This window comes from Acidovorax sp. NB1 (assembly GCF_005405905.1).
In the GTDB taxonomy this organism is placed as follows: domain Bacteria; phylum Pseudomonadota; class Gammaproteobacteria; order Burkholderiales; family Burkholderiaceae_C; genus Acidovorax.
The window spans coordinates 1-57,671 of record NZ_BJHU01000058.1 but is presented as its reverse complement, the minus strand read 5'-3'; the positions used below and the strand labels follow the sequence as shown (position 1 = coordinate 57,671).

General features: G+C 65.7%; 47 protein-coding genes (1 of these 47 running past the window's edge). 14 read left to right on the top strand and 33 right to left on the bottom strand.

Annotated elements, in window-relative coordinates; genetic code table 11:
- Positions 1–1,419: the 5' portion of a phosphoenolpyruvate synthase gene (gene ppsA / locus AvAM_RS24410; RefSeq protein WP_137749500.1), read on the bottom strand. 975 nt of this gene lie to the left of the window's left edge; the window shows 1,419 of its 2,394 coding nt (coding positions 1–1,419); its start codon is at positions 1,417–1,419; its stop codon lies off the left edge, out of view.
- A gap of 264 nt (positions 1,420–1,683) precedes the next feature.
- Here ppsA and AvAM_RS24405 point away from each other — a divergent pair, with 264 nt between their 5' ends.
- Positions 1,684–2,505, top strand: coding sequence for a pyruvate, water dikinase regulatory protein (locus tag AvAM_RS24405; protein ID WP_137749499.1), 822 nt, complete (start codon positions 1,684–1,686; stop codon positions 2,503–2,505).
- Positions 2,506–2,680: 175 nt separating this feature from the next.
- On the opposite strand, the gene AvAM_RS24400 is transcribed toward AvAM_RS24405, so the two are convergent.
- Positions 2,681–3,610 carry a LysR family transcriptional regulator gene (locus AvAM_RS24400; protein WP_137749498.1) on the bottom strand — a complete coding sequence of 310 codons (930 nt, stop codon included), beginning with the start codon at positions 3,608–3,610 and terminating at the stop codon, positions 2,681–2,683.
- Between the two features lie 109 nt (positions 3,611–3,719).
- On the opposite strand from AvAM_RS24400, the gene AvAM_RS24395 reads away from it, so the two are divergent.
- The gene (locus AvAM_RS24395) at positions 3,720–4,706 is read left to right on the top strand and encodes a 2Fe-2S iron-sulfur cluster-binding protein (protein WP_137749497.1); all 987 of its coding nucleotides are present in this window, start codon (positions 3,720–3,722) and stop codon (positions 4,704–4,706) included.
- 3 nt (positions 4,707–4,709) lie between these two features.
- Here the strand turns inward: AvAM_RS24395 and maiA are convergent, their stop codons facing one another.
- The 25 genes from maiA to ahpC form a co-directional block, all read right to left on the bottom strand.
- On the bottom strand, positions 4,710–5,348 hold the full coding sequence (maiA, locus tag AvAM_RS24390) for a maleylacetoacetate isomerase (protein WP_137749496.1): 639 nt from the start codon (positions 5,346–5,348) through the stop codon (positions 4,710–4,712).
- 2 nt (positions 5,349–5,350) lie between these two features.
- Entirely contained in the window at positions 5,351–6,373 is a 1,023-nt protein-coding gene (locus AvAM_RS24385; protein WP_137749495.1) for a tripartite tricarboxylate transporter substrate binding protein, read from the bottom strand.
- A 205-nt stretch (positions 6,374–6,578) separates the two neighbouring features.
- Positions 6,579–7,697: a cupin domain-containing protein gene (locus AvAM_RS24380; RefSeq protein WP_375708171.1), complete on the bottom strand. Its 1,119-nt coding sequence runs from the start codon at positions 7,695–7,697 to the stop codon at positions 6,579–6,581.
- 34 nt (positions 7,698–7,731) lie between these two features.
- A complete protein-coding gene (locus AvAM_RS24375; RefSeq protein WP_137749493.1) occupies positions 7,732–8,448 on the bottom strand; it encodes a fumarylacetoacetate hydrolase family protein in 717 nt (238 codons plus the stop codon).
- A 143-nt stretch (positions 8,449–8,591) separates the two neighbouring features.
- Entirely contained in the window at positions 8,592–9,869 is a 1,278-nt protein-coding gene (locus AvAM_RS24370) for an NAD(P)/FAD-dependent oxidoreductase (protein WP_137749492.1), read from the bottom strand.
- Between the two features lie 38 nt (positions 9,870–9,907).
- Positions 9,908–10,231, bottom strand: a complete 324-nt coding sequence (locus tag AvAM_RS24365) for a non-heme iron oxygenase ferredoxin subunit (RefSeq protein ID WP_137749491.1) — start codon at positions 10,229–10,231, stop codon at positions 9,908–9,910.
- Between the two features lie 9 nt (positions 10,232–10,240).
- A complete protein-coding gene (locus tag AvAM_RS24360) occupies positions 10,241–10,714 on the bottom strand; it encodes an aromatic-ring-hydroxylating dioxygenase subunit beta (RefSeq protein WP_121505892.1) in 474 nt (157 codons plus the stop codon).
- Positions 10,715–10,719: 5 nt separating this feature from the next.
- Positions 10,720–12,045, bottom strand: coding sequence for an aromatic ring-hydroxylating dioxygenase subunit alpha (locus AvAM_RS24355; protein ID WP_137749490.1), 1,326 nt, complete (start codon positions 12,043–12,045; stop codon positions 10,720–10,722).
- A 554-nt stretch (positions 12,046–12,599) separates the two neighbouring features.
- A complete protein-coding gene (locus AvAM_RS24350; protein WP_171012393.1) occupies positions 12,600–14,129 on the bottom strand; it encodes a chemotaxis protein CheW in 1,530 nt (509 codons plus the stop codon).
- Between the two features lie 4 nt (positions 14,130–14,133).
- The gene (locus AvAM_RS24345) at positions 14,134–15,495 is read right to left on the bottom strand and encodes a PAS domain-containing methyl-accepting chemotaxis protein (protein ID WP_137749488.1); all 1,362 of its coding nucleotides are present in this window, start codon (positions 15,493–15,495) and stop codon (positions 14,134–14,136) included.
- Between the two features lie 39 nt (positions 15,496–15,534).
- The gene (locus AvAM_RS24340; protein ID WP_137749487.1) at positions 15,535–17,091 is read right to left on the bottom strand and encodes a methyl-accepting chemotaxis protein; all 1,557 of its coding nucleotides are present in this window, start codon (positions 17,089–17,091) and stop codon (positions 15,535–15,537) included.
- A 735-nt stretch (positions 17,092–17,826) separates the two neighbouring features.
- Positions 17,827–18,225: a hypothetical protein gene (locus AvAM_RS24335; RefSeq protein WP_137749486.1), complete on the bottom strand. Its 399-nt coding sequence runs from the start codon at positions 18,223–18,225 to the stop codon at positions 17,827–17,829.
- Positions 18,226–18,297: 72 nt separating this feature from the next.
- A complete protein-coding gene (locus AvAM_RS24330) occupies positions 18,298–21,417 on the bottom strand; it encodes an efflux RND transporter permease subunit (protein WP_137749485.1) in 3,120 nt (1,039 codons plus the stop codon).
- 12 nt (positions 21,418–21,429) lie between these two features.
- Entirely contained in the window at positions 21,430–22,551 is a 1,122-nt protein-coding gene (locus AvAM_RS24325; RefSeq protein WP_137749484.1) for an efflux RND transporter periplasmic adaptor subunit, read from the bottom strand.
- The gene (locus AvAM_RS24320) at positions 22,548–23,120 is read right to left on the bottom strand and encodes a hypothetical protein (RefSeq protein ID WP_137749483.1); all 573 of its coding nucleotides are present in this window, start codon (positions 23,118–23,120) and stop codon (positions 22,548–22,550) included. The genes AvAM_RS24325 and AvAM_RS24320 overlap by 4 nt, the downstream gene beginning before the upstream one ends.
- Before the next feature lie 35 nt (positions 23,121–23,155).
- Positions 23,156–24,433, bottom strand: coding sequence for a TolC family protein (locus AvAM_RS24315; protein ID WP_137749482.1), 1,278 nt, complete (start codon positions 24,431–24,433; stop codon positions 23,156–23,158).
- 180 nt (positions 24,434–24,613) lie between these two features.
- Positions 24,614–24,967 carry a hypothetical protein gene (locus AvAM_RS24310; protein ID WP_137749481.1) on the bottom strand — a complete coding sequence of 118 codons (354 nt, stop codon included), beginning with the start codon at positions 24,965–24,967 and terminating at the stop codon, positions 24,614–24,616.
- Between the two features lie 171 nt (positions 24,968–25,138).
- Complete coding sequence (locus AvAM_RS24305) at positions 25,139–25,990, bottom strand: heme ABC transporter ATP-binding protein (protein ID WP_137749480.1); 852 nt, start codon at positions 25,988–25,990, stop codon at positions 25,139–25,141.
- Positions 25,987–27,099 carry an iron ABC transporter permease gene (locus AvAM_RS24300; RefSeq protein ID WP_137749479.1) on the bottom strand — a complete coding sequence of 371 codons (1,113 nt, stop codon included), beginning with the start codon at positions 27,097–27,099 and terminating at the stop codon, positions 25,987–25,989. Before AvAM_RS24300 ends, AvAM_RS24305 begins: the two co-directional genes overlap by 4 nt.
- Entirely contained in the window at positions 27,096–28,007 is a 912-nt protein-coding gene (locus AvAM_RS24295; protein WP_249368379.1) for a hemin ABC transporter substrate-binding protein, read from the bottom strand. Before AvAM_RS24295 ends, AvAM_RS24300 begins: the two co-directional genes overlap by 4 nt.
- Positions 27,997–29,124 (bottom strand): hemin-degrading factor, encoded by a 1,128-nt coding sequence (locus tag AvAM_RS24290; protein ID WP_137749478.1) that lies wholly within the window; start codon positions 29,122–29,124, stop codon positions 27,997–27,999. The genes AvAM_RS24295 and AvAM_RS24290 overlap by 11 nt, the downstream gene beginning before the upstream one ends.
- Positions 29,121–29,477: a hypothetical protein gene (locus tag AvAM_RS24285; protein WP_137749477.1), complete on the bottom strand. Its 357-nt coding sequence runs from the start codon at positions 29,475–29,477 to the stop codon at positions 29,121–29,123. The genes AvAM_RS24290 and AvAM_RS24285 overlap by 4 nt, the downstream gene beginning before the upstream one ends.
- A gap of 48 nt (positions 29,478–29,525) precedes the next feature.
- On the bottom strand, positions 29,526–31,646 hold the full coding sequence (locus AvAM_RS24280; RefSeq protein WP_375708170.1) for a TonB-dependent hemoglobin/transferrin/lactoferrin family receptor: 2,121 nt from the start codon (positions 31,644–31,646) through the stop codon (positions 29,526–29,528).
- Between the two features lie 415 nt (positions 31,647–32,061).
- Positions 32,062–33,639, bottom strand: coding sequence for an alkyl hydroperoxide reductase subunit F (gene ahpF, locus AvAM_RS24275; protein WP_137749476.1), 1,578 nt, complete (start codon positions 33,637–33,639; stop codon positions 32,062–32,064).
- Positions 33,640–33,839: 200 nt separating this feature from the next.
- Positions 33,840–34,415 carry an alkyl hydroperoxide reductase subunit C gene (gene ahpC / locus AvAM_RS24270; RefSeq protein WP_063462036.1) on the bottom strand — a complete coding sequence of 192 codons (576 nt, stop codon included), beginning with the start codon at positions 34,413–34,415 and terminating at the stop codon, positions 33,840–33,842.
- Positions 34,416–34,704: 289 nt separating this feature from the next.
- Here ahpC and bfr point away from each other — a divergent pair, with 289 nt between their 5' ends.
- The 5 genes from bfr to AvAM_RS24245 all read left to right on the top strand — a co-directional run bounded on the left by bfr (position 34,705) and on the right by AvAM_RS24245 (position 40,494).
- Positions 34,705–35,181 carry a bacterioferritin gene (bfr, locus tag AvAM_RS24265; protein WP_094285837.1) on the top strand — a complete coding sequence of 159 codons (477 nt, stop codon included), beginning with the start codon at positions 34,705–34,707 and terminating at the stop codon, positions 35,179–35,181.
- Positions 35,182–35,675: 494 nt separating this feature from the next.
- On the top strand, positions 35,676–35,984 hold the full coding sequence (locus AvAM_RS24260) for a DUF3649 domain-containing protein (protein WP_137749539.1): 309 nt from the start codon (positions 35,676–35,678) through the stop codon (positions 35,982–35,984).
- A complete protein-coding gene (locus AvAM_RS24255) occupies positions 35,981–37,804 on the top strand; it encodes a PepSY domain-containing protein (RefSeq protein WP_137749475.1) in 1,824 nt (607 codons plus the stop codon). Before AvAM_RS24260 ends, AvAM_RS24255 begins: the two co-directional genes overlap by 4 nt.
- A gap of 5 nt (positions 37,805–37,809) precedes the next feature.
- On the top strand, positions 37,810–38,142 hold the full coding sequence (locus tag AvAM_RS24250) for a DUF3325 domain-containing protein (protein WP_137749474.1): 333 nt from the start codon (positions 37,810–37,812) through the stop codon (positions 38,140–38,142).
- Positions 38,143–38,319: 177 nt separating this feature from the next.
- Positions 38,320–40,494 carry a TonB-dependent siderophore receptor gene (locus AvAM_RS24245; protein WP_137749473.1) on the top strand — a complete coding sequence of 725 codons (2,175 nt, stop codon included), beginning with the start codon at positions 38,320–38,322 and terminating at the stop codon, positions 40,492–40,494.
- Positions 40,495–40,748: 254 nt separating this feature from the next.
- Here AvAM_RS24245 and AvAM_RS24240 read toward each other — a convergent pair whose 3' ends face one another.
- Complete coding sequence (locus AvAM_RS24240; protein ID WP_137749472.1) at positions 40,749–41,519, bottom strand: FG-GAP repeat protein; 771 nt, start codon at positions 41,517–41,519, stop codon at positions 40,749–40,751.
- A gap of 478 nt (positions 41,520–41,997) precedes the next feature.
- Here AvAM_RS24240 and AvAM_RS24235 point away from each other — a divergent pair, with 478 nt between their 5' ends.
- The 6 genes from AvAM_RS24235 (at position 41,998) to AvAM_RS24210 (ending at position 51,221) form a co-directional block, all read left to right on the top strand.
- A complete protein-coding gene (locus AvAM_RS24235; RefSeq protein WP_137749471.1) occupies positions 41,998–43,200 on the top strand; it encodes a PepSY domain-containing protein in 1,203 nt (400 codons plus the stop codon).
- Entirely contained in the window at positions 43,197–43,421 is a 225-nt protein-coding gene (locus tag AvAM_RS24230; RefSeq protein WP_137749470.1) for a hypothetical protein, read from the top strand. Before AvAM_RS24235 ends, AvAM_RS24230 begins: the two co-directional genes overlap by 4 nt.
- A gap of 28 nt (positions 43,422–43,449) precedes the next feature.
- A complete protein-coding gene (locus AvAM_RS24225) occupies positions 43,450–45,699 on the top strand; it encodes a TonB-dependent siderophore receptor (protein ID WP_137749469.1) in 2,250 nt (749 codons plus the stop codon).
- A gap of 174 nt (positions 45,700–45,873) precedes the next feature.
- Positions 45,874–46,614: a DUF4198 domain-containing protein gene (locus tag AvAM_RS24220; RefSeq protein WP_137749468.1), complete on the top strand. Its 741-nt coding sequence runs from the start codon at positions 45,874–45,876 to the stop codon at positions 46,612–46,614.
- Positions 46,615–46,775: 161 nt separating this feature from the next.
- Positions 46,776–48,917 (top strand): TonB-dependent siderophore receptor, encoded by a 2,142-nt coding sequence (locus AvAM_RS24215; RefSeq protein WP_137749467.1) that lies wholly within the window; start codon positions 46,776–46,778, stop codon positions 48,915–48,917.
- Between the two features lie 126 nt (positions 48,918–49,043).
- Positions 49,044–51,221, top strand: a complete 2,178-nt coding sequence (locus AvAM_RS24210; RefSeq protein ID WP_137749466.1) for a TonB-dependent siderophore receptor — start codon at positions 49,044–49,046, stop codon at positions 51,219–51,221.
- 403 nt (positions 51,222–51,624) lie between these two features.
- Here the strand turns inward: AvAM_RS24210 and AvAM_RS24205 are convergent, their stop codons facing one another.
- The 4 genes from AvAM_RS24205 to AvAM_RS24190 form a co-directional block, all read right to left on the bottom strand.
- Positions 51,625–52,410: a hypothetical protein gene (locus tag AvAM_RS24205; RefSeq protein ID WP_137749465.1), complete on the bottom strand. Its 786-nt coding sequence runs from the start codon at positions 52,408–52,410 to the stop codon at positions 51,625–51,627.
- An 88-nt stretch (positions 52,411–52,498) separates the two neighbouring features.
- Entirely contained in the window at positions 52,499–53,182 is a 684-nt protein-coding gene (locus tag AvAM_RS24200; RefSeq protein ID WP_137749464.1) for a GNAT family N-acetyltransferase, read from the bottom strand.
- Positions 53,179–53,739: a MarR family winged helix-turn-helix transcriptional regulator gene (locus AvAM_RS24195; RefSeq protein WP_137749463.1), complete on the bottom strand. Its 561-nt coding sequence runs from the start codon at positions 53,737–53,739 to the stop codon at positions 53,179–53,181. Before AvAM_RS24195 ends, AvAM_RS24200 begins: the two co-directional genes overlap by 4 nt.
- A gap of 240 nt (positions 53,740–53,979) precedes the next feature.
- Entirely contained in the window at positions 53,980–55,416 is a 1,437-nt protein-coding gene (locus AvAM_RS24190) for an NAD-dependent succinate-semialdehyde dehydrogenase (protein ID WP_137749462.1), read from the bottom strand.
- A gap of 88 nt (positions 55,417–55,504) precedes the next feature.
- Between AvAM_RS24190 and AvAM_RS24185 the strand changes: the two genes are divergently transcribed.
- Complete coding sequence (locus AvAM_RS24185; RefSeq protein WP_137749461.1) at positions 55,505–56,677, top strand: pyridoxal phosphate-dependent aminotransferase; 1,173 nt, start codon at positions 55,505–55,507, stop codon at positions 56,675–56,677.
- A gap of 255 nt (positions 56,678–56,932) precedes the next feature.
- Here the strand turns inward: AvAM_RS24185 and AvAM_RS24180 are convergent.
- Positions 56,933–57,671: integrase core domain-containing protein (locus tag AvAM_RS24180; protein ID WP_137749460.1), on the bottom strand; the 739-nt coding region annotated here is incomplete at its 5' end.

Below are 57,671 nucleotides of genomic sequence, written 5' to 3'. Positions count from 1 at the left end.
TTCGAGCAGGCCGTCATAGATCTTGCCCGTGTCGCCTTCGGAGCAGCTCACCGTGACCAGCGTGCCGTCTTTCAGCAGCTCGGTGGCATCGCCACAACCCACCACGGCGGGGATGCCCAGCTCGCGCGCAATGATGGCGGCGTGGCAGGTGCGGCCGCCCCGGTTGGTGACGATGGCGCTGGCGCGCTTCATCACGGGCTCCCAGTTGGGGTCGGTCATGTCGGTCACGAGCACATCACCGGGCTGAACCTTGTCCATCTCACTGATGTTGTGCACCAGGCGCACGGGGCCGGTGCCAATCTTCTGGCCAATGGCGCGGCCTTCGGCCAGCACGGTGCCCTGGCCCTTGAGCTTGTAGCGCAACTCGGCCTGGCCCTTGGCCTGGCTCTTCACGGTTTCGGGGCGGGCCTGCAGAATGTAGAGTTGGCCGTCAGTGCCGTCCTTGCCCCACTCAATGTCCATGGGGCGGCCATAGTGCTGCTCAATTACCAGCGCGTAGCGGGCCAGCTGCTCCACGTCGGCATCGGTCAGCGAGTAGCGGTTGCGCTGCTCGGTGGGCACATCAATGGTCTTGACCAGCTTGCCGCTGGCGGCCTTTTCCTCGGGCGTGGAGAACACCATCTGGATCAGCTTGCTGCCCAGGTTGCGGCGGATCAGCGCCTTCTTGCCCGCCTGGAGCATGGGCTTGTGCACATAGAACTCGTCGGGGTTCACGGCGCCCTGCACCACGGTTTCGCCCAGGCCGTAGCTGCTGGTGATGAACACCACGTCTTCAAAGCCGGATTCGGTGTCGATGGTGAACATCACGCCCGCAGCGCCCAGGTCGGAGCGCACCATGCGCTGCACGCCGGCCGACAGGGCGACCACATCGTGTTCAAAACCCTTGTGCACGCGGTAGGAGATGGCGCGGTCGTTGTACAGCGACGCGAACACTTCCTTCATCTTGTGCATGACTTCGTCGATGCCCACCACGTTCAGGAAGGTTTCCTGCTGGCCGGCAAACGATGCGTCGGGCAGGTCCTCGGCCGTGGCGGACGAACGCACGGCAAACGAGGCAGCAGGGTTGCCAGCGCTCAACTTGGCAAATTCGTCGGCAATGGCCTTTTGCAGGTCGGCCGGGAAAGGCTGGGCCTCGACCATGGCGCGGATTTCTGCGCCGACCTGCGCGAGGGCGCGCACGTCTTCAGTGTCCAGGCTCTTGAGCTTGGCGCTGATTTTGTCGGCCAGGCCGTCGTAGGCCAGGAATTCGCGGAACGCGTGGGCGGTGGTGGCAAAGCCCGTGGGCACGCGCACGCCCTGCGGCAGCTGGGAGATCATCTCGCCGAGGCTGGCGTTTTTACCGCCAACGGCCTCGACATCGGTCATTCTCAGGTTTTCAAACGGTACGACCAGGGCGGTCGGGCTGAAAAGTGCAGACATGGGAAAGCTCCAGAAGTTGAAACCGGGTCTGCGTGCCGGGCCCTGGATGGCTCCTGGCAGGCGGCCATGCACGGCCTGAGGCTTTGTCGTTGTGGTTGTGGGCCGACGCGGTGCATGGTGAGAATTGGATAATTGTGACAATTGTAGGCCCGAGCTTCTGGCAACGGGCTGACGCTTTCACGCGACTGACGCAAAACGGGGAATCGCCACTTCTTTGTGGTGTCCACCCCGCTGGCGCAAGCCGCATCCAAAAAAAGGGCCTCCATGCATTCGCGCACCGTGTTTTTTGTCTCTGACGGCACCGGCATCACTGCCGAAACCTTTGGCAACGCCATCCTGGCCCAGTTCGAGATGAAGCCGCGCCATGTGCGCCTGCCCTTCATCGACACCGTGGACAAGGCCCACCAGGCGGTGCGGCAGATCAACCACACCGGCGAGGTCGAGGGCAAAAAACCAATCGTCTTCACCACCCTGGTCAACATGGAAGTGCTCAAGGTCATCCAGGAAGGCTGCAAGGGCATGCTGCTCGACATGTTCGGCACCTTTGTGCACCCGCTCGAAGACGAGTTGGGCATCAAGTCCAACCACCGCATCGGCCGCTTCAGCGACGTAAGCCGCAGCAAGGAATACACCGACCGCATCGAAGCCATTAACTTCAGCCTTGCGCATGACGACGGCCAGAGCAACCGCGACCTGGCCGGCGCCGACGTGATTCTGGTGGGCGTGAGCCGCAGCGGCAAAACCCCCACCAGCCTCTACCTGGCCATGCAATGTGGCCTGAAAGCCGCCAACTACCCGCTGATCCCCGAAGACTTCGAACGCCGCCAGCTGCCCCCGGCGCTGGTGCCATTTCGCAGCAAGATCTTTGGACTGACCATCAGCCCCGACCGCCTGGCCGAGATCCGCGCCGAGCGCCGCCCCAACTCGCGCTATGCCAGCCTGGAGAACTGCCGCATGGAGGTCTCCGAAGCCGAGGCCATGATGCGCCGCGCGGGTATCCGCTGGCTGTCCACCACCACCAAGTCGATTGAAGAGATTGCCACCACCATCCTGCAGGAGATCCGGCCGGAGAAGCTGGTGTATTGATCAGCGTTGCGTGAAAAATGCCATCCACCATAAAACCATCAAAGTGGTGGAAAGATTATTGATAAAAATCGGCCTCTCCGCGCGACTGGCAAGCGCAATTAGCTATAAATAGAATAGCACCCCCTAGCGGGACCTGCGGCGCAGTCAGGCATGCACCGCTGGCCCGCCCCACAGATCACGGCAGCCCACCGCCAGCGGCGGCATCGCCCCCAAACAGCTCAAACACCATGCCGCGCAGCCACTGATTGACGGGCTCGCGGTGCACCTTGGCGTGCCAAAACACGCTGATGGGCGCGTCGGGCAGTTTGACGGGGTGCGTGCGCACCACCAGGCCAAAGGGCTCCACCAGCTTGAGCGCCAGCCGCTCCGGCACCGTCGCCACCAGCGCCGTGCTTTGGAGGATGTGGCCCACGCTCACAAAGTGCGGCACGCTCAGCCGAACCAGGCGCTCGATGCCAGCTTTCTGGATCAACTCGTCCACCTTCCCGTGCCCCGTGCCTGCAGACACGATCATCAGGTGCTCTGCCGCCTTGTAATCCGACAGCAGCAGCTTGGGCCGATCCAGCGCGTGGCCCTTGCGGAACAGGCACACATAACGCTGACGAAACAGCCGCCGCTGGAAGAACCCCGCTTTGAGCTGCGGCAGCAGGCCGATGGCCAGGTCCACTTTGCCAGCCTCCATGTCTTCGCGCAGGTGGGCGGCGTTGTTGCGCACGGTGTTCAGCGTGACGCCGGGCGCCTCGCGCCCCAGGCGCTCCAGCAGCGCGGGCAGGAAGACAATTTCGCCAATGTCCGTCATGCCGATGGTGATGGTGCGCTTGAGCGTGGCGGGCGTGAACTGCGTGCGCTGGTTCAGCCCACTGTGGATCATGCCCAGCGCATACCCCACGGATTCGCTCAGTTGCTCGGCAAAAGGCGTGGGCACCATGCCGCCCGAGGTGCGCAAGAACAGCTCGTCGTCAAAAATACGCCGCAGCTTGGCCAGCGCATTGCTGACGGCAGGCTGTGTCAGCCCCAGGTTGTCGGCCACCTTCGATACGCGCCGCTCGACCATGAGTTGCTGAAACAGCACCAGCAGGTTCAGGTCGATATCCGATAGCTCCATCGCCACTCCATCAGCTCGGGTGATATGAAGTGGCGATGGTATTGCAGCCAGTGATTGGGTGGCGCGGTTCTGGGCACAATCGCCCACATGACCTTGCATCCAGCCTGCCATGGACATCCTCGTTCAGCCGCATAACCGCGTGATCCGCGCCGAGCCCGGCGTGAACCTGCTCGACGCCCTGCGTGCGGCGCAGGTTCCGATGTCGTATTCGTGCCTGTCAGGCCGCTGCGGCATCTGCCGCTGCCGGGTGCTGTCCGGCGAGGTACTGGATGGCGGGCGTGAGCAGCAGCGCCCACTGGACGGCGTGGACGGCGCCGTGCTGGCCTGCCAGACCTATGTGACCGAGCCTTGCACCATCGAAGTGCCCGCCCCCGAAGAGGCCGTGGTGCACCGCGCCCGCGTGGCCAAGGCCACCGTGGTGGCCATCGAGCCGCTGGCGGCAGACATCCGGCGCCTGCTGCTCAAAGTAGCAAAACCCATTGCGTATTCGCCGGGGCAGTACATGCAGCTCGGGTTCACGCCAACGCATGTGCGCCCGTATTCGATGGCGAACCTGCCGGGCGAACAGTTGCTGGAGTTCCATATCCAGCTCATGCCCCAGGGCCGGGTCAGCGGCTACGTCGCCGGGCAACTGAAGGTGGGGGACAAGGTCAAGGTCAGCGGGCCGCTGGGCGCGGCCTATCTGCGCCAGCAGCACACGGGGCCCATGCTGTGCGTGGCAGGCGGCACCGGGCTGGCGTCGGTGCTGTCGGTGGTGCGCGGCGCAGTCGCTGCGGGCATGCGCAACCCCATCCACCTGTACTTTGGCCTGCGCTCGCCACGCGAGCTGTATGGCCTGGCATGGCTGGAGCAACTGCGCAGCGTGCACCCGGCGCTGCAGGTGCATGTGGTGGTGGCCTCGGGCGCCGACCCGGCCACGCAGCGGCGCGGGCTGGTGACCCAGGCCATCGAGCAAGACCACGCCAGCCTGCAAGGCTGGCAGGCGTACCTGTGCGGATCGCCGCCCATGGTGGAGACCACCACGCTGCTGGCACTGGGCAAAGGCATGGAGGCGGCGCACCTCCATGCCGAGGCTTTTTACCTGCAGGGCGACTGAAGCTCAGCCCGCGTCCGGCTGTGCGCCAGGCGCCGCCTTGCGAAACGCATCCAGCTGTGCGCACGCCGCGTCCACGGCCTGCACCAGCGGCCAGCGCGCCAGGTCCACCTTGAAACGGCGGGCACTCTCCACCTGCGGCACCAGGTACACATCGGCCAGCGTGGGGGTAGTGCCAAAGCAGAAGTCACCGCGCTGCGGGTCTTTGGCCAACAGCGCCTCAATGGCATCAAAGCCCGCGCTGATCCAGGTGCCGCACCAGTCGTTCACGGCCGCCTCGTCGGCACCGAAGCGGTGGCGCAGCGCCTCCAGAATGCGGCGGTTGTTGATGGGGTGGATGTCGCAGCCCACGATGGCGGCCAGGGCGCGCACCTGGGCGCGGTCACCCGCATCGCCGGGCAGCAGCGGCGGGGTGGGATAGCGCTCTTCGAGCCACTCGATGATGGCGGGCGACTGGATCATCAGGCGCTCGTCGGCCTCCAGAACGGGCACGAACTGCTGCGGGTTGATCGCCTTGAAGGCATCGGCCAGATGCTCCTCGCGCCGCAAATCGACCGCAATCTGCTCGTAGGCCAGCCCCTTGAGGTTGAGCGCAATGCGCAGGCGGTGGGAGGTTCCGCTGCGAAAGAAGGAATAGATCTTCATGGTCAGTCCAGGGCAATCTTGGCGCGCTTGACGACTTCACCAAACGTGCGCGAATCGCGCTCGATCGCCTTGGTGAGTTCAGCAGGCGGGCCGATGTAGGGCTCAAAGCCAAAGGTCGCCAGGCGCTCTTTGACCTCTGGCGTGGCCAGCACCTTGCCTACGTCGGCATTGATCTTCTCGATGACGGCCTTGGGCGTGCCTGCGGGCGCGAACAGGCCCACCCAGGTCTTCACCTCAAACCCGGCCGGGCCACCGGCCTCGCCCATGGTCGGAATATCGGTAAAGCCCGCCAGACGCTGGGGTGCGGCCAGCGCCAGAAATTTCACCTTCTTCGCCTGGTACATCGGCCCGGCCGTCGCCGCCGTGCCAAACGCCCACTTGATGTCGCCCGTGGCCACCGAGGTGTAGACGCTGCCCATGTCCTTGTAGGGCACATGCATCATCTTTGTGCCCGTTGCTGCCTCCAGACTCGCCGCGCCCACATGGGCCACGCTACCAATGCCCCAGGAGCCGTAGGTGATGTCCCCCGGCGCCGCCTTGGCTGCCTTGATCAAATCTCCCACATCCTTCCAGGGCGAGTTGGCCGCTACCACCACAAAAAAGTTGGTGAAGTACACCGGCGCGACGGGCTCAAAGTCTTTCACCGGGTCGTAGGGCAGCTGCTTGAACACGTGCGGCTGCAGAGCCATGTGCGTGTTGTCTACCTGCAGCACCGTGTAGCCGTCAGGCGCTGCGCGTTTGGCGTCGCTGATGGCGATGAAGCCGTTGGCCCCCGGCTTGTTGTCGATGACGAGTTGCTGGCCCCAGTTGCGCGACAAGCGCTCGCTGAGGATGCGCATCACCGCGTCGGGGCCGCTGCCGGGCGAATACGGAGCGACGGAGCGGACGGGTTTGGCGGGGAAGGTCTGGGCCACGGCGTGGGGCACGCCTGCGGCGGTTGATAGAACCACAAAGGCCAGGGCGCAAAGCGCTTTACCGCTGCGGGGTGTGGGGGTGCGTGGGGTGTTGGGTCGGGTGTTGAACATCACGTTGTCTCTCTTTGAAGTTATGGAAGTGGGCGAAAGCGGCGTTTAAATGGGCGACATGAACGAAATGGACGTTTGATCTCAAACCACCCGTTCGGGCTGAGCGTGTCGAAGCCCTGCGCGGCGCTTCGGCAAGCTCAGCGTGAACGGTTGGAGGTGATAGCGAGGCTGAACCAGAAAGGCGTGCGCACTGCAGGTCGCGGGCTCAGCCGGCGACCTGGGCGCGGTGGGCGTGCAGTGCCTCAAAAATCGGCGCATCGCTGAAACGGAACAAGTCAAGCGCACCAGCGCCCGACGCCTGGGCCGAGAACGGTTGCCACGACGGCACCACGAACAAGTCGCCTCGCGCCACCTGCCAGGTGCGCTCACCCACCGTGACGGTGCCACTGCCGTCAAACACCTGGAACACAGACGAACCCACCTCGCGGTGCACCCGCGTTGCGCCGCCCGCGCGCACGCGGTGCATTTCGGTCCGCATGGTGGGCAGCACATCGGCGCCGGTGGTGGGGTTGGTAAAGCGCACCGCCGCGTGCCCAAGGCTCAGCGTGCCCGGCTGGCCTTCGTCTTCCAATGCGAGCTGGTCAGCCAGGGCCCGGTCGGTGTCCACCCAGCGGTAGGCCAGCAGCGGCGTGGCGGGCTGGGCCTGCACCATCGACACCGGGCGCAGGCCGGGGTGGCCCCACAGCCTTTCCGAATACGAACGCTCGGCGGTGGTGCGCTCGGCGGGCGGGAGCTTCTCGCGCCCCACTTCGAAGAACTGGCTCTCGGTGTAGTACGAGAACGGAATGTCCAGGCCGTCGATCCAGGCCATGGGCTCGGTGGCCGCGTTGTGGTGCGCGTGCCAGTTCCAGCCCGCCTGCGGCAAAAAGTCGCCGCGCGACATGCGCACGGAATCGCCATTCACCACCGTCCACACGCCCTCGCCTTCCACCACAAACCGAAACGCGTGCTGCGTGTGTCGGTGCTCGGGCGCATCTTCGCCCGGCATCAGGTACTGAATAGCGGCCCACAGCGTGGGCGTGGCAAACGGGCGCCCGCCCAGCGCCGGGTTGGCCAGCGCAATCGCCCGGCGCTCGCCGCCCCGGCCCACGGGCACGATGGCGCCCGCCTGCGCGGCCAGGGCCTTCAAGCGGTCCCAGCGCCACAAGTGCGGCACGGCCTTGGACTGGGGCTGGCGGGGCATGAGGTCGCCAATCTGCGTCCACAGCGGCACCAGCAGCTCCTGCTCGAAGCCCCGGTACAGCTGCTCCAGTTCAGGCGTCGGATCGGGCTGGCCCTTGCCCGCAACGGCATGCAGCCGCACGGGGGAAGGCGTGAGGTCGATGGTCATGGTGGCTTGTCTCCTGGATGGGGTGTTTTTATTCCGCCGCGCCAACGTGGAGCGAGATGCTGCCGACGCCTTCGATGTGGCCATCGATGCGGTCGCCCGCCAGCACGGGGCCCACACCCTCGGGCGTGCCGGTAAAAATCAAGTCACCCGGCTGCAGGTGGTAGAACTTGGACAGGTCGGCAATCAGCTCGGGGATATTCCAGATCAGCTTGGACAAGTCGGACTTCTGGCGCACGGTGCCGTTGACCGACAGCTCCAGATTGCCCTGGCCCAGCACCACCTGCGGCATGGGCACGACTTCAGAGACCACGGACGACTGCTCCACATCCTTGCCCAGGTCCCAAGGCCGGCCCTTGTCACGCGCCACCAGTTGCAGGTCGCGGCGCGTCATGTCCAGGCCGCAGGCATAGCCGTAGATGAGGCCGGGCGCATCGGCCTCGCTCACACAAAAACCCGGCGCGCCAATGGCCAGCACCAGCTCCATTTCGTGGTGGTAGTTCTGCGTGCCGGGTGGGTAGGCCACGGTGGCGCCCGACTCGACCAGCGTAGACGGCGCCTTGGTGAAATAGAACGGCACTTCCACCGACTTGTCCACCGGCCGCCCCATCTCAACCGCATGCGCGTGGTAGTTGCGGCCCACAAAGAACAGGCGGTGAATGGGCAGGCGCTCGCTACGGCCACGCACGGGCAGCGAATAGACGGGGGGTGGGGTCCAGAGGTAGGTGGTGGCAGTGGTTGTGGTCATCGGTGGTTTCCTTAGCGGGTTGTCGTGTTCGGGTTCTGGTAGGCGTTGGTGATGTCAGCAGGGATGTATGGAATCGGCCTCGCTGCACTTAAAAATCCGTTCGGGCTGAGCTTGTCGAAGCCTTGCGCGGCATCCATCCAGGTTCACAGCTTGGCCATCGGCGTGCCCAAGTCGGCCAGCCGTTCGGCATCCACCGGCTTGCGCTGTTCAATCAGCCTGCGGGCAAAGCGCAAATCACGCGCAGCGTTAGCGCCCACGGCGGCCTGCACCACATCGCCCGCCAAGTAACACAGCACAAAGCTGCCGCTGGCCGGGTCGCCGCGTTGCACCATGCGGTGCGCAGGCGTGGGCATGCCGTAAATCTGCAGGTTCATGCCGTACTGGTCGGACCAGAACCAGGGCAGCGGCTGGTAGTCCACCGCCTGGCCCAGGGCCGAGCGCGCAGCGGCCATGCCCTGCTCTTGCGCGTTTTGCCACGACTCCAGCCGCAGGCTGCGGCCCGCCCAGGGGCTGGGCGCCACGGCCACATCGCCAGCGGCCAGGATGTCGGGGTCGGACGTGCGGCACTGGGCATCAACCCGCACGCCGCCATCACAATCCAGACCCGCCTCGCGTGCCAGTTCGTCGTTGGGCACCAGGCCCACGCCCAGCACGATGGTGTCGCAGGCCAGCGCGCTGCCATCGGCCAGCAAGACTTCCAAGCGGTCATCTGCAGCGCGGGCAAAGCCCCGCACCCCCGCGCCCAGCAGCACACGCACGCCCTGCGCATGGTGCAACGCCAGCAAATAGGCCGACACCTCTGCAGGCACGCTGCGTTCACACAAGCGGCTTTGCGTCTCTACCACCACCACATCCGCGCCCTGCTGGCGTGCGGTGGCTGCCACCTCCAGGCCGATCCAGCCACCGCCCACCACCACCACGCGGCGGCCAGGCCGAAGGGCCGGGGCCAGCGCCTGCGCGTCTTCGATGGTGCGCAGCGTGTGCAGCGGCACCTGGTCTGCCCCCGGCACGGCCAGCCGCCGGGCACGCCCGCCGGTACACAGGATCAACTTGTCGTAGGGCTGCGCTGTGCCATCCGACAGCAGCACCTGCTTGGCAGCGCGGTCAATGCGGCGCGCCTGCACGCCGGGGCGCCACTGCACCGCCAGGGCATCAAAGGCTTCAGGCTTCATCAGGCGCGTACTCTCCGGCGCTGCAGCGCCCGATAGCACCGCCTTCGACAGCGGTGGCCGCTCGTGCGGCGGGTGGGCTTCGTCACCGACCAGCACCACGCGGCCCGCAAAGCCTTCGCTGCGCAGCGTTTGCGCCGCCCAGCCGCCCGCCTGGCCCGCGCCGACGATCACGACGGTGGAGGCCGGGTCGGCGCTGGTGCCTTCATGCGGCCATGCGGCGGCCTCGACCTGGGGTCGTTCGGCAGTCATGGGGGTCTCCTTGAGAGGGTTACGGCGTTCGGAGGCGCTCAGTCCAGGGCCAGCCACACGCGGCCACCCTCGATCTTCACGGGGTAGCTGCGCAGCGGCTCGGTGACCGGCGCGCAGGTGGGCTTGCCGTTGCGCACATCAAACTTGCCCTGGTGCAAAGGGCATTCGATCTCGTGCCCCTCCAGAAACCCATCGCACAAACGTGCGTTGCCGTGGGTACAGATGTTGTCGGTGGCAAACACCTCGCCGCCCACGCCATACAGCGCAATGTCGCGCCCGGCCACGGCCAGGCCAATCACGTCATCCTCGGGCACATCGCCCTGCGCGGCGGCGTCAATCCAATTCGTTGTCATCGTCGTCATGGCGGCTCCTCAAATGGGGTAGATCAGCGAGTTGGGGATCATCTCGCTGTCGTAGACGACCAGACGCGACGCAAACTTCAAGCCCTCGGGCGTGGGCACCACTTCATCCAGCGTGCGCCCCACGTTGAACACCGTCGATTCCTTCGACAGCCGCGTGCGCAGCACCGCATAGTTGGCCTCGCAGTGGATGCGGCCATCGGCATCCACCTGGTGCACCAGCGGCGCACCCACTACATGGCGCTGGTAATAGGGGTCGTGGAACAGCGTTTCGCGGATACCGTAGACGCGGTCTTTCAGCATGCCCTTGCTGTCAAACGCCAGCGTGGCCAGCGGAAACCCGCGCTCGTGGTTCTCGCGGGGCTGCAGCTTGTACACGCAGTGGTCGATGAAAAACTCAGGCCAAGCCTCCCAGTCCGCCGCATCCAGGGCGCGGGCGTAACGGGCATAGAGCTGGTTCAGTTCAAAGTAGGTCTGGAAGTCCATCATGGTCAAGCCTCCGCCTCCATCACCTTGCGCCAGTATTCATACATGCCCCGGATCAGCGTCTCGGTCACCATGTGATCCGTGTCGCCCACCTCACGCCCGCCCAGCTCGGCCAGCGTGCGGTGCGCGGGCTTGGTCTCAAAGCCTTCTTGCGACCACTCGATCACCTCGCCATCATCGGCCGACACAAAGCCCGCCGGGCCGAACAGATTGGCCTGGCGCAGGCGGCGCTGCGTCATCTCTGCGCTGTCGTCCTCAAAGCCAAAGTGCGTCCACACAAAATCAAACGCCCCCTTGCCATCGGGCTGGATGTGCCGTGTAGACACACTATTGACCTGCTGCTGAAAAATCACGCTGGGGAACACCGTCATCATCACCGCCGTGGGCACCGATGCTGGCGCGCTGGGCGCCGCTGCACCCTCCCCGCTGGCTGCCGGGGGTGGCCCCGCCCACCAGTCCTCCTGCGCAATGTCCAAAAAGCGCGGGTCGTTCAACTCCATGCTGGCCTTGAAGCTCGACACCTGCGTCACATCCGCCGCCTTGCCCGCCGCGCCACGGGTCGAGACCATGGCCGCGTGGCGGTGCTGCGCATCCATCAGCAACTGCGACTTGTTGTCGGCACGCCAGAGCCCAAAGGTGACGAACCAGGTGTGCAGCAGACCGGGGTGGTACGGGTCCTTGATGTTCTCTTGCATCAGCTTCCAGTTGCCCGGAATGCGCTGGCGGTTGTAGCCCAGGATGGTGAGCTTGCGGCCATTGAACAGCCGGTCAAAGTAGCCCAGGATGGTGGGGCCCAAAAACTCCTCCAGCGGCTCCACGCTGTGGTCGAACGACGCAAACACCACGCCGCCACGCGCGGCCACCTTGAGCTTGGTCAGCCCATGCTCTGCCGGGTTGAAGTCCGCAGGCATGCCGCCGTTGACCTTGCCATCCTGCTTCACACCCCGCCGAAACGGCACGCCCTGCAAGTCGCCCGACAGGGTGTAGTTCCACTGGTGGTAGGGGCAGGTCAGGCTCTCGCGGTTGCCATGCCGCTCGCGGCAAAACGCCATGCCCCGGTGGGCGCAGACGTTTTCCACCACATGGATCGAAGCATCCTTGTCGCGCACCAGCAGCACCGAGCGCTCGCCAATCACCGTGCGCTTGAAATCCCCCGCGTTGGGAATCTCCGCCTCCAGGCCGACATAACACCAGTGCCCGTTGTAGAACAAACGGTCCAGCTCCTTGCGGTACAGCGCCTCATCGGTATAGGCCTGAAAGGGAATGCGGCTGGTGCCGTCCGTCTCCCAGCGGATCTGCCGTGGGAACACGGTGACGGGGCATTCATGCATGGGCGTCTCCTTTGCTTTTTGTCATCGCGGGTCTGTCGATCAATTCATCCGTCTTTTGAGGCCGGTGCGGATGCACTCAGCGCCTGGGGATCGATCATTCGCGTTGCAGCAATATCAGTCAATGGAAGGCTGGTGATGTTTCACATCACTCAGGTGAATATGACTCTGATGGAGGCGCAAGAGATTGCTGGGTCATTTGGCGGCGCAAGGCGCGCAGGGCCACGCCGCATGCAGGTGGCATGAACGAGTCAGACGGGAGTGGGGACTAGGGGCGGTCGGCCGGAAACTTCTACCGATGGGTCTGGGCCGGGCGGGCACCTTGCGTGGCTGGCATGTCGTTGGGGACAATGCTCAGCCGATGGGTGGCTGGGCCATGCGAAGGCATTTCAGATCAGTTCAGATCCGCAGGGGCTACTTTGCAGCGGTTGCAGTCGCTGGTTCACGCTGTCCCATCGAGTACCGAGAGAGCCTTGGACTCACGGCATAAAACCAGTCCAAGTTTTTATCCGCACCCCACACTGTCAAGATTCAATCGGCGCCAACAAAGTAGGCTCTTATGCAAGATGGCGCTGATCTTGGGATGCTCGGGATTGGTGACTGAGTTCTACAATTTCATAGCTTTCTTGCTGGCCTTCCACCTGGGCAGTGAGAACCTGAACACTTCGACCTCTATTAAGTTGCAGCGAAACAAGGGTGCCCGAAAATGCGGGTACTAAATCGACTACTGCCTCCACCTGCATTGCCGTAAAGCCGTCACCCTCTCTCACAATAAGTACACGCGCATCCGATCCAGTAGTACTGGCCACTCCTTCCATCGCAAAGCGCAGGTCAAGCAGTGGTATCAGGTTTCCACGCCACGAGTAGTGAGTTTCGCGGGAAATGTCTTCCCCCTTACTCAACGGTTCCCATCTCGTAATCTCCTGTATGACTTTCAATGGGGTTGCCATGACGCGGCCTGCTTGAAAGACCAGGCTGGCCTCTGGTGAAACAACCGACTCACCACCGCCTTGATCTCCGAGGACACTCTCCCCACTGGAGAGCGTGCCACCTTGGTCGCGCTCAGATTTCTCCCTTTGGGGATCAGCGCCGATGGCGCCCACGGGCATAGCGCTGAGCAGTCCTTCTATCGACAACAACTGTATAGGGCGCCCGACTGCATCACCGTGTCCCGGTACCACGCTGGTGCCGAGCGGGGTACCTGAAGGCTGCAGCCTACTTGATTCGAACCGCTGTACTGACACTATGTGGTCCACCAATACCCCAAGCGATTCACCTGCCGTGCAAACGACGAGCAACCTTGATTCAAGCGGTGCGTTGGGCAGTGGCGGTTCAAGCCCCAGGACCTGGTGAATACGCACCACCGGCACCTTGCGCCGACCCCAGGCAAATACGCCATGCAGGCCATTCACTAGAGCAGGTAACTTTTGTATGGGGGGTGTCGTCATCAACGTGCCCACCGACTGAACCGGCAGGGCAAAACGCGATCCACCTATCTCGAACACGACGTGGACCTCTGTGAAAGTACGTGAATTGGCGCTCGAGTTGCCCCTCTGTGGACTCTCCTGATTTGGGTTCGGAGCGGGGCGGAGTGCGTGATTGATAGCTAGTCGCTCTTGTGTCCATACCTGAGTTAGCTTTAGAAGATGCTCGGTATCCAGCAAGGGAACGGACGTAGAGAATCCCTGAACTTGCAACACGCTGTGGAATAGCTCGACCGAGGAGTTGTCATGATGTATTCGAGTCAACCCTTCGGGCGCAACCTCAACAATGCCTACGGTGCGCTCAATGGCTAGACCTGTCATCATCCCCGACTTCTGCAGGATAAGTACCTGCGCGTTAGAGCCCATCGGGTCCATCTGCTGCAGGCTACCCCAACAAGCGAGGTCTACTATTGGCACCACTAGGTCTCGGTATAGGCACACCCCAAGCAGAGCGCGCTCCTGGCGCGGGAGATGGGAGGCTTGTCCATCGAGCGAAAATGCCTGGCCGACCTCTTCAACGGCAACAGCTAAGGTAATGCTTCCTGTACAAACAAGTGCATACCGATTTGACTTGTGCTGCGGCAGCGGCTGTGATTTCGACATCGGCCTAGCCCACTCTCGTCGACCCATCTAACTCTGACAGCAATTGCGCAGCGCTGTGCGTTGCCTGAGCCTGCTGCACTGAGGCCTTGTGGATATCTTTCATCGCATCACACGAATTGCCTACTGCGCGCACGATTCGCGAAAAAACATCCTCGACTTGCTCGGAGATCCTGCTGCCCTCTTCTATGCGCAGAAGGGTCTCTGTCATCAACTGACTGATGCCCCTAGTTGCAGAGGAGGACTTTTCTGCCAACTTGCGAACTTCGTCTGCCACGACAGAGAAACCTAGCCCATGCTCAGCGGCACGGGCTGCTTCGATAGCAGCGTTGAAGGCTAGGAGATTGGTTTGACTGGCAATTTCGCGGATGGTATCCACGATGTCATTGACACTGCGCGACGCATTTTGAATCTGCCTGGTAGCTTCTCGGGAGCGCTCTAGCAAAACCGCGCCACCAGAGGCTTCTTCCTGAGCCGATAGCGCGAGCGCCAGTGACTCTTGGGAGCTATTTGCGACACCGTCGGTCGTCCCAGAAAGTTGATTCAAAACAGACGTTATCTCAGGCACTTTTTCTCGAATCATCTGTTCTCGTTGAACCTGTTCGGTCACGTCCATGGCGAACTTCACGATCTTGTACGGCTTACCCTCCGCATCCATGATGGCGTTGTAGGTGGCCTGTATCCAAATCTCAGCCCCATGTTTACCCAACCTCATGTAACGCCCGCTCTGGAACTCACCCAGCGACAGGGAGGCCCAGAAGTTGCGGTACTCGGCAGACTTCACTAGAGCGGCCGTGCAGAACATGCTGTGGTGCTTGCCTTGTATCTCTGGCAGCGTATAGCCCAAGGCGCGAAGGAAGTTGTGGTTGGCCTCAAGGACGTTGCCCTGCATGTCAAACTCAATGACGGCTTGAGAGCGCGAAAGTGCTTCGAGCTTTCCCTCAAATTCTGTATTTCGCACTTTTTCGGCTGTGATATCAGTGGCGAACTTGACCACGCTTTCAGGCCGCCCCTCCGCGTTCAAAACGGGGTTGTAGGACGCTTGTATCCAGACCTCTCTACCTTGTTTGTCCAGCCTTCTGTACTCTCCCGCATGGAAATCACCCCTCTCCAATCGATCCCAGAATGCTATGTACTCGTGAGACTTGGCGAAATCCGGAGCGCAGAAGATGCTGTGGTGCTGGCCCACGACTTCCTGCAGTGAGTAGCCAAAGGTACGCAGAAAGTTGTCATTCGCATGCAGAACTCTCCCATCGAGTGAGAATTCGATGACCGCTTGGACGCGGTTTACGGCCATATACAGCGCCTGAGCTCGTGCATCTGAACCCGAAGACGAGTAGTCGGAGTTACCGAGATATTGAACAGTCATGGAAAGAATCTCCGAAGGTGGATTGGGCTTGTTCCGGGACTAGTTGCTGGGAAGCGTTCGTGCATCCAGCTTGAACACCGCCACCGCCCCCACCAAGGCCTGGGCCTGGTGGCTCAGGCTGCTGGCAGCAGCCGCCATTTCCTCGACCAGCGCCGCGTTCTGCTGGGTGACCTGGTCCATCTGCGTGACGGCCTCGCCCACCTGCGACACGCCCGTGCTCTGCTCGCTGCTGGCGGCGCTGATCTCGCCCATGATGTCCGTCACGCGGCGAATGGCCCCCACCACCTCGGTCATGGTGATGCCCGCCTTGTCCACCAGCTGGGTGCCCTGCTCGACCCGCTCCACGCTGGCAGTGATGAGCGACTTGATCTCTTTGGCCGCCTCGGCGCTGCGCTGGGCCAGATTGCGCACCTCGCCCGCCACCACCGCAAAGCCCCGGCCCTGCTCGCCCGCGCGGGCGGCCTCCACGGCCGCGTTCAGCGCCAGGATGTTGGTCTGGAACGCAATGCCGTCGATCACGCTGATGATGTCGGCGATCTTTTTGCTGCTGTCGTTGATGCCCTTCATGGTGGTCACCACCTCGGCCACCACATCGCCGCCCTGCCCCGCCACGGTGGACGCGCTCATGGCGAGCTGATTGGCCTGGCGGGCGTTGTCGGCGTTCTGCTTGACGGTGGAACTCAGCTCCTCCATTGACGCTGCCGTCTCCTGCAGCGCGCTAGCCTGCTGTTCGGTGCGGATCGACAGGTCGTTGTTGCCTGATGCGATCTCGGCACTGGCCGAGGCCACGCCCTGCGCGTTGCCGCGCACGCCCGATACCACATGCGCCAGGTTGTCGCGCATGGTCGTCAGGCCGCCCAGCAATTGGGCGATCTCGTCCTTGCCCCGCGCCTGGATGGGCACCGTGAGGTCGCCCTGAGCTACCGCATCGGAAATCCGCACCGCGTCGCCCAGCGCGCGAGAAATCTGCCGGATCATCGAGCCGCCAACCAGTAGTGCCAGCAGTAACCCCAGCACTACTGCACTCGTGGTCACGACCCAGATGGTCTGGTAGCTTGCTGCAGCACTGTCGTACTCTTTCTTGGCCTCATCGAGTTGCACTTGTATGAGCTGGCTCAGCACATCCTGTAAAGGATCCATCGCCGGATACATATCTTTGGCAGCAAAGGTGGTGATGCCAGGAATGTCGCCAGCTCGAAAAAGCCCTTGCAACACCTCTGTCGCTTTGTCTGCATTCGCCTGTAGGGGCTTGAATTGATCCACGAGCTTGACCTCTTCCGGTGCCAGCTGTGTAGCCAGATAGGCAGTCCAGTTTGATTCGATCGCTTTGCGAGCATCATTCACTGATTGCAGGCCCTGGGCAGGTGTCATGCCCCCATCCCGCACCTTGTGGGCGGCATCCACCACGTTGACGGCATACATGTCCGCCACGATCTTGAGCTGCTTGAGAGGGACTACCCTGTCGTCGTATACCGACTTGAGCCCTGTATTCGAGTGGCCCATTCCCACAAGGCCAATGCCTCCAACCATCAAGACCAGGCAGCACAGCACTGCAAGAAGGGCTGCTAAGCGGGTGGAAATTTTTAGATTATTCATCTGGCGGCGCTCCAATCAGAGCGCGCTGTGATGCTGAGGAAGCGCTGCTCAATCCAATTTTGGGAAAAGGAGGAGGACGAAATTGAGGGTGAGGTCATGAACGTGGGTGGGTGGTTTCTGGATCGATGGCCCAAATATAATGATAAAAATGATATTTGTCAAATTTGCAGAAATTTCTATTTTTGCCATTTTTGAAATTTTCTGAGTCCCGTCGAAAGCAAAGACTGAACTTCCGGTAGACCGTGACGGTCTCTGGTGCGTCGACATGAGTACGTGGTTGCGCTAAGGACCGGTCGTTCGAGCCGGCTGGCGCTGCGCAAGCGCGCTCCCGGCAACAAGGGTGGCGAAGCCATTCAGGATGCGAGGTGGTCAAGGACCGGTGCTTGCGGTTGCTGTCACTGAAGCACTGGGCTGTGAATGACTCAGATCAGCCTATAACGGCCAGACACTCCGCCTAAAAAATCTGCCTATTCCCGCCCACGGACGCTCAGCACCTTGCGCCCGGCATCAATCACATCACTACTAATTTGATAGCTACAAGCGCTTTATAGATAGGCGGTAGAGCCCGATATTCTTCAAATTTCGGCACACCGCACCACTGAAACCACGCACGCACCAATCTCGCCGGTGCTCAAGGCGCACTGCAACTGAGACAGACAACACACCGCCGCGCCAGCAAAAGCCAGCGCGGCGGCGCGTGGTGCGCAACGCTTTCTTTCTCTCTCAGGCAACGGCTTACTTCACCGCAAACCGCACATTCGCTGCCTTCTTGCCCGGTAGCGTCACCAGCGCCACCACCTTGGTGCCTGCTGCGACCTTGAAGGTGCCTTTGGTTTCGAGCCTACCCTCGCCTGCCGGTACAAGCACAGCCTCGGATTTTTCGGTGCCGTTCAGCAGGGTGAGCTTGGCGCTCACGCCCTCGGTCTTGGCGGGTTTGCCGTGGTCGCGCAGGTGCAGGGTCAGAGTGTCGGGCTTGGCGACGAGTTCGTAGTCCATGTCGTTGGCTTCGGCCACGATGCCGCCGTGTTGGGGCTTGTGGTCGTGGCCTGCGCCGTGGTCGCCAGCGGCGTAAGCGGCGGTGGTGGCCACAGCTGCGAGGGCCAGGGCGGCGAAAAGTTGGCGGGTGGTTTTCATGAGAGTCCTTTCAACGGGTGAATGAAAAAGCAAACGAACAAATAAAGAGAACAAACACAAAACAGGAAAAGCTCAGAACGCCTCGGCGTTCTTGTCGTCCAGCAGGCGTTCGGCATCCTTGCGGCCAAACAGCCAGAACAGGGCCGGGGTGAGGAAGGTGTCGAGCAGCGTGGAGCTGATGAGGCCGCTGAAGATGACCACCGCCACCGGGTGCAGGATTTCGGTGCCGGGGCGCTCGGCCTCCAGCAGCAGCGGGGCCAGGGCAAAGGCGGTGACCAGGGCGGTCATCAGCACGGGGCTCAGGCGCTCCAGCGAGCCGCGCACGATCATGGCGGTGTCAAAGCGCTCGCCTTCCACGCGCATCAGGTTGAGGTAGTGGCTCACTTTCAAAATGCCGTTGCGCACCGAGATGCCCGCCAGCGTGATGAAGCCGATCAGTGCCGCCACTGACAGCGGCTGGCCCGACACCCACAGCCCCAGCACCGCGCCCACCAGCGCCAGCGGGATGTTGGCCATGATGAGGGCCGACAGCGTGGCCGAGCGGTAGCGCGTGTACAGCACCACAAACATCAGCACCAGCGAGACGATGGCCAGCAGGCCCACCAGGCGGCTGGCTTCTTCCTGCGCCTGGAACTGGCCGCCCAGGGTGATGAAGTAGCCCTCGGGCAGGCGGGTTTCGCCCACGGCCTGGCGGATGTCGGCCACCACGTCGGACAGCGCCCTGCCCTGCGCGTTGGCCGACAGCACGATGCGGCGCTTGCCATCATCGCGGCTGATCTGGTTGGGGCCGTCGCCTTCTTCGATGGTGGCCAGGCGCGACAGGGGCACGGGGCCACGGGGCGTGTCGATGAGCACACGTGCCAGGCCGTCGATGGAGCGTGCGCTGTCGGGCAGGCGCACCACCAGCGCAAAGCGGCGGCTGCCTTCCACCACCTGGGCTACTTTCTCGCCCTCGACCAGCGTTTGCAGCGCAGCCAGCACCTGGGGTGCGGGCACGCCCATTTGGGCGGCGGCGGCGTAGTCCACGCGCACGGTGATCTGCGGTGCCAGCACCTGTTTTTCCACCTCCAGGTCGGCCAGGCCGGGGATGGTGGCCAGCCGTGCGCGCAGGGCTTCGGCCTGGCCGCGCAGGGTGTCCAGGTCGTCACCAAAGAGCTTGATGGCGATTTGCGAGCGCACGCCCGACAGCATGTGGTCGATGCGGTGCGAGATGGGCTGGCCGATGGCGATGGCGGCAGGCAGGTGCGCGAGGCGGCTGCGGATGTCGGCCTGCACCTCGGCCATGCTGCGTTTCAGCTCGGCGGCAGGCAGCAGGCCCACGTCCAGCTCGCTCACGTGTACGCCTTCGGCATGCTCGTCCAGCTCGGCACGGCCACTGCGCCGGCCCACGTGGGTGACCTCGGGCACCTGGCGCACCAGCACCTCGGCCTGGCGGGCCAGCGCGCTCGATTCGGCCAGCGTGACGCCGGGGTTGAGCCGCATGCCGATGAGCAGCGTGCCTTCGTTGAACGGCGGCAAGAACGTGGTAGGGAAAAACGGCACCGCCGCTGCCGACAGCGCCACCGCCGCCGCGCTCACGGCCAGGGCGGTGCGTGGGCGCGCCAGCACGGCTGCAAGCCCGTTGCGGTAGCGCGCCTTGAGCCAGGCCACCACGCGGGTGTCACCATGGTCGAGGTTCTTCATGCGCGGCAGCAGGTAAAACGCCAGCACTGGCGTGACGGTGACCGACACCAGCAGGGACGCCAGCGTGGACACGATGAACGCAATGCCCAGCGGCACAAACAGCCGCCCCTCGATGCCCGGCAGCGCAAACAGCGGCAAGAACACCAGCACGATGATGGCCGTGGCATAGAGGATGCCCGAGCGCACTTCCATCGACGCGAGCTTGACCACCTCGATGGGGTGCAGGCGGTGGTGGGGGTGCTTGGCGCGGTCCACCTTCAGGCGGCGCAGCACGTTTTCTACATCGACCACGGCGTCGTCCACCAGACCGCCGATGGCAATGGCCAGGCCGCCCAGCGTCATGGTGTTGATCGACAGGCCGAAGTACTTGAACACCAGCGCGGTAATGAAGATGGACACCGGGATGGCCGTGAGCGCAATCACCGTGGGCCGCAGCGTGCCCAGGAACACGAACAAAATCATCGCCACAAACACCGAGGCGCCCATGAGCTTGCCCTGCAAGGTGGTGACCGAGGCCTCGATAAAACTCGCCTGGCGGAAGGTGACGCGGGGCGCCTCCATGCCGGTGGGCAGCGAGTTCTTCAGGTCCACCAGCGCGGCCTCGATGCTGCGCGTGAGGCCGATGGTGTCGGCCGTGGGCTGCTTTTGGATGCCCAGGATGACGGCGCCCTGCCCTTCAAAGCCCGCGTCGCCGCGTTTGGTGGCGGCGGCAAAGGTCGCATCGGCCACCTGGCGCAGCAGCACGCTTTGGCCGTTTTTGGCGGTGAGTGCCAGGTTCTGCAGGTCTTCGAGCCGCGAGGTGCGGCCCAGGTGGCGGATGAGGTATTCGCGCCCGCCCAGTTCCAGAAACCCACCCGAGGTATTGGCCGCAAAGCCCTTGAGTGCGCCCGTGAGCTGCTCGTGCGTGATGCCCAGCGCCGCCATGCGTGCCGTGTCGGGCAGCACCTGGAACTGGCGCACCTCGCCGCCGATGGGGATGACCTGCGCCACGCCGGGGATGGCCATGAGGCGCGGGCGCAGCACCCAGTCGGCGTACTCGCGCACGGCCATGGGCGTGGTCTTGGCCGCATCGATGGGGATGGCCACCTGCATGATCTCGCCCATGATGGAGCTGATGGGCCCCATGCGTGGCGTGATGCCGCTGGGCAGGCCCTCTTCCATGGACGACAGGCGCTCCGACACCATCTGGCGCGCGCGGTAGATGTCGGTGCTCCAGTCGAAGGTGACATAGATGAACGACAGGCCCGCGCTGGAGGTGGAGCGCACGCTCTCCACGCCCGGCAGGCCGTTCATGGTGGTCTCCAGCGGGAAGGTGATGAGCTGCTCCACCTCTTCGGCGGCCATGCCGCCCGCCTCGGTCATGAGGGTGACGGTGGGTTTGTTGAGGTCGGGGAACACGTCCACCGGCGTGCGCGAGAGCGTGAAAGCGCCATAGGCCATGAGCACGGCAGCGGCGATGAGCACCAGCAGCCTGTTAGTCAGGCTGTTTTCTAGAAGCCACTTGAACATTGCGGTGGCTCCTTAGCGGACCTGGTTGATGAGCGTAGCGCCCTGCGTGGCCACGCGGTCGCCGGGCTGCAGGCCCGAGGTCACGGCCACCGAGGTGCCATCCAGCGGCACCGCCGTGACTACCCGTGGCGCAAAGCGCTCGGGCGCTTCCTTGACCCACACGATGGTCTGGTTGGCCGGGTTGCGCAGCAGCGCGGCGGCGGGCACCTGCACACCATCGACCTTGTCGGTGGACTGCACGAACACGCGCACGGGCTGGCCCAAGGCCAAGGTGCCGAGCGCAGCCGCATCGCCCGCAAACTGCAGCGGCTGCGCCTGGTCGCGCAGGCTGCGCGCCGCGCCCACAAAGCGCAGCGGCACGCGCTGCCCGCCCACGGCCAGCGTGGCACCGGCCACGTTGTGCGCCTGGGCGGTGTCGTAGGCCAGGGCCTCGATGCGCAGGCGCGATGGGTCTACCACCTCAAACACCAGCTCGCGCGCATCCACCACTTGGCCCGCCACGGCGTTGGCCGATGCGATGACGCCCGACACCGGGGCCACCAGCGCATCGCGTGTGGCCAGGCCCGCGCCCACGGCGCCCAGGCGCTGGGTGAGGCTGTGCAGCTCACTCTCGGCAGCCTCGATGTCTTTTCGCGGCACGGTGTCGGCCAGCTCGGTCAGGCGCGCCACGCGCCGGGCGGCCAGGTCGCGGGCTGCGCGCAGCTCGGCCTGCTGGGCCAGTTGGTTGGATCGTTCAATGGCGCCCGCCGTGGGCACCACATAGGCCAGCACCTCGCCCTTGCGCACGGCCTGGCCCACACCGGGCAGGCCCTTGGGCCCGGCCTCCAGCCGCCCGGCCAGCACGGCCTGCACCTTGCCGCCTGCGTTGGGGTCCATCACCACGGTGCCCGCCAGCTCAAAGGCCTTGGCGTGTTGCCCGGCGGTAGTCACCAGAGTGCGCACGCCCAGTTGGCGCTGCGCGGGCTTGGGTAGAAACACGCTGCCATCGGGCTGGCGGCTGGGGCCGTTGCTGGTGGGTGCTGGCGGCGCGTCGCCATGGTCGTGACCAGGGCCTGCCAGGGCTTGCAGGGGGGCGCTGAGCGCGGTGGCCAGCAGCAGGGCCATCCATGAAGACATGGGGGTGGATCGCTTCATGCGGCACCTCCTACGCGCTGGGGGTTGCCGATGCGGGCCGCACGGCCCCGGCGCAGGCGCCATGCGGCAACCAGCGCCAGCAGCACGGCGGCTGCGGCGCCTGCCATCAGCGCGGTGCGGCGGGCCAGCCCGGTGGGGGCGGCATCGGTGTGAGCGGCGGGGTGCAGGTCGATCTCGCCAGCCAGCAGGTCAGTGTCGCTGCCTGCGGCCACGGTGGCGGTGACGGGGCTCACACCCTCGGCCAGCGGGGCGGCCAGGGTGGCCTGGAACTCGCCCTCGGCCACGCGGGTGACAGGCACGTTGGTGCCTGCAATGTCCAGCTCCAGCCGGGCGTCTTTCACGGGGCGGTTGTCGGCTGCGTGGTCCAGGTAGAGCGCGATTTTTGGCCCGTCGAGCACACCCACCAGTTCAAACAGGTCGGAGGTGGCGGCAAAGCGCGGCAGGGCCGTGCCCGCTGCGGCAGCGGGGGCTTCGCCATGGTCGTGGCCTGGGCCCGCCAGCGCGGTGGGCGGCAACAGGCCCAGCAGCAGGGCCAGGCCCAGGGTAGAAAAAGTGGAAGAGCGTTTCATGGTGATCATCAAAAGTGGTGGATGCCCCAAGGGCGTCATTGCGGCAGCAGGCCCAGGGCCTGGCGCAGGGTGGAGACGGCGGCAGCAGCATCGATGCGGGCGCGGGCCAGTTGGCGTTCGGCCTGGGCGGCCTCCAGCTCCACACGCAGGCGCGTGGGGCCGTCGGCTTCGCCCAGGCGGAAGGCCTTGTCGATAAAGCCGCGTGTGCCCTGCGCCAACGCCAAGTGGCGTGCCAGCGCGTCGTGCTGGGCCTGGGTGGCTTTGACGCGGGCCATGGCGGCGGCGATGTCGGCGGCCAGCCGGTCTCGCTCGGCAGCGGCGCGGGCCTCGGCGGCCAGGGCTTCGGCGCGGGCAGCGGCCTGCTTGGCCTGTGCCCGGTCACCCCCACCCAGAGGCACGCGCAGACCCACGGTGAAGGTCTGTTGGTAGCGGTCGCCTGCCTGCTCGCGTCCGCGCGTGACGGCCACCTTCAGCTCGGGGTTGGCGCGGGTCTGCACGGCGGCCAGGTCGGCGGCGCGGCGGGCCACCTCGGCCTGGTCCTGCCAGTCGGCTGCTGCGGGGTGCTGGGCAGCGGCTGCCGTGGCGTCTGGCACGGCGGGCTCGGGCTCCGCCGCGTCGGCCAGCGCTAAGTCGGGCACGGCCTTGATGCCCCAAGCTGCCAGCGACGCCTGCGCTGCGTCGCGCGCGCCCTGGGCCTCGGCCACGGCGGCTTCGGCCTGGGCCACGGCGCCGTCGGCCTGCGCCTGGTCGGCGCGCGACAGGTCGCCCGCACGCACGCGGCGCGCCACGTCGGCGGCCAGGCGCTGGGCGTTCAGCAGCCGGTCTTGCGCCAGGGCCCAGTCGGCCTGCGCGCGCTGTGCCGCCCACCAGGCTTCGCGCACGGTAGCGGCCAGTTGCAGCTGCGCGGCGCGCTGGCGGCTGCTCAGCGCTTGCACTTCGGCGTCGGCCAAGGCCGCCTTGCGGGCGCGCTCGCCGGGCAGCCACAGCGGCAGGGCCAGGCCCACCTCGGCTTCGCGGCTGCCCTGGTTGCTGCCGGGGCGGTCGGTTTTGGTGGACAGCTCCAGCGCCATGGGCTCGGCCGTCCAGGCAGTCGCCGCGCTGCGTGTGGCCTGCGCGGCCTCGCGCCGCAAAGCTGCAGACTGCGCTTCGGGCTGGCGTTGCCAGGCCTGGTCAAACAGGGCCTGGAGGGTGAGCGGCGCGGTGCCGGGGTGGGTGGGCTGGGCCTGTGCGGCACTGCCCAGCAGTGCGTAGCCCAACGCCATGGCCGCGAGTGCGGCGGTGGGCGTGTGTTGTCGATAGTTCGTTGGTTGCATCCGATTCCTCTGCAGTGGCCAGGGGCCACAGGTTGAAATCGGCGAGGCGCGATGGATGAAGGGGACGGTCAGCGGTGCATGCACGCTAACAGCGAGACGCGCACCGCTACTGCCAGGGAAGGCAGGTCTCCGACAGCATCAGGAAAAGAAACGGGGCCACCCGAGCCCCCGCCTCGCCGCTCAGGCGAGGAAGGACCAGTTGGGGCGTTCGGGGCGCGTAAGGGGTGCGGGCGGCCAAGCGGGTACGCCCTGGCCCGGTGGGTGCGCCACGGCCACCAAGATGGCCTGAGCGCTGGCGCTGTGCGCCAAACCACTGCCTGCGCCATGGCAGGCATGGCAGTCCATGTCGGCCAGGGTGCTGGGGGTGGCCGGGGCCAAATGGTCGGCACCTTCATCGCCATGGTGCTCGTGCACATGGTGGCCAAAGTGCGATGCCTGCGGCGCTGACTCGTGCCCGCAATAGGGCGAGGCCGCCGCCCAGATGGACTGGAGCGGCATGAACACCAACAGAAAGACGAGCAGCAAGCGGCGCATGGGCAGCGGGATTCTAAGCAGGCCACGCCACCCGTCCCGCCAGATAGCCTGACGGGTTGAGGGGCCTAGCCCGGTGGGTTGCACAGGCACACCATGCAGATGCTTCACTTTTTATAGCAATCTTTGAGACCCATAGCGCGGCAGAGGCCATTTTGACTACAGAAATGCCATTCACTGCGCCGCCACCAGGTACTGCGGCACCCCGTCGGCCGCCAGCACCGGCGTGCTGTGCACACCCCACACCTGCGCGATGGTGGCGGGGGTCAGCAGGCGGATGGTGGCGTCCATGCTGCGCGGGCCTGGCAGGCAGGGGGCGAGCAGCAGGCTGTCGTGGGCGTAGCGCAGGGCCAGGTTCAGGTCGTGCAGCACCGCGACCACGCCCACGCCCTGCTCCACCGCCCAGCGGCGCACCAGGGCCAGCGTATGGTGCTGGTGGGCCAGGTCAAGGGCGGCGGTGGGCTCGTCCAGCAGCAGCCAGCGGGGGGCGCCATCGGGCAGGGGTTCCCAGATTTGCGCCAGGGCGCGGGCCAAGTGGCTGCGGGCGCGTTCGCCGCCCGACAGGGTGTTGATGCTGCGCCCGGCCAGGTGGGCCACGCCCGTGGCCTCCATGGCCTGGCCGACGATGAGCGCCTCGTGGCGGCTGGGCTGCTGGCGGTGCGGAAAGCGCCCCATCTCCACCACCTCTTGCACCGTGAAGTCAAACGCCACCGCCGTGTCTTGCGGCAGCACGGCGCGCTGGCGGGCCAGGGCCGGGGTGCTGTGGCCAGACACGGGCCGCCCGCCCAGCCGCACCTGGCCCGAGCGCGGTGCGCGCTGGCCCGAGAGCATGGCCAGCAGCGTGGACTTGCCTGCGCCGTTGGGTCCCAGGATGGCCGTGACGCGGCCCGCCGCCAACTGCGTATGCACGGTGGCCAGCAAGGGCCTGCCGGGCACGCCCACACCCAACTGGTCGCACACCAACAGATCGGCGGCGTTGGCGTTGGCCGTGGCCACCGTGGCGTTGGCAGCAGCGACGGCGTTCATACCTTGCTCCTGAACTGGCGCAGCATGGCCAAAAACAGCGGCACGCCGATGAACGCGGTTAGCACGCCCAGCGGCAACTCGGCGGGCTGGACGATGGTGCGGGCCACACCGTCGGCCACCAGCACCAGCGCGGCGCCCAGCAGGGCCGAGCCCGGCAGCACCACGCGGTGGTCCGGCCCGGCCACCAGGCGCACACAGTGCGGCGCCACCAGGCCAATGAAGCCGATGATGCCCGTCGCCGCCGTGACGGCACCCACTGCCAGCGCGGTCACCAGCACCGCCAGGCGCTTGGTGCGCTCCACCGGAACGCCCAACAGCGCGGCCTGCGCCTCGCCCAGCGCGATGGCATTGAGCGGCCGGGCCAGTGCCAGACCCATGGCGCAGGCGGCGGCCACCACGCCGCTCACCAGCAGCACGGCGCTCCAGCGGGCGCCGCCCAGGCTGCCCAGCAGCCACATCTGAAGGTTGCGCAACTGCTCGTCGGTGGAGATGAAATTGAGATAGCCCAGCCCCGCCAGCGCCAGCGCATTGACCGCCACGCCAGCCAGCAGCATGAGCCCCATGCGCGTGCCGCCGTCGGCCTGCGCCAGCGCATAGATCAGCGCCGTGACCAGCAGGCCGCCGCCAAAGGCCGTGGTCACCAGCGCCCAGCTGCCCAGGGTGCGTGGCATGTCGGGCAGCCAGTGGCTGCCCAGCACGATGGTGGCAGCCGCAGCCAGCGCGGCGCCGCTGCTCACGCCCACCAGTCCGGGGTCGGCCAGCGGGTTGCGGAACAGGCCCTGCATCAGCGCCCCGGCCAAGCCCAGGCCCGCGCCAGCGGCCACGCCCATGCACAGGCGCGGCAGGCGGATGTTCATGAACACCAGGTATTCGGGCGCGGGCTCGGCCGCCGGGGCCAGGCCCAGGGCCTGCAGCAGCATCTGCCCCAGCATGTGCACCAGTTGGGCGGGTGCGATGGCGTAAGCGCCGCGTGTGGCCGCCCACACCAGGGCCAGCAGCACCAGCACCACCCCCAGCAGCAAGGCGGTGCGCGGCGCCAGCCGCCCTGGGGCCAGGCGCAGGCGGTGCGGGCCGCGTGGGCCGCGCCGTGGCAGCGGAACCGCGCTCACGCCAGGGCCGCCAGCATGCGGGTGTGCAACTCGCGCACGGCGCTGGGCAGGCGCGGGCCAAAGCCCAGCAGGTGGCTGGCCTCCATGGTCACCAGCGCCTTGCGGCGAAAGGCGGGCGTGAGGGCCAGTTCGGGCCGCTGCCAAAACGCCGCCTCGCCGCCCAGCGCCTCAATGCCCTGGGTGCTGTTGAGCAGCACCTCGGGCGCCGCGCTGGCCATGGCCTCGGCGGTGAGGGGCCGGTAGCCCGCAAACTGCGTGATGGCGTTGGTGCCGCCCGCCAAGCGAATCAGCGCATCGGCCGCCGTGCCGGTGCCCGCCACCATGGGGCTGCCGCCGTGCGACAGGATGAAGAGCGCACGCGGGCGCCGGGTGGCAGCAGCCACTACCTTGTTCACCGCCGCCCACTGCGCGTCCAGCTCGGCCTGCAGGGCCTGGGCCTCGCGCTCGCGGCCCGCCACGCGGCCCACGGTGCTGACCTTGCGGCGCACCTCGTCCCAGGTGTGGTCGGCCTGCACCAGCTCCACACGCACGCCAGCGCTGCGCACCTGGTCCAGCACCACGGGCGGCCCGGCCTCGGTGGTGCCCACCACGGCATCGGGCTTCAGCGAGAGCAAGCCCTCGGCCGAAAGCTGGCGCATGTAGCCAACCTTGGCGGTGCGCAGCGCGGCCTCGGGGAACAGGCTGGTGGTGTCGGTGCCCACCAGTTGGCCCTGGGCGCCCAGCAGGTAGACCACCTCTGTCAACGCGCCGCCCAGCGAGACGATGCGCGGCGGCCGGGCCGGGGTGGCGGCCCAGGCAGCGCTGCCACCCAGGGCGGAAAGCAAGGGGGCTGCCAGCGCACTGCGCAGCAGTTGCCTGCGCACACCAGCGTGCACCCCACTTTGCACAGCCATCGGATCACGCAGCATGGGCCAGCTCCTGCACGCCGGGCAAGCGTGCCACCAGGTCGCGCCAGCCCTGCAGCTCGGGCTTGCCGGGCTTGCGCGCACCAAAGAACATGGCCATCAGCTCGCCGCTGTGGTCAAAGGCCTCGACCGAGGTAACGACGCCATCGGCCGTGGGTTTCTCGACCACCCACACGTGGGCGACCATGTCGGTACGCAGGTGCAGGTTGAAGCCCTCGTCCAGCACGTTGATCCACTGCGCACGCGGCGTATCGAGCGGCTGAATATTGCGCACCGGCCCGGTGTGGATCTGGATGCAGCCGCCGCTGCCCACAAACACCATGATGGGCAGGCCGTCCACCGCCGCTTCGTCCAGCAGGCGCACCACGGCCTGCGGTGCGGCGCGCCAGGCAAACTGGCCTTCGACCAAACGGAAGCTCTGCTGGCGCTCCACGCCAAACTTTTTGGTCAGGCCAAAGAACTCGTGCGTGTCCTGCATGGCCGCCCAGGCCTCGCGCAGGCCATCGGCGTCGATGTCGGCATCGGGCCTTGCTGCCTCTGCCTCCGGCGCGGGGCCGAACACATAGCCCGCGCTGGGCAAGGCAAAGCGCTGCACCACGGCGTCGAAGGCTGCCAGGTCGGTGGCCTCGCGCACAAACACCTTGTGCACCGCCCGGCCATGGGCGTTGAAGAACTGCAGGCTGCGCGATGGCGGTTTGGCGGGGCCGTTGGTCAGTTCGGTCACCGCAAAGCCCGCATGCCACTGCGCAAAGAAAAGGCGCAGGTCAATGTCCTCGCCCAGCGCAATGCCCACCGGCCCGGTGGCCGACACGTGCGTGTACACGCCGGTCTTCTCGTGCACCGTGCTCTCGTTGCGGGTCAGCGCCATCAGCGGGCCGCAGGCCTCTAGCGCCTGCAGCAGCTCCAGCCACGAACCCTGCAACGGCACGGCCTTGAGCGGGTGGCTGTGCTCGCCCGCATGGGCGGCCACGGCAGCGCCCTCCGACAGACCCAGGCCCTCGGCGGCGTCCTTGGCGCGCTGGCCTGCGGCGCGGGCTGCGGCAAATTGCGCACGGATGTCGGGCGCGGCCAGCGGCGGGTGGGCTGGCACGCTGGGGTGGCTCGTCACAGCGGCATTCATTGCACGGCCTCCGGCGCGGTGTGCCACAGCACGCGGCGTTGTTCGGCAGCCACCATCGCGGCGCTGGCGGCCACGTCCTGGCGCGCCTTGCACTGCTGCTCCCAGCGGCTTTGCAGGCTCCAGACCACGGTGCGGAAATGCGGCGTAAAGCCCGCGGCATCGGCCAGCATCTGCAGGTTGGCCGCGATCTTGCGGCCCATGGCGTCGCGGTGGCTGTCGCAGCAGGCCTGCACATAGCCGGTCATCAGCGCCAGGGTGCCCGCCAGCAGTGCCTCGGCACAGGGCAGGCTGTATTCCTCGTCGCAATGGGCGCCGGACATGGGCGTATCGGGCGTGTCAGGGGCATGGCTCATGAACTGTCTCCTTGATGAAGTGCCTGAAAAGGTGCCTAGGGAGGTGACTCAGAAATCCGCCACCAGCGACACGCGCACGGCGCGGCCCGGCTGGCTGTAGGCGTCGATGAAGCTGGCATTGGCGGCCAGGCCGCGCACGTCGGCCCAGCGCCAGTGTTTTTTGTCGGTGAGGTTGTAGATGCCTGCGTTCAGGCGCAGGTCCTTGCGGATGCGCCACTGGGCCGACAGGTCCAGCACCGTGTACGACGGCGTGAGGAACTGCGTGCTGCCCGTGGCCACCGTCACATCGCTGGCCTTCTTGGCAGCGCTGTGGGTCATGTCCAGCCGCGCCATCCAGCCGCCGCTGTCATAGCGCAGGCCCGCTGTCAGCCGCGATGGGTCCACGGTGTTGACGGGTTTGCCCGTGGCAGTGTCGCGGCCGCGTGTCTGGCCATAGGCAAACGGAGAACTCCACTGCCCCCCCGCCCAATGGCCCCAGCGCATGTCGCCCTTGACCTCAAAGCCATTGAGCTTGACGCGGCCGATGTTGACCGACTGGAACACCAGCGGGTTGCCCGGTGCGCCCGTGCCGCTGACCTGGCGCAGGTCCTCGATGAAGTCCTTGTAGCGGCCGGTGAAGGCTGCAGCCTCGATGGACAAGCGCTCCATGCGCCCGCGCACGCCCAGCTCAAAGTTCTGGCTCTTCTCGGGCTGGAGGTTGGCATTGGGCACCGTGCGGTAGTTGCCCACCGGGTTCTCGAAAAAGGCGTTGACCTGCCCTGCATTGGGCGCACGGAAGCCCGCTGCGTAGTTGCCAAACACGCTCCACTGCTCGCTGGCGCGGTACAGCACGCCCAACTTGGGCGAGGTGGCGTTGCCCGACAGCGACACGGCCTGCGCGCCAAAGCCCGCCTGGTCGGCCTGGATACGAAAGGTGTCAAAGCGCACGCCGGGCGTGATGCTCCAGGGGCCGGTCACGAACTCGTCCTGCACATACAGGGCCGTGCTGGTCTCGGTGGTGTCGGGGAATCGTTTGAGCGGGAAGGTCTCGCCCGTGGGCGGCGTCACGCCGGTCTGCAGGTTCTCGACCTTGGCGGAGGTGTGGTCCAGCCCGTAGGTGATCTTCTGTACCCACGGCCCGCCGTTGCGCAGCACCTTGCTGCCCTGCAGGTTGGCCTGCCAGGTGCGCTCGTCATAGGTCACGTCACGCACGCGGTCGGCGGCGGTGTTGCGGTCTTCGGTGATGTACTCGCGCGAATGGGCGTCCTGCCAGCTCAGCGTGGCTTTCACATCATCGGCAAAGGCTGTGTTCACGCGCCACGATCCTTCCCAGGTGGCGCGGCTGCGCTGCATGTCGGTGAATGAGGTGGAGCCCAGCACCGAGGTGGCGGCCAGCGGCGGCTTGGAGCGCGCGGTGAGCAGTTCGTAGTCCGACGTCTTGTCCACCTGCTCCAGCGTGAACACATGGCGCTGGCCGCCGCCGGGCGTCACCACCACCTTGCCCAACAAAGCGGCGCTTTTGTCCTTTTGCGGATTGGGCTGGGTGCGGTCGGCGTTGGCGGCATCGTTGGTGCCCATGTTGTCCAGCTCACGGGCGCGGGTGACATTGCCGCCCAGCAGCCACTGCACCGTGTCGCCCGCCTTGCCCGCCACCGTGGCGCCCACGCGCTTGTCGCTTTCGTCGCCGTCATACCCCAGGCTGACCCGGCCGCCGATGCGCTTGTCGCCTTCGAGGAAGGCCGCAGGGTCTGCCGTGATGAAGTTGACCAGGCCCGCCATGCCATCCGAGCCATACAGCGCCGAGGTGGCGCCACGCACCACCTCCACACGCTGCAGCAGGCCGATGTCCAGGTAGTCGCGCCCAAAGGCATTGGCGCTGAACACATAGCTGCGCGGCAGGCGCATGCCGTCCACCATCATCAGCACGCGGTTGCCTTCCAGCCCCCGGATGTTGAAGCCCGCGTTTTGCTCGCGCCCCGTGGAGCCACTGGCCAGCGAGAAGCGTGCGGGCGAGCGCGTGACCGACACATTGGGCAGCTCGCGCGCCACGTCGCGGATGTCGCGCACCTGGCCTTCTTCGATGGCCTGCGCGTTGATCACGTCGATGCTCATGGGCAGCTCGTCGCGGTCCTGCTCGCTGCGCGAGCCGCTGATGACCACCTCTTTGAGTACCGGTCCTGCAGCTACCAATTGGGCCGCATCTTGCGCATGCGCGCTGCCAATGGCCGCACATGCACAGGCCACCAGCCATGTGAGTGGCCGCAGACGGCCTTGGAGCCATTGATCGGAGGCGTGCGCTTGTGCGCGCCGGGAGGAAAACGAAGGGGAACGGAATGCCTGCGCCACGGAGGGAAGTCCTTCTCTGAAACGACAACGAATACAGAGCTGGCTCCATGCAGACGGACCGGGCTTCTGCGGGCAGCAGAAGGGGCCGTTGTGGCTGGCTGATGGGGTTTATTATATGAGAATAATTCTCAATAAAAACCAACAATTGGGCGCATCACAAAAACAAAGCGGCTGACCACTCCACGCAGTCAGCCGCTCATCTTTTGATAGCTATCAGCGCACTACCATTGCGCGCAGGCAGCCATTTTTTCTTGAAATATCACACAGCCGCAGCCACCACCGGCATGCGGATCAGGTGATCGAACGCGCTCAGCGCGGCCTTCGATCCTTCGCCCGCTGCGATCACGATCTGCTTGAACGGCACCGTGGTGCAGTCGCCCGCTGCAAACACGCCAGGCAGGTTGGTGCGGCCGTGCGAATCGACAATGATTTCGCCAAAGCGCGACAGCTCCACCGTGCCCTTGAGCCATTCGGTGTTGGGCACGAGGCCGATCTGCACAAACACACCTTCCAGCGCCACGGTGTGCTCCACGTTGGTGGCGCGGTCCTTGTACTTGAGGCCGTTCACCTTGCCGTCGGCGCCGGTGATTTCGGTCGTCTGCGCATTGGTGTGGATGGTCACGTTGGGCAGGCTCTTGAGCTTGTTGACCAGCACGGCGTCGGCCTTGAGCTGGTCGGCGAACTCGATCAGCGTGACATGCGCCACGATGCCAGCCAGATCGATGGCTGCTTCCACGCCGCTGTTGCCGCCACCGATCACGGACACGCGCTTGCCCTTGAACAGCGGGCCGTCGCAGTGCGGGCAGTAGGCCACGCCCTTGTTCTTGTACTCGGCTTCGCCGGGCACGTTGACATTGCGCCAGCGGGCACCGGTGGACAGGATCACGGTCTTGGATTTGAGCGTGCCGCCGTTGGCCAGCTGCACTTCGATCAGGCCCCCGGGCTCGGTCGCAGGGACCAGCTTGTCGGCGCGCTGCAGGTTCATGATGTCCACGTCGTAGGCGCGGGTGTGGGCTTCGAGTGCGGCGGCAAACTTGGGGCCGTCGGTTTCGAGCACCGAGATGTAGTTCTCGATGGCCAGCGTGTCGTTGACCTGACCACCAAAACGCTCGGCCGCCACGCCAGTACGGATGCCCTTGCGGGCGGCATACACGGCGGCTGCGGCGCCAGCGGGGCCGCCACCCACGATGAGCACGTCGTACGGTGCCTTGGCCGACAGCTTGGCGGCGTCGCGGGCGGCGGCGCCGGTGTCGAGCTTGGCCACGATCTCTTCGACCGACATGCGGCCCGAGCCGAACACCTTGCCGTTGAGGAACACCATGGGCACAGCCATGATTTCGCGGTCGGCCACTTCCTGCTGGAAGGCGCCGCCTTCGATCACGGTGGTCTTGACCTGGGGGTTGACGATGGCCATGAGCGACAGCGCCTGCACCACGTCCGGGCAGTTGTGGCAGGTCAGGCTCATGTAGACCTCGAAGTTGAAGTCCCCTTCGAGCGCAGCGATCTGCTCGATCACCTCGGGCTCAACCTTGGGCGGGTGGCCACCGGTCCACAAGAGGGCCAGCACCAGCGAGGTGAATTCATGGCCCAGGGGCAGGCCCGCAAAACGCAGGCTGTTGGTGGCGCCCACACGCTGCAGGCTGAACGAGGGCTTGCGCGCATCGTTGCCGTCGGTGCGCAGCGTGATCTTGTCGCTGCGCAGGGACTGGATGGTCGTCAGCAGCTCGCGCATCTCGCGGGCGGTGTCGCTGTCGTCCAGGGACGCCACCAGCTCAAAAGGCTGCTGCACGCGCTCCAGGTAGGCAGAAAGCTGGGTCTTGAGTTGTTCGTCGAGCATGGTGGTGTCCTTTGAATTTCGATTTATAGGTTGGGGTCTGGGGCTGCTTTTGGCAACCTTGAAACCGCAACGGAGCCTGAGAAAAGGCGGAATACGGCGAAGTACGGGCGTAAAAAAGCCGGACGGCATGGCACACAGGCACCATGACGCTGTCCGGCTGGGGAGCCCCACGCAAGGGGCTCTGCCGAATCAGTGGCAGCTTAGATCTTGCCGACCAGGTCCAGCGAAGGAGCCAGGGTCTTGGCGCCTTCGTTCCACTTGGCGGGGCACACTTGGCCAGGGTTGGCGGCGGTGTACTGGGCAGCCTTGAGCTTGCGCACGGTTTCCTTCACATCGCGGGCGATTTCGTTGGAGTGGATTTCGGCGGTCTTGATGATGCCGTCGGGGTTGATCACGAAAGTGCCCCGCAGTGCCAGACCTTCTTCAGGGATGTGCACACCGAAAGCGTTGGTCAGCTGGTGCGTTGGGTCGCCAACCAGGGGGAACTTGGCCTTGCCCACGGCAGGGCTGGTTTCGTGCCAGACCTTGTGCGAGAAGTGCGTGTCGGTCGTGACGATGTAGACCTCGGTGCCAGCCTTCTGGAATTCTGCGTAGTGCTCGGCAGCGTCTTCGATTTCGGTGGGGCAGTTGAAGGTGAAGGCTGCAGGCATGAAGATCAGCACGGACCACTTGCCCTTCAGGTCGGCTTCGGTCAGGTCGATGAACTCGCCCTTGCCATTGCGGTTGACGAAAGCGGTGGTCTTGAACGGCTGAACGGGGGTGTTGATCAGGGACATTGCTGTTTCCTTTGGGTTGGTTGGTTAACTGAACAGGACTGAAGTCTAGGCCCTTTGGAGCCATGAATCCAATCAATTGATTTAATTCAATCAATTGTCTATGACTATATAACGACACGCCTGTAACCCCAGAATTGGCCCTCACCACCCCAACGCCGCAAACGCGAACACAACTCAGCATCAAATGCAGCCATTGCGCAAAAACATGGGATTGCCTTGCACGGGTTGACGGGTGTCACGACAATCGGGGCCGCATTCACAGACACAACAAACCAGGAAGGAGTCCCCCATGAAAGGCGACGCACAAGTCATCGGCCATCTGCAGGCCCAGCTCAAGAACGAACTGACCGCCATCAACCAGTACTTCCTGCACTACCGCATGCTCAAGCACTGGGGCTTCGACAAGCTGGCCAAGAAGGAATACTCCGAATCCATCGGCGAGATGAAACATGCCGACTGGCTCATGGACCGCATCTTCATGCTGGATGGCCTGCCCAATCTGCAGGACCTGGCCAAGCTGCAAGTGGGTGAGGATGTGCCCGAGATCCTGGCCTGCGACCTGCGTTCCGAACAAGGGGCCCAGGCCACCATCAAGGAAGGCATTGCCTACTGCGAAACGGTGCGCGACTATGTCTCGCGCGACCTGCTGCAAAAGATCCTCGACGACACCGAAGAGCACATCGACTTCCTCGAAACCCAGATCGATCTGATCGACAAGGTGGGCATTCAGAACTACCTGCAGTCGCAAATGGGCGACGCGGACTGATCCACAGAATTCTCCGGAGCGCTCCACGAAAACCACCAAGAAGAAGAGAATCAAGAAAACGGGCTCCGGCCCGTTTTTTTGTGCCCGCTTGCTGCCTTTTTTATCGCCCGTGTCCCGGCTGCCATGCCCCCAGCTGTCACGGGTTGTTGCAAGTGCACATCAAAGACAGAAAATTCCCGCATTCATAAATGCGAATGCTTCTCAACAAAAGTAGAATACCGGCCTACGATCGGCGCCCGCGCCTGTGTCGCCCCTGCGATGTTGCTGTGGGCACCAGGCACGTGCTGCAGCCGAGTCCCATGACTTCCTGACTACCGAGCCAGCCAGTCAGCCCGGCCCCGCCGTCGGCTGCAGCCAGCGTTTGTGTGTTTTTTGTACCCACACCTGCCTGGAGCCTCCTTGCTGATGCTGCGCCGCACCGCCCGTCCCTGCCTTGCAGGGCCACGACCCCCTTCCTCTTGCCCCTGTACGCCCGGCGCCACCCGGGCACGGCCATGAAGGCCGCGCGCGTCGATGGACGCTACCGGCTGGCCATCACCTCCCGGGCCGTGGCTGCGGTGGGGGGCGGCTATGCGCTGGCCGCCGGTTTCACGGCGGCGCTGTCGCTGCTGCTTGCGCAGTGCATGCCGCGTGTGGAGGCCGTGCTCACGGCCACCATGCTCTCCTGGGTGGTGTATGCCGTCGCCGCAGGCTGGGCTTTTTATGCGCGCACCGCCTGGGGCGCCTGGGGCGGCACGCTGCTGCCCGCACTGGCGCTGGGCGCTTGCGCCATGGCACCGCAATGGATGAAAGCCGCCGCATGACCAGCACCACACTCCCCTCCCACACCCCGGCAGAACGGGCCCCAACAGCCACCGCCGCCAGCACCGCCCCTGAAGCTGCCCGCAAAGCCCGGAAGCCGAAGGCGCCCAACGACCGCGAAGGCTTTCGCCAGGCCATGTCGTGGCTGCACACCTGGGCGGGGCTGATCCTGGGCTGGCTGCTGTTTGCAATCTTCCTCACCGGCACGCTGTCCTTCTTCAAGAACGAGTTCAACCTGTGGATGCGCCCCGAGATGCATGGCCTGCAGCCGGTGGATGCCACCGACCCGCAGGTGGCGCAGAAGGCCCTGGACGCGCTGGTGCGCAAGGCACCCAGCGTCACACAGTGGATCATGCACCTGCCTGACGACCGCGACCCCGCCGTCAACATCCTGTGGCGCGGCACGGGCAACGGCCGCTTCGAGACGCTGCGCATGAACCCGCAAACCGGCGAGGCCATCGACACCCGCCAGACCATGGGCGGCGACTTCTTCTACCGCTTTCACTTCGAGCTGCGCACGGCGCAAAAGGGCCGCTGGGCCATCGAGGGCCGCTGGGTCGTGGGTGTGGCCACCATGCTGATGTTTGTGGCGCTGATCTCGGGGGTGATCACGCACCGCCGCATCTTCAAGGACTTCTTCACATTCCGCCCCACCAAGGGCGGGCAGCGTGCCTGGCTGGACGCGCACAACGTCACCGGCGTGCTGGTGCTGCCGTTCTACCTGATGATCACCTTCAGCGGGCTGATGATCTTCCACACGCTGTACATGCCTGCGGGCATTGCCACGGCCTACAAGGGGGAGAAAGGCGTGGACTCCAACGCGTACTTTGCCGACCTGCAGGGCGAGAAGGCCGAAAGCCGCCCCCGCCGTGGCGCCACCGACAAGGTCGAGCCCCTGCCCGCCATCGCCCTGCCGCCCATCCTGGCCGAGGCCCGCACCCGCTGGGACGGCGGGCGCATCGGCAGCGTGCAGGCGCGCCGCGATGCCAAGGGCCGCGCCGTGGTCGAAGTCACCCGCCACGAGGGTGACCGCCTGCAATACCGCCCTCCGCGCCTGCTGTTTGACGCCACCACCGGCCAGTGGCTGGACCAGGCCGATGCCACCGGCCCCGCCGTCAAGACCTACGGCGTGCTGTATGGCCTGCACATGGCGCGGTTTGCCGATGTGGGCCTGCGCTGGGCGCTGTTTGGCTTTGGCCTGCTGGGCAGCCTGATGATTGCCACCGGCATGGTGCTGTGGTCGGTCAAGCGCAGCGCCAAGTCGCAGACACAGGCAAGCCGCAAAGGGGCCGCAGCCAACGCAGGCACCGCCACAAAGCCACCGTTTGGCGAGCGTCTGGTGGCGGCCATTAACATCGCCACGCTGGCGGGCCTGCCGCTGGCCTGCGGCGTGTACATAGCCTCCAACCGCCTGATCCCGCTGGGCACCGAGGGCCGGGCCGATGTGGAGCTGGCCTGGTTCTTCAGCACCTGGGGCCTGGCCCTGCTGTGGGCGCTGGCCTGCGCCGTGGTGCGGCCCAGCCGCGTGGGCTGGTCGGTGCCGCTGGGCGCTGCGGGGCTGGTGTGGGCGCTGCTACCGGTCATCAACGCCCTGACCACCCACACCCACCTCGGCATCACGCTGCCTGCGGGTGAGTGGGTGTGGGCCAGCATGGACCTGGCCTTCCTGGCCACCGGGCTGCTGCTGGGCTGGCTGTCATGGCGCCTGCGCCCGGGCCGTTTGCCCCGGGGCACCATCGCAGCGGCCAAGGCGCCCCGCGCGGCACAAGCGGCAGCCTTGCCCGCTGCGCCCGATGTGTCTGTTTCAACGTCGGGGGCCTGAGCACCATGTCCGCTTTTCTGCTGTGTTTTGCGGCCTGGTCGGCCATTGCGCTGGGCATGGACCGCCACCACGAAGATGCCACAGGCCGCGAAGGTGCGGCCCGCCGCCTGCAACAGCTGCGCCGCGCCGGATGGCTGCTGCTGTTGCTGTCGCTGTGGCTGGCCGCACACCCCGCCGGTGGTGTGCCTGCCTCGCTGGGCGTGACCGCATGGACGGTGGCCCTGTCGGTGGCCGCTGTGGCCGTGACGGCCGCCGTGACCTGGCAGCCCCGCCGCGCGCCCCTGCTGGCGGGGGTGGCCCTGGTGGTGGGCCTCGCCGCCTGGGCCTGGGGCTGGTGAACGCGAAGGACGCTGCGGCCCAGCTGGCCCGCCGCTCCTTCTGATCCGCCGCCCTCCCCTGCTTCCTTTTTCTCCTGCTCTCTGCGCCCCTCCCAGCCACGGCCCCAAAGGCCTGCGCCAGGCCCGGTGCCTGCGGAGCCGTTTTCCACCGCGTTGCGCACACACCAAGGACAAACCATGCACGCACCTTCCCGCCGCCCCTTCCGCCACCCCCAGGCCCTGCACCCGCTGGCTGCCGCCGTGCTGGCTGCTTTCTGCGGCACCGCACTGGCACAAACCACCGCGCCTGCCGCTCCGACCCAGACGCTGGGCGAGGTCACCGTGCAATCCACCAGTGGCGATGACGGCTATGCGCCCGCCGCCAGCACCTCAGCCACAAAAGGCAGCGCACCGCTGCGTGACGTGCCCCAGGCCGTGAACGTGGTGCCCGAGCAGCTGCTGCGCGACCAGGGCGCGCGGTCGATGGAAGACGCGCTGCGCAACGTGCCCGGCGTGGCTATGAGCCATGGCGACGGCCAGCGCGACCAGGTGGTGATACGCGGCTTCACCGCCATTGCCGACCAGTTTGTGGATGGCGTGCGCGACGACGCGCTGTACTTCCGTGACCTGGCCGACATCGAGCGTGTGGAAGTGCTCAAGGGCCCTGCCGCGGTGCTGTACGGGCGTGGATCGTCGGGTGGCCTGATCAACCGTGTGACCAAGAAGCCCAAGTTTGGCGAGACCTCGGGCGAGGCATCGCTGGGCCTGGGCAATTTCGACTACCGCCGCGTCACGGCCGACGTGAATGTGGGCATCAGCGACACCGCCGCCTTCCGCATCAACGCCGCCGTGGAAGACTCCGGCAGCTACCGCGACCAGCAGTTCGTCAAGCGCCACAACTTCGCGCCGTCGCTCGCGCTCAAGCTCGCGGCGCAGACCGACCTGCTGCTGCAGTACACCAACGCGCGCGACAAGCGCCTGACGGACTTCGGCATTCCTGCGCTCAACGGCCGCCCCGTCAACGTGCCCGCCAGCACCTACTACGGCTCCAGCAACGCCGCGAAGGACGACACCACCACCAGCACCATGCAGTCGTTCGCAGCCACGCTGAACCACCGCTTCAACGACGACTGGTCGGTGCGCAACGTCACGCGCCTGTACGACTACGCGCTGGACCGTTACAACACCCTGCCCGGCGGCACCACCGACCCGGTGAACCTGACGGTGGGCCGCACGCGCTCGTTCATCCTGCGCGATGAAAAAGGCTTCTTCAACCAGACCGACGTGACGTGGCGCAACCAGCTCGGCGGCTTGAAGCAGGAGTGGCTGATGGGTGTGGAACTGGGCCAGCAAAAGAAACGCTCCGAGTCCGTCACCGGTGGCGCAGACCGCGTGCCACTCTTCAACCCCGGCAACCGCCCTGCTCCCGCCATCCCAGCGGCCAACTACAACGCCGACAGCGCCATCCCCAGCCACACCACGCAAGACACGGCCGCGCTGTACTGGCAAAACCAGATCACGCTGGCGCCCCAATGGAAGGCGCTGGTGGGCGCCCGCTACGACGTCTTCGGGCAAGAGACCACGTTCGACCGCAAGCTCGCAACGCTCTCGCGCACCGACAAAAAGTTCAGCCCTCGCGCGGGCCTGGTGTGGCAGCCGAGCGATGTGGTGTCGTACTACGTGTCGTACAGCAAATCCTTCCAGCCCTCGGCCGAAGCGTTTGCGCTGGCCGCCAACAACACCGGCGCCGAACCAGAGATCACCGAGAACAAGGAAATCGGCGTCAAGCTCGACCTGCTCGATGGCCGCATGAATGTGACCGGCGCGCTCTTCAACCTGGAGCGCACCAACATCAAGAACACCGACCCCGCCAACCCTGGACGCCAGATCAACGTGGGCACCCAGCGCACCAACGGCCTGGAGCTGACCGCCAACGGCCGCCTGCCCGGCCGGTGGGACGTGAGCACCGGCTACGCCTGGCTGGACGGCCGCATGACGAAGTCACTGGCCACCACCACATCCACCCAGTTGCCCACCGCCGCCATCGCCGCCCAAGGCAAGGTGCCCGCACTCACGCCGCGCAACTCCGCCTTCCTGTGGGCCATGAAGGACCTGGGCCACGGCCTGCGCGTGGGCGGCGGCGTGAACTATGTGGGTGCGCGCTTCACCTCGCTCACCAACCTGGTCACCCTGCCCGCCTACACCACGGTAGACGCCGCCCTGCAGTACACGCTGGGCCAATGGGATGTGGACGTGAACATCAAGAACCTGGCCAACCGCAAGTACTACGTGTCCAGCCACGGCAGCAATGACAACCTGATCCTGCCCGGCTCGCCGCGCGCGGTGCAGGTGACATTGCGGACGCGGTTCTGAGGGGGGGGTGAGTGGCGGAAGGGGGCAAGCCCAAATTTTTCAAGAGATTTTGGCCTCTTCCGCCTGATGGTCATCGCTTCATAGCTACTAATTCAATAGCAAAAGACCTACCCATCGGAGTACCTCTTTTTGCCAGAGCGCCAAACGCCGGATGCCTCACAAGGGCAGTGAACGGGTCGCAGTAGAGCGCTTAGAACCCGGCGTGACGGTCATGCCCATTGCGCTGCGAGCCCCTCCAACGAACCCGCTCCGCATCATGGCGGCGTCCCGCCCTTCTTGTGCACCTTGAAACTTTCATCCAGGTAGACCGATGACCTCGTCATGCCATAGCCCTCGCAGACGAACCCGTTCAAAGGCAGCACGCCCGGACTATCAACGATCCGGCCTCTCACCTCCTTGTACTTCTTGCCAGCACGCCGCGAATCAATGGTGGCGTTGGTCAGGTAGTTGAGGCTCACGCGGTGGGAGGCGTTGCTGGAATAATCTTCGTCGTCCTGCTGCTCTCCGATGTGTTCCAGGTCTTTGATCTTGGCGTTGTAGCGGAACTGCAGCGTGAAGCCCGAGAACCGGGCGGCGTCCGCGTAGTAGACAGCCTGAACGAACAATGAATTGTTCTTGATTTCCAGGTTGTAGAACTTGCTGGGGTGGCAGAACTCGCCGGACGTTGAGAGCACCTGATAGCTGCCATCCGCCCTCCCGGTCAGGACAAGCAACCGCTCCTCTCGCTGGCCTTCTCCTTTGTGCTTTGTCAGTAACAGGGCCAGATCGGGGACGCCATCGCCGTTCAAGTCGCCTTCTGCAGTGGTCCAGACAAAGTCGGGATGCCGAAACTCGGGGGCTATTGCGAGCCGGGCCCTTTGCTCTGCGGATGTGTTTCCGTCTGCGGCATGTGCATTGCCCACACACAGCATGGCCAGAACAGCGGGCCCGAGCAAGGCAGCCCTGCGCAGCGCCCGACACAAGGCACCCATGCAAGCCGCAGATGCGTGCGCGGCAGGCTGAACAGCGCGGGATATCGTGGACACGGAACTCTCCTGAAAGCGGCTCGCAGCCTGGGTTTGAAGCCGATGCACGGCTTTCAAACGCAAGTGTGAATGCCTGCAAAACCAGCGTGTTGTGGCGATGGGAATATAGCCTGCAGACTCCAACCCCGCCCTGTATCCGCAGCCCCTGCGCGCAACCCCCCCCCTCCCGCACAGCGCCTGATGGGCAGCAGGCGGAGCCGATTTCGCAACACCCCGACTCCATACGCAATCACGAATAAAAACAATTCCTATTTGCAATGTAAAATTAGGTTTCCGCAAGCCACAGCCCTCCCCCGGAGCCTTTTTTGAACAGGCCTCCCGGCTGCAGCCAGCACCCACCGTCTTTCGATGTTTCCGGGTTGTCTGGCTTGATGAAGCACTTTTTCGCCTTCTCTGTTGCGACAGCGCGCCCCGTGCCGTGGGCGGCGCTGACGGTGGTGCGACTGCCCGACGGCCCTTGCCACCCCGCCCCCACGCCATGCTGAGCCCCACCGCCCTGCGCCGCTGGAGCTGGACCCACAAGTGGTCCAGCCTGGTGTGCACCGTCTTCATGCTGCTGCTGTGCATTACCGGCCTGCCGCTGATCTTTCACCACGAAATTGGCCACCTGTTGGGTACCGAGGTCGAAGCGCCCGCCATGCCCGCCAACACGCCGCGCGCCAGCCTCGACAAGGTGCTGGCCACCGCGCACGCGCTGCACCCCGAGCGCGTGGTGCAGTTCGCGTCGCACGCCGAGGACGACAACAACGTGTGGTTCGTCACGCTCACACCCACACCGGCGCCCACGGACGATTTCAAGTCGGTGGCGGTGGATGCGCGCACGGCGCAGGTGCTGGCGCAGCCACGGTTTGACGAGGGTTTCATGCATGTGATGTTCCGCCTGCATGTAGACCTGTTCGCGGGGCTGCCGGGCAAGCTGTTCCTGGGTTTCATGGGCTTGCTTCTGCTGGTGGCCATCGTCACGGGCGTGGTGCTGTATGCGCCGTTCATGCGCAAGCTGGCGTTTGGCGAGGTGCGGCGGGACCGCTCCACTCGGGTGAAGTGGCTGGACCTGCACAACCTGCTGGGCATCGTCACGCTGGTGTGGGCGTTTGTGGTGGGCGGCACGGGCATGATCAACACGTGGGCCGACCTGCTCATCAAGTACTGGCAGTACGACCAGCTCTCGGTGCTGCTCAAGCCCTATGAAGGCCAGCCCACCGTGCCCGCTGCCGAGCGGGGGCCGCTGCAGCAGGCGCTGGAGGTGGCGCAGGCCCAGGCGCCAGGCACCAAGCTGTCGTTCATTGCGTTCCCGGGCACGGCATTTTCCAGCCCGCACCACAACACGTTTTTCATGCGCGGCAACGAGCCGCTCACCTCCAAGCTGCTCCAACCGGTGCTGGTGGATGCGCGCACGGCGCAGGTCACCGCGTCGCCCACGCTGCCGTGGTACCTGACGGCGCTGCTGGTGTCGCAGCCGCTGCACTTTGGCGACTACGGCGGCATGCCGATGAAGATCCTCTGGGCGCTGCTCGACATCGCCACCATCGTGGTGTTGGGCAGCGGGCTGTATCTGTGGCTGCGCAAAGGCGTGCAGACGGCGAGCCCTTCGGCCCACGCGGCTGGCAACCCCACGGGCGGTTTTGCAGGCGGCGCATTGCCGGCATCGGGCGCGGCGCGCACCACCGAGGGGGCCGCATGAAAAAGCCCAACCCTTTCTGGACCCTGTGGGGCTGGCCCATCGTGATGGGCGTGCTCTCCACCACCGGGCTGCTCACGGCCCTGGTGTCCGACACCTGGGGCGACTGGTGGTCGTGGGTGGCGCTGGGTGTGCCGGTGGCGGTGATGGGCTGGTACAGCTGGCCACGCACGTCGGCTGCCGCAGCCGATGTTTCCGGCACGTCTTCCTCTGCTCCGCGCTGAGTTCCTTGTTTCTTTGATCTTCTTCTCCATGCGTTCCGCACCCTCACCCCACACCGCCCCGCTGCTGCGCCCTGCGTTTTCTGCCACCCCTGTTGCACTGGCTGCGGCCGTGATGGTGCTGGCCCTGGCCGCACCTGCGCTGCATGCGCAGCAAGCCGCCGCCCCCGCCACTGCGGGCGAGGCCAAGACCCTGTCCACCGTCACCGTGAACGCCAGTGCAGACGCTTCGGCCCAGGGCCTCTCGCCCGCCTACCCCGGCGGCCAGGTGGCCCGTGGCGGCCGCGCGGGCATCCTGGGCACCAAGGACGCGATGGAGACACCGTTCTCCATCACCAGCTACACCAACGAGCTGATCCAGGACCGCCACGCCCGCAGCGTGGGCGACGTGCTGCAGAACGACCCCACGGTGCGCGTGGCGCGGGGCTTTGGCAATTTCCAGGAGTCGTACTTCATTCGCGGCTTCCTGCTGGGGTCGGACGACACGGCGTACAACGGCCTGTACAGCCTGCTGCCGCGCCAGTACATCGCCACCGAGCTGTTCGAGCGCGTGGAGGTGCTGCGCGGTGCATCGGCCTTTTTGAACGGTGCAAGCCCCAATGGCGGCGGCATTGGCGGCAGCATCAACCTGCTGCCCAAGCGTGCGCCCAACGAGCCCCTGAACCGCGTGACCTTTGGCGTGGCCAGCGGTGGCCAGACGCAGGTGGCCGCCGACGTGGCCCGCCGCTTCGGGCCGGACGGCAACACCGGCATCCGCGTGAATGCCGCCTCGCACAATGGCGGCACCGGTGTGAAGGATGAAGATGTGCAACTGGGCCTGCTGGCTGTGGGCCTGGACTGGCGCAGCCGCGACGTGCGCCTGTCGGGCGACATCGGCTGGCAGGAGCACAAGCTCAAGAACACCCGCACCAACGTGACGCTGGGCGCCACCGCCACGCAGGTACCCACGGCACCCGACAACGCCACCAACTTCGCCCAGCCCTGGACCTATTCCAACGAGCGCGACACCTTTGGCACGCTGCGCGGCGAGTGGGACATCACGCCCAACGTGACCGGCTGGGCGGCTGCTGGCGCGCGCCGGGGCACCGAGGCGAATTCGCTGGCCAACCTCACGGTGGCCAACAGCAGCACGGGCGCAGGCACCACCTACCGTTTTGACAACACCCGCAAAGACAGCGTGAACACCGGCGAGCTGGGCCTGCGCGGCAAGCTGCAGACCGGCAGCGTGGGGCATGAATGGGTGCTGGTGGCCTCGCACTTCAGCGCAGACAAGAAGAACGCGTATGCCATGGACTTTGGCAACACGCAGGCCACCAACCTCTACCACCCCGTGTCCTCGGCCCTGCCCGCCCTGAGCACCAACACCCTCCGGGGCGGCGACCTGGCCGACCCGCGCCTGACGGGCAGCACGCGCCTGAGCAGCCTGGCCTTTGGCGACACCCTGTCGCTGCTCGGCAACCGCCTGCTGCTCACGGCCGGCCTGCGCCACCAGTCGCTGGAGATCGCCAACTACGCCTACGGCACGGCCGTGCAGACCGACCGCTACGACCAGAGCCGCACCAGCCTGCTGCTGGCCGCCGTCTACAAGCTGGACAAGGGCGTGTCGGTGTATGCCAACTATGTGGAAGGCCTGAGCCAGGGCCAGACCGCGCCCAGCACGGCCGCCAACCGGGGCGAGATGCTGGAGCCCTATGTCTCCAGGCAAAAAGAAGTGGGCGTGAAGTTGGACGGCGGCCGCGTGGGCGGCAGCGTGGCCCTGTTCTCCACCACCAAGCCGCGCGCCTATGTGGGCAGCGACAACCTGTTCCGCAGCAATGGCCGGGACCGCCACCAGGGCATCGAACTGGCCGTGCAGGGCGAGGCCACCAAGGGCCTGCGCCTGCTGGGCGGCCTGACCTGGCTGGATGCCAAGCAGCAGAACACCGGTGCCGCCAGCACCGACGGCCGCCGCGTGATTGGCGTGCCCAAGCTGCAGGCCAACGTGGGCGCCGAATGGGATGTGCCCGGCGTGAGCGGCCTGGCCGTGGACGGCCGCCTGGTGCACACCGGCGCCGTTTATGCCAACGCCACCAACACCCTGCGCGTGCCGGGCTGGAACCGCCTGGACCTGGGCGTGCGCTACCTCACCGAGGTGCAGGGCCGCCTGGTGACCCTGCGCGCCCGTGTGGACAACGCGACCAACCGCAACTACTGGGCCTCGTCGGGCGGCTACCCCGGCGCGGGCTACCTGGTGGTGGGCGCACCACGCACGTTCTCTTTGAGCGCCAGCGTCGATTTCTGACGCACCCCGGGCGGCGCCGTTCAGCCAGCCGCCCGGCAACCAGCCACCCAGCGCCTGACCACCGGGCGCAGGCAGCCAACTTCTTTCGCACAGGTATTGCGCGTGGCCCCGCCGGGGGCGCGCACGCCCTGTGCACTCACCAATTTTTGTTGAAACCACCGAAAGGAAACTGCCATGCCATCGTCCCTGCGCCTCAAGGCCCCGCTGCTCGCCACCCTGCTCGCCTGCGCGTCCATCGCGGCCGTCACCAGCGCCCACGCCCACCAGGTGTGGCTGGAAAACGCGGGCGGCCAGGCCCGCCTGCACTTTGGTGAGTTCAATGAAAACCTGCGCGAATCCTCGCCCGGCGCGCTCGACAAGTTCCTGGGTGCGCCCGCACTCGACCAGCGCCGTGCGGCAGGCACGCAGCGCCTGGAAGGCAAGCTGGGCAAGGACGCCTTCAGCTACACCACGCAAGCCGATGCGCAGGCGCTGTTTGCTACGGCCAGCTACCCACTGATCGACCGCAGCAAACGCAACCAGCCCGCCATGCTGTGGGTGCCCGCCGCGCGCTGGGTGGCCCACGCGGGCCAGGCCACCGAAGCCAATGCCAAGGCACTGGACCTGGTGCCCACCGGCAAGCCCGGCGAGTTCAAGGTGGTGTTCAACGGCGCCCCCCTGCCCAAGGTGCAGGTGGAAATGGTGGCGCCCTCGGGCTGGTCGCGCGGCGAACAAAGCGGCGACGACGGCACGGTGACCTTTGCCCTGCCCTGGAAGGGCCAGTACGTGGCCGAAGTCAAGCACAGCGACAAGACCGCCGGCGAAGCCCAGGGCAAGCCTTATGGCGAAGCCAGCTACGTGACCACGCTGAGCTTTGTGCAGAAGGACGGCATGGCGTCGCCCGCGCTGCCCGAGCCACCCGCCAAGGGCCACTGATCTGCGGGGCCCATCGGGCCCCTGCACCACCGTGAACCTGCCCCACCCGTGCAGCGCCGCAGCGCCACGGGTTTTTTGTGGCTGCGCCGCGCCTTTTTTTTGAAAGAAAAAGGCTTCTCCGCGCTCTGCACATCGGTTTTAAGCTACTAAATCAATAGCATATGATCCACCATCATCTTCTGCGCACCGCCATCGCCCAGGCCGTGCTGCTGGCCCTGTACGGCACCGCCCAGGCACAGACGGCCAAGACCGACGACACGGCCCCCGCCGCTCCCGCCACCACCACAGCCGCACCCTCTCTGCGCCAGGTGGATGTGGTGGACTCCACCGCAGGCGCCGCCGCCACGCCCGCGCGCCGCGCACAAAGCAGCTCGCGCCTGGGCTTGTCGGTGCTGGAGACGCCGCGCTCGGTCAGCGTGATCGACGGCGCGCTGCTGGAGCAGCAGATGGCCACCACCGAACGCGACGTGCTGCGCAACGCATCGGGCGTGTCGGCGCGCACCGAGTACTACGGCTCGTACTCGCAGTTCGCTATCCGGGGGCTGTGGGCCAACAACATCAACAACTACCTGCGCGACGGCGCCAAGTTCTCGCACCTGCTGGACCCACCGCTGTTCAACATCGACCGCGTGGAAGTCATCAAGGGCCCTGCCGCGCTGGAGTTTGGCCAGGTCGCGCCCGGCGGCCTCATCAACTACATGAGCAAGCGGCCCCAGGCCGAGGCCCTGCGCACGGTGAAGATCGGCGCAGGCAGCCATGGCTGGCGCAGTGCCGACTTCGACCTGACCGGCCCGCTCAATGCCGATGGCACGCTGCGCTACCGCCTGGACGGCGGCGCCAGCCGGGGCGGCAGTTTTGTGGATGGCAACACACCGCGCAAACAGGGCGTGGCGGGCAGCCTGGAGTGGCAGATCACGCCCGACACCCTCTGGCGCGCGCAGGCCGAGACCCAGAGCAGCGAGGGCGTATCGACCGTAGGCCTGGCCGTACCCGACCCCAAGAACCCACGCAGCGCCGATGTGCTGCCCGTGGGTGCGTTCTATGGCGAGCGCTGGCTCAACACCAAAGGGAGCCTGCGCTTTTACTCCACCGAGCTGCTGCACCGCTTCGCCAACGGCATCGAAGGCCGCGTTCACCTCTCGCGCAACGAAACCAACCGCAACGTGAACCTCCCCTCGCCCATGGGCCCCGTCACCAATGGCAAGGTGACGCGCGGCTACTGGCTGGCGCCAGGGCAGGAATACACCTCGGACACCGCGCTGGCCGAACTGCGCGCCAAGGTGCAGACCGGAGCCGTGCAGCACCAGCTGCTGGCGGGCCTGGACTGGCGCGCCAATGCAGGCATCTACGGCGCAGTCACCCGGGGCAACCTGGGCACCATCGACCTCTACAACCCCATCGCGGGCCTGGTGCCGCCCGTGGCTTCCACGGGCGTGACCCGGCTGTCCACGGATGCACGCAACACCGGCCTGTTTGTGCAGGACCGCCTGACGCTGGGCGACTTTGGCCTGCTGCTGGGCCTGCGCCATGACCGCTTCAAGGACGCCTACACCACCCCCGTCACCGACCTGGGCAAGACCCAGCCCAGCGCCGCACTGACCTGGCAGCCGCGCCCGGGCAGCATGGTCTACGCCAGCCACGCGCGCTCGTTCCAGGCCAACTCGGGCACGCTGGTGTGGGGCGCGCAGTCGGCCCCGCCTTCGGAGGGCAAGCAGCTGGAAGTGGGCTGGAAGCAGGAATGGCTGGACCAGCGCCTGATGACCACCGTGTCGGCCTTTGACCTGGAGTTCACCAACGCCCCCGCCAACGACCCCGCGCACCCGGGCTACTCGGTGCTGACCGCCCGCCAGCGCATCAAGGGCATCGAGCTGGAGCTGCAAGGCCGCATCACCCCCGGCTGGACGGTGACGGCCAATGCGAGCTTCCACGACCCCAAGGTGCTGGCAGACACCGTAGCCGGTGCCAACGTGGGCAACCGCGTGGGGCTGGCCACGCGCCGCACCGCATCGCTGTGGACGCAGTACCGCCTGCCCCAGCTGCCCGGCCTGTGGGTGGGTGGCGGCCTGGTGCACCAGGGCGACAAGTTCACCGCCAACGACAACCTGTGGCGCCTGCCCGGCTACACCGTGGCGGACCTGGCCGTGGGCTACCAGTTTGCGGGTGGCGTGCGGATACAGGCCAACCTGAAGAACGCGGGCAACCGCCGCTACTACCTGGACGGATCGACCACCGCCGCAGGCTTTGCCGCTGTGGTGCCTGGCACGCCCCGCAGCCTGCAGGTGTCGCTGGACTACACGTTTTGACGGCCCGCTCGCAGGCTCCGCGCATCCCCACTGCCCGGCCCACCACCCAGCCCGCAACCAGGCACGCACCACGCAGTGCCTGGCTCTGGGCTTGAACCTTTTTTCAACCATCGGAGAAACAGCACCATGCCATCTCGCATCACCGTTTGCCGCACGGCCATCGCGCACGCGGCCCTGCTCGCCCTGTGCGGCGCGGCCCATGCGCAGCAGGCCGCACCCACGGCCCCCACTGCCCCCGCGGCCGAGAAGGCCCTCGCCCCCGTCACCGTGAGCGCAGGCGCCGAGCAGGAGAACCCCACCGCGCCTGTCAGCGGCTTTGTGGCCAAACGCGCGCTGAGCGCCACCAAGACCGACACCCCGCTCATCGAAACCCCGCAGGCCGTCAGCGTGATCACGCGCGACCAGATGGAGGCCCAGGGCGTGCAGACGCTGCGCCAGGTGACTGCGTACACGGCTGGTGCGGTGTCGAACTATTTCGACAGCCGGGTGGACAGCTTCAGCGCGCGCGGCGGCACCGTCAGCCAGTACCAGGACGGCCTGCTGCGCATCTACGGCACCTACAACACCAGCCGCCCCGACCCCTACACGCTGGAGCGGGTGGAGTTTCTGCGGGGCCCCACCTCGGTGCTGTATGGCCAGGGCAGCGTGGGCGGTGTGCTCAACCTCACCAGCAAACGCCCGCAGGCCGAAACGCTGCGCGAGGTGCAGGTGCAACTGGGTAACAACAACCGCAAGCAGATCGCGGCCGACATGACCGGTGCGCTCGACGCTGAAGGCCAGTGGCTCTACCGCCTGGTGGCGGTGGGCCGCGACAGCGGAACACAGGTGGACCATGTCAGCGACGACCGTGTCGTGCTCATGCCCAGTTTGACATGGAAGCCCAATGCCGACACATCCCTCACGCTGCAGGCAATGCATCAGCAGGACAAGAGTGGCTCGCTGATCGGCTTTTTCCCATGGCAGGGCACGCAGTTGCCCAGCCGCTACGGCCAGATCCCGCGCAACACCTTCATCAGCGAACCGGGCTGGGACGCGTACGACACCACCAACAACTCGTGGGGCTATCTGTTCAGCCACCGCCTGAACGCCGACTGGACTGTGCGCCAGAACCTGCGCCGCACCGTGAGCGAAGTGGACTACCGCACCATCTACACCAGCTTCACGGCCAACGCCGCCACCGGCCGCCCGGCGCGCCCCGTGTTCAACAGCGACAACCGCACCCTGGTGCGTGACGCGGTATGGAATCTCAACACCGGCCGCATGTTGCTCATCGATACGCAGCTGGAAGGCAAGCTGCAGGCAGGCAGCACCGAACACACCGTGCTGGCGGGCCTGGACGTGCAGCGCAACCACACCGGCCAGAAAGCCTGGCGCGCCGTGGCACCGGCCATCGATGTCTACAACCCCGTGTACGGCAACTTCACGCCGCCCACAGCCGCGCAGCTGGTACGCCAGCCGAACGTCGTGCAAAAACAGCTGGGCTTCTACGCCCAGGACCAGATCCAATGGGGCCGCTGGACCGCCACGCTGGGCCTGCGCCATGACAGCGTGCAGACCGACACCGAAGGCCGCCCCGCAGCCGCAGTGGACGACAAGGCCTGGACCAAGCGCGCAGGCGCCACCTACCAGATGGACGGCGGCTGGGCACCGTATGTGGGCTACTCTGAATCCTTCCAGCCCCTGGGCGGCGTGGACGTGTACGGCACACCCTACAAGCCCCAGCGCGGTGAGCAGTGGGAGGCCGGCGTGAAATGGCAGCCACCCGGCCAGGGCATCAGCGCCTTTGCCGCCGTCTACCAGTTGCGCGAGAAGAACCGCAAGACCACCGACCCGAGCAACCCGCTCAACAGCCTGCAGATCGGCGAAGTCAAGGTCAAGGGCTTCGAAGCCGAGGTGCAAGCCAGCCTGGCCCGCAACTGGGACTTCACCGTGGGGTATGCCTTCACCGACGCCAAGATCAGCCGCAGCAACGCGGGCGACCAAGGCACCCCGGTGGCCAGCGTGCCCAAGCACACCGCATCCGCCTGGCTGAGCCACCGCTTTGCCAGCGAAGGCCGTGGCGGCTGGACCGTGGGCGCGGGCGTGCGCTACACCGGCTCGCAGTGGAGCGGCACCAGCGCCATCAGCACCCCGGCCGCCACCCTGGCCGACGCCATGGTGGCCTATGACGCAGGGGACTGGCGCGTGGCCTTCAACGTGGTCAACCTGACCGACAAGGTGCACATCACCCAGTGCCTGGCGCGCGGCGATTGCTTCTATGGCCAGGCGCGGACGTACACGCTGACTTCGACGTACCGGTTCTGAAGCGGTGGGAAGATTCTGGCTTGAAGAAATTCAAGCCAGAACGGGCTTCTCCGCACAATGGATAAGCGGTTTCAGCTATCAAAACAGGAGTAAATGAAAAGCCCCGGCTCACGGATGAGCCGGGGCTTTTTTTGCGGTCTGCTGACCAAAAGCACTTCGTTGGTCCTTAAGGCGATGGCACATCCCTCGCCGACCGCTGCCCTTGCCGGTAGAAATAGAAGCTCATCAGCCCTCCCCCAAGAATCTGCAACCAGCCCCAAAAGAAGGCTGCATCACCGGCAAACAACAGGCAGTGCAATACAAGAGCCGCCCCTGCAAGAACCGACAGGATTCTGGGCACGCGCTTGTCGATTCGATCAGCTTTTCCCCCGTCCGGTGGGAACCAAGCTGGCATGCAGCGGCATCAGTGCCCCCCAAACCGCCCCACCTGCCGCAGCCCACCCGTCAAGCGCCACAGGCTGATGCACCAGCCATCACACCCTTCCGACACAACCAGCCCGGGCAGGTCGTTGCCATCGATATCGACATGGCTCTCGGGGGTGCCAGGCACCTCACCCATGTAGGCAAAAGCACCTTGGCTACTGCGCACAAAGACATGGTGCCTTTGCGCCTGGTAAAACACGGCCGCGTCACGCACCACCTTGCCGGGCACCACCACCGTGGTGCGCGCGCCTGGGGCGCTGCGGGGCTGCTGGATCGACCTGGCACCGTCCCACTGGAGCTGGCGCGACAGCCCGCCAAAGCGGCGCGTGTCGGACTGGATGTAGGCCTGCAGCTCGGTGCGGTGGTCGGGGTCGATCTTGCGCACATCCCACCGGGGAGTGGCGGGTGGTGCGAGCGAGAACAGCGCGTACTGGCGGCGGTCACTCTGGCGGGCCGGACCTTGCACCGTCACCCCGGTCACGTCCCCGTCATCGGCGCCGGGCTGGGTCTTGAACACCTCGGCTTGGCACTGGTACTTCGCCCCGGCTTGCAAGGCAAACACCGCCTTGCCCATGTTGCAGTGCTGCACCAACCGCTGAACCTGCGCCTTGTCGTCAAAACGGGCCATGACCTGGTCGGCATCGGGGGGCAAAAAAGCAAAGAAGAGTCCACCAAGGGTGCTGTGGCTTTCTTTCTCCGTGCCCGCGATGGCAGGCCATGCGCAGGACAGAACCAGCAATGGAACAAGCAAACGCGTCAACAGCATGGGCCCAACCTCCTGAAGAGAAGGAATGGTAGCGATCCTCCGCGAAGGCACAGGCTCGGCCTCTTCATGCTGCTGGCCTGCACTGCCCTTACCGCCCCAGCACCACCACATGCACCCCGGTGCGGATGCGAAACCCCAGGCTTTCATACAAGGCAATCGCCGCGGCGTTCGTCATCCACGCGTGCAGAAACGCCTGGTCGCCCCGCTGCTGGATGGCGTGCGCCACCACGGATGACAGCCTGCGTGCAAAGCCGTGGCCGCGAAAGTCGGGGTGGGTGCACACACCACTCACCTCGGTGCCGCCCGCAAAGCGCATGCGCTCACCTGCCATGGCCGCCAGTCGGCCGCCCACGCGGATGCCGATGAAGCGGCCCATGGTGTGGGTGCGGGGCAGAAACGGGCCGGGCTCGGTCAGCTGCGCCAGCGCCAGCATCTCGGCGGCATCGGCGTTGCCCAGTTCCACAATGTCTTCCTTGCCGGGCTCTGGCGCAATCGGCTGGGTGGCCAGCATCTGCACGCCCTCGGCGCGGCGCAGGGCCTGCAGGCCAGGGGGCACCGGCGCGGGCTGGGCTTGCAGCACAAACACGGTCTCGCCGTCGGCAACCAAAGGGGCCAGGGCCGCCACGCTGGCGTCATCGCTGTCATCCCGGGCAGATGCAAACAGGTTGACATCGCGCCGGTAGCGCCGTGCCAGATCACCGCCTTCGGCAAGGGCGGGCGCATGGGCCAGCGATGCCCAGACGGGCCGGTCAAAGGGGTTGGGGGTGGTCATCGTGGGGGCTCCTGGGTCTTTTTTGCCGATGTGCGGCGGGCGGGGGTTTTGCGCTGGCGTGGAGATGGCTCACCCGCGATGACGGCCGCCGAGCGTTGCAGCAACGAGGTGCGTTGCAGACCGACCTCCAGCGCCGCGAGCTGTTGCAGCAAGGGGCCTTCGAGTGACGCACACACCTGGGCCACCGAGGCCTCGATCACGGGCCAGACCTCGCGCTGGGCGCGCTGGACCAAAGCCTGCCCCTCAGGGCTGAGCGCCACACGGCGCACACGCCGATCGCCCTCCACCGCTTCGGACACCACCAGGCCACTCTCTTCCAACCCCTTGAGAGAACGCGTGACCACGGGCTGGCTCACGCCCACGGCCTGGCTCAACTCGCCCACACCCAGCGGGCCATGCCAGTCCAGCGCTGCCAGCAGCGGGAAGTGCGCCGCAGGCATGCCGATGCCGTGCTCGGTCAGCAGCGCCTGGGTCTGCGCCTGTAGTGCCTCGCCGATGCGCTTGAAGCGCGTACCGAGGGTGAGAAATCCCAGTTCCTTGACGACGTCTTCGATCATATTGAATCACATAGATATATATCATGATATGTTTTTAGTGAACGCCGTCAACCCATTTCTTCAGCCACACCCGACCGCACCTTGTCGTGCTGAAGCAGCCCACGCATGCCGCCGAAAAGCACAAAGAGCCTGAAGGCAGCCTCGCGGGAAACTCCCGGGAGACCACCCGCAGGCTCTTCTGTGCACCTTTGCCGCCGGGCAGCGCGCACCCCGGCGCACTGCCTCTGGCGGCGCTGTGATTTACAGGTTCATGATCGACACCAGGCGCGTGTTCATGTGCGCCTCGATGGCTTCGGGGCCACCTTCGGAGCCATAGCCCGAATCCTTCAGGCCGCCAAACGGCAGCTCTGCGGCCGGAGCCGCCGCCTGGTTGATCCAGAGCATGCCCACTTCCAGCCGTTGTGCCAGCAGGTGCGCGTTCTTGAGCGACGTGGTGAAGGCGTAGCCTGCCAGGCCAAACGGCAGGCGGTTGGCTTCGGCAATGGCGTCTTCGATCTTCTCAAAACCGCGCACGGCGGCCACGGGGCCAAAGGGCTCTTCGTTCACGATGCGGGCCGAGAGGGGCACATCGTTCAGCACGGTGGGGGCAAAGAAGTTGCCTTCGGTGCCAATGCGCTCGCCACCGGCGAGCACCTTGGCGCCCTGCTGCACCGCGTCGGCCAGCAGGTCGGCCATGGCGGTGATGCGGCGCGGGTTGGCCAGCGGGCCCATCTGCGTGCCTGCCGTGAGGCCGTCGCCCACCTTCAGGCCCTGGGCGTACTTGGCGAACGCGGCCACAAAGTCGGCGCGGATGCTTTCGTGCACCAGGTAGCGTGTGGGCGAGATGCAGACCTGGCCTGCGTTGCGGAACTTGGCGCCGCTGCCGATCTTGATGGCCAGTTCAAGGTCGGCGTCTTCCGCCACGATCACCGGCGCGTGGCCGCCCAGTTCCATCGTCACACGCTTCATGTGCTTGCCCGCCAGCGCGGCCAGCTGCTTGCCCACAGGCGTGGAGCCCGTGAACGTGACCTTGCGGATGATGGGGTGCGGGATCAGGTAGCTGGAGATTTCAGCCGGGTCACCATAGACTAGGCCCACGGTGCCCACCGGCACACCAGCGTCGGCAAACGCACGGATCAGCTCGGCCGGGCTGGCGGGGGTTTCTTCGGGCGCCTTGACCAGGATGGAGCAACCTGCAGCCAGCGCGGCGGCGAGCTTGCGCACCACCTGGTTGATGGGGAAGTTCCAGGGGGTGAAGGCAGCCACCGGGCCCACGGGGTCCTTCAGCACCATCTGCGTGGCCTTGAGGTTGCGCGAGGGCACGATGCGGCCATACACACGCAGCGACTCGTCGGCAAACCATTCGATGATGTCGGCAGACGCCATGGTCTCGACCTTGGCCTCGGCCAGGGGCTTGCCCTGCTCTTGCACCATGATGGCGGCGATGGCCTCGGCGCGTTCGCGCATCAGGGCCGCAGCGCGGCGCATGGTCTTGGCGCGCTCGGCAGCGGGAATGTCGCGCCAGGCTTCAAAGCCCTTTTGTGCGGCGTCCAGCGCGCGGTCCAGATCGACCTTGGTGGCATGGGCCACACGGCCGATTTCTTTGCCCGTGGCGGGGTTGAACACGGCAAGGGTCTTGCCTTCGGCGGCGTCTTGCCACTGGCCTGCGATGAAGAGCTGGGTGTTGGGATAGGTCATGAGCGTTGGTTGGTCAGCCAATGTGGTGAAAAAATCGAAAAAACGACTATACGCCTGCGATGATGACTGTGTTGTTCAAGGAGATTGCATGCGAGAAGTAGTCCAAAGCCTCGAAGAGTCGCGCATCCGCGAAGTGGCCAACGAAGGCCTGGGGCGCAGCGATGTGCTGAAGTTCTGGTTTGGCGAGAGCGACGAGGTGACGCCCGATTTCATCCGCGAGGCGGCCATCGCGTCGCTGCAAAAGGGCGAGACTTTTTACGCCCACAACCTGGGCCTGCCCGAGCTGCGCCACTCGATTGCGGGCTACATGCACGGCCTGCACCCGCAGCAGCACACCGATGCGTGGTTCGACCGGATTGCAGTCACATCCGGCGGCGTGAACGGCCTGATGGTGGCCGTGCAGGCCTTGGTGGACGCGGGCGACGAGGTGGTGCTGGTGACGCCTGTGTGGCCCAACCTGGTGGCACAGCCGCGCATCCTGGGCGCACAGGTGCGCACCGTTCCCCTGGTGGCCGACGCACACGGCGCATGGCGGTTGGACATGGATGCGCTGCTGGCCGCGATCACGCCCGGCACGCGCCTGCTGGTCGTCAACGCCCCCAACAACCCCACGGGCTGGACGCTGACGCGTGAGGAGCAGGCCACCATCCTGACGCACTGCCGCCGCACGGGCACGTGGATTTTGGCGGACGAGGTGTATGAGCGGCTGTACTACGCAGGCGACACGGCCAACGGCGCCGCCCCCAGCTTTCTGGACGTGGCCGAGCCCGAGGACCGCTTGGTGGTGACGCACAGCTTTTCCAAGAGTTTTCTGATGACCGGCTGGCGACTGGGCTGGCTGGTGCTGCCGCCATCGCTGACGCCAGCGGTGGCCAAGCTGATCGAGTTCAACACCTCATGCGCGCCGGTGTTTGTGCAGCGCGGGGCCACGGTGGCGCTGCAGCGCACGGATGAGGTGACGCCTGCGCTGGTGGCGCATCTGAAGACCTGCCGGGACACGCTGGTGCCGCTGCTGGCCGATGTGCCGGGGGTGTCGGTGGCCACGCCGCGTGGGGGGATGTATGCGTTTTTCCGCATCGACGGGCACGACGACTGTCTGACATTGGCCAAGCGGCTGGTGCGGGAGGCGGGGTTGGGGTTGGCGCCTGGCAGTGCGTTTGGGGGGGAGGCGTCGGGGTGGTTGCGGTGGTGTTTTGCGAGTCGGGATGTGGGGAGGTTGGAGGAAGGGGTGGGGAGGTTGAGGGGGTGGTTGGAGGGGTGACGGAGAGTTGCTCTCTGAGCCTTTTTTGCCGTTACCGCCTGCTGGGTAAGCCTTATTAGCTATTATTTTTATAGCAGTTTATCGTATTACTCGCTGGGCTGAGCCTGTCGGAGCCTGTTTGTAGATTGGGCTGCATGCTTGGGTTGAAGGCGGAGGCCGGGGTGTGCGCCCGGCGGCGCAGTGGCTTTCTTTTGCTTCGCCTGTACGGACCGGACACATGGGAAACAGGTGTGCGGGGACATGGGTAACACCTCCTCAATTGGATGCCGTCATGGCATTCATGTCCAGACGCATGAATCGCTGGTGACAGAAGTACAGGTCATAGCACCCGTCGTGCAGGTCATCCGGGCGCAAGGCCACTGGCAGCCTGTGCAGGGCGCTGGATAGCCGCAACTTGTGCCCCTGAAACTTCACAAAGCCATTCCAGCCCACTGTGATCACATGGTCACGCTCGGAGTACTCGATGGGCGCCAGGCTCGTTGGCATGGGCCTGAGGCTCATGCGGTAGCGCTGCGCCGGTGTCTGCATCGCGAGGGCTTCGTGAGGCCGCTGGTTGTTATAGATCTCGCGCCAGCACAGCATCGCCTCTTGCGCATGGGCCAGGCTGTCGAAGGTTCGCCCTCGCAGCACCTCGGCCTTCAGGGAGCGGTGAAAGCGCTCGATCTTGCCGTTGGTTTGCGGGTGGTACGGACTGCTGTGGCTGCTGCGCACGCCCAGGCGAATCAGCCAGACATCCAGCGTGCTCAAGTGACCGGGAGCACTGGGCGAGCCCCACGGCGCCCCGTTGTCTGAATTGATGCGCGCCGGCAACCCGTAACGCTCCAGAATGCCTTGCAGCAACGCCTGGACCGTGCAGATGTCGGTCTTGCTGCAGGCGGTCGTGGCCAGTGCAAAGCGCGAGTGATCGTCCAGCATGGTCAGCGGCGTGCAGCGCCCACCGGCAGTCTCGAAGTAGCCCTTGAAATCCATCTGCCACAGACCGTTGGGCAGTTCG

What these genes read in the sequence shown, in the direction of transcription:
- AvAM_RS24190 (WP_137749462.1), bottom strand. Translation starts at nt 55,416, where the DNA reads ATGACCTATCCCAACACCCAGCTCTTCATCGCAGGCCAGTGGCAAGAC.
- AvAM_RS24225 (WP_137749469.1), top strand. Translation starts at nt 43,450, where the DNA reads ATGCGTTCCGCACCCTCACCCCACACCGCCCCGCTGCTGCGCCCTGCG.
- AvAM_RS24330 (WP_137749485.1), bottom strand. Translation starts at nt 21,417, where the DNA reads ATGTTCAAGTGGCTTCTAGAAAACAGCCTGACTAACAGGCTGCTGGTG.
- AvAM_RS24250 (WP_137749474.1), top strand. Translation starts at nt 37,810, where the DNA reads ATGTCCGCTTTTCTGCTGTGTTTTGCGGCCTGGTCGGCCATTGCGCTG.
- AvAM_RS24395 (WP_137749497.1), top strand. Translation starts at nt 3,720, where the DNA reads ATGGACATCCTCGTTCAGCCGCATAACCGCGTGATCCGCGCCGAGCCC.
- AvAM_RS24220 (WP_137749468.1), top strand. Translation starts at nt 45,874, where the DNA reads ATGCCATCGTCCCTGCGCCTCAAGGCCCCGCTGCTCGCCACCCTGCTC.
- AvAM_RS24370 (WP_137749492.1), bottom strand. Translation starts at nt 9,869, where the DNA reads ATGACTGCCGAACGACCCCAGGTCGAGGCCGCCGCATGGCCGCATGAA.
- AvAM_RS24345 (WP_137749488.1), bottom strand. Translation starts at nt 15,495, where the DNA reads ATGACTGTTCAATATCTCGGTAACTCCGACTACTCGTCTTCGGGTTCA.
- AvAM_RS24340 (WP_137749487.1), bottom strand. Translation starts at nt 17,091, where the DNA reads ATGAATAATCTAAAAATTTCCACCCGCTTAGCAGCCCTTCTTGCAGTG.
- AvAM_RS24335 (WP_137749486.1), bottom strand. Translation starts at nt 18,225, where the DNA reads ATGAAAACCACCCGCCAACTTTTCGCCGCCCTGGCCCTCGCAGCTGTG.
- AvAM_RS24315 (WP_137749482.1), bottom strand. Translation starts at nt 24,433, where the DNA reads ATGCAACCAACGAACTATCGACAACACACGCCCACCGCCGCACTCGCG.
- ahpF (WP_137749476.1), bottom strand. Translation starts at nt 33,639, where the DNA reads ATGCTCGACGAACAACTCAAGACCCAGCTTTCTGCCTACCTGGAGCGC.
- AvAM_RS24285 (WP_137749477.1), bottom strand. Translation starts at nt 29,477, where the DNA reads ATGAGCCATGCCCCTGACACGCCCGATACGCCCATGTCCGGCGCCCAT.
- AvAM_RS24310 (WP_137749481.1), bottom strand. Translation starts at nt 24,967, where the DNA reads ATGCGCCGCTTGCTGCTCGTCTTTCTGTTGGTGTTCATGCCGCTCCAG.
- AvAM_RS24260 (WP_137749539.1), top strand. Translation starts at nt 35,676, where the DNA reads ATGAAGGCCGCGCGCGTCGATGGACGCTACCGGCTGGCCATCACCTCC.
- AvAM_RS24320 (WP_137749483.1), bottom strand. Translation starts at nt 23,120, where the DNA reads ATGAAACGCTCTTCCACTTTTTCTACCCTGGGCCTGGCCCTGCTGCTG.
- AvAM_RS24185 (WP_137749461.1), top strand. Translation starts at nt 55,505, where the DNA reads ATGCGAGAAGTAGTCCAAAGCCTCGAAGAGTCGCGCATCCGCGAAGTG.
- AvAM_RS24215 (WP_137749467.1), top strand. Translation starts at nt 46,776, where the DNA reads ATGATCCACCATCATCTTCTGCGCACCGCCATCGCCCAGGCCGTGCTG.
- maiA (WP_137749496.1), bottom strand. Translation starts at nt 5,348, where the DNA reads ATGAAGATCTATTCCTTCTTTCGCAGCGGAACCTCCCACCGCCTGCGC.
- AvAM_RS24230 (WP_137749470.1), top strand. Translation starts at nt 43,197, where the DNA reads ATGAAAAAGCCCAACCCTTTCTGGACCCTGTGGGGCTGGCCCATCGTG.
- AvAM_RS24210 (WP_137749466.1), top strand. Translation starts at nt 49,044, where the DNA reads ATGCCATCTCGCATCACCGTTTGCCGCACGGCCATCGCGCACGCGGCC.
- AvAM_RS24305 (WP_137749480.1), bottom strand. Translation starts at nt 25,990, where the DNA reads ATGAACGCCGTCGCTGCTGCCAACGCCACGGTGGCCACGGCCAACGCC.
- AvAM_RS24355 (WP_137749490.1), bottom strand. Translation starts at nt 12,045, where the DNA reads ATGCATGAATGCCCCGTCACCGTGTTCCCACGGCAGATCCGCTGGGAG.
- AvAM_RS24255 (WP_137749475.1), top strand. Translation starts at nt 35,981, where the DNA reads ATGACCAGCACCACACTCCCCTCCCACACCCCGGCAGAACGGGCCCCA.
- AvAM_RS24245 (WP_137749473.1), top strand. Translation starts at nt 38,320, where the DNA reads ATGCACGCACCTTCCCGCCGCCCCTTCCGCCACCCCCAGGCCCTGCAC.
- bfr (WP_094285837.1), top strand. Translation starts at nt 34,705, where the DNA reads ATGAAAGGCGACGCACAAGTCATCGGCCATCTGCAGGCCCAGCTCAAG.
- AvAM_RS24400 (WP_137749498.1), bottom strand. Translation starts at nt 3,610, where the DNA reads ATGGAGCTATCGGATATCGACCTGAACCTGCTGGTGCTGTTTCAGCAA.
- AvAM_RS24290 (WP_137749478.1), bottom strand. Translation starts at nt 29,124, where the DNA reads ATGAATGCCGCTGTGACGAGCCACCCCAGCGTGCCAGCCCACCCGCCG.
- AvAM_RS24325 (WP_137749484.1), bottom strand. Translation starts at nt 22,551, where the DNA reads ATGAAGCGATCCACCCCCATGTCTTCATGGATGGCCCTGCTGCTGGCC.
- AvAM_RS24235 (WP_137749471.1), top strand. Translation starts at nt 41,998, where the DNA reads ATGCTGAGCCCCACCGCCCTGCGCCGCTGGAGCTGGACCCACAAGTGG.
- AvAM_RS24295 (WP_249368379.1), bottom strand. Translation starts at nt 28,007, where the DNA reads ATGCTGCGTGATCCGATGGCTGTGCAAAGTGGGGTGCACGCTGGTGTG.
- AvAM_RS24350 (WP_171012393.1), bottom strand. Translation starts at nt 14,129, where the DNA reads ATGTCGAAATCACAGCCGCTGCCGCAGCACAAGTCAAATCGGTATGCA.
- AvAM_RS24375 (WP_137749493.1), bottom strand. Translation starts at nt 8,448, where the DNA reads ATGACCACAACCACTGCCACCACCTACCTCTGGACCCCACCCCCCGTC.
- AvAM_RS24200 (WP_137749464.1), bottom strand. Translation starts at nt 53,182, where the DNA reads ATGACCACCCCCAACCCCTTTGACCGGCCCGTCTGGGCATCGCTGGCC.
- ahpC (WP_063462036.1), bottom strand. Translation starts at nt 34,415, where the DNA reads ATGTCCCTGATCAACACCCCCGTTCAGCCGTTCAAGACCACCGCTTTC.
- AvAM_RS24385 (WP_137749495.1), bottom strand. Translation starts at nt 6,373, where the DNA reads ATGTTCAACACCCGACCCAACACCCCACGCACCCCCACACCCCGCAGC.
- AvAM_RS24405 (WP_137749499.1), top strand. Translation starts at nt 1,684, where the DNA reads ATGCATTCGCGCACCGTGTTTTTTGTCTCTGACGGCACCGGCATCACT.
- AvAM_RS24205 (WP_137749465.1), bottom strand. Translation starts at nt 52,410, where the DNA reads ATGCTGTTGACGCGTTTGCTTGTTCCATTGCTGGTTCTGTCCTGCGCA.
- AvAM_RS24365 (WP_137749491.1), bottom strand. Translation starts at nt 10,231, where the DNA reads ATGACGACGATGACAACGAATTGGATTGACGCCGCCGCGCAGGGCGAT.
- AvAM_RS24360 (WP_121505892.1), bottom strand. Translation starts at nt 10,714, where the DNA reads ATGGACTTCCAGACCTACTTTGAACTGAACCAGCTCTATGCCCGTTAC.
- AvAM_RS24195 (WP_137749463.1), bottom strand. Translation starts at nt 53,739, where the DNA reads ATGATCGAAGACGTCGTCAAGGAACTGGGATTTCTCACCCTCGGTACG.